The organism is Solibacillus faecavium (assembly GCF_014836905.1).
Lineage (GTDB): Bacteria > Bacillota > Bacilli > Bacillales_A > Planococcaceae > Solibacillus > Solibacillus faecavium.
This window is the reverse complement of record NZ_JACSPZ010000009.1, coordinates 57,672-115,342: the sequence shown is the minus strand read 5'-3', so window position 1 is coordinate 115,342 and position 57,671 is coordinate 57,672. Positions and strand designations below refer to the sequence as shown.

Here is a 57,671-nt window from a genome sequence, read left to right as displayed (position 1 = left end):
TGCAGTGCAGTAGGGAATGTATCATTTGAACTTTGTGATTTATTTACATCATCGTTCGGATGAACTTTTTCTTCAGAACCACTTGCAGCTAACTTTTCGTTTGCTAAGTAGGCGATTGTTTCGTTTACGTTCATGTTCGTCTGTGTACCGCTACCTGTCTGCCAAACAACAAGAGGGAAGTGGTCATCCCATTTACCTGTCAGAATTTCGTCTGCTGCTTCGACAATTGCTTTTGTTTTTACATCAGACAGCTTGCCTAATTTATTATTTGCGAGTGCTGCTGCCTTCTTTAAGATCGTCATCGCGCGGATAACTTCAATGGGCATTCTTTCTGTCCCAATTTGGAAATTTTCTTTACTGCGCTGTGTTTGTGCACCCCAAATTTTATCTGCCGGTACACGGATTTCACCTAAAGTGTCTTTTTCAATACGGAATTCCAATTAAATCATCTCCTTTAATATATGTATACCCAAATTTAGATAAAAAAATGGCAAATCGTGTGAGGGGATTTGCCATTCTTTCAGGAGAAAAGATAAAGATCTTTTCAAAATATGAGTAAAGTGATTAATGAGTTTCGAATCTGAACTGGGGGGAACAGTATCGAAAATATGCTACAACTAATTTGTCTGCCTTACAATGATAATGATAATCTTTATCAATTAGAAAGTCAATAGATTACCTAGTTAATTTTTAGAAAAATTATTTAATTTGAAGAAAATATGTAAAACAACGTCCAAAGCATTAATCTCATCGATGCTTTAGACGTCGCTATTTGTGTTATACACTTATAAGTCAGCCCCTTATAAATAGTTAAACAATTTTCACATAAAAATCCTGACCGTTCGTTAATTCTGGAATTTCCATATTTTTTTCGCGCTTATAATAGTCTGATATAGTACTTGCGAGACCCGCATAGCCGTTCAATAACGTCCCTTGCTTAATTTCTTTCGCAATATTATGGAATTCAAAATAGATGTGTGCATCATTATCCAATTCACTTAATATCTTTTCTATATCTGCAAGGGGAATATTAATACCTCTCGTATAGCGACATTCACGTTTATACGTATGGTGTGGGATATTTACGGGTGTGGTTTCGTTAATCATCGATAATTGATTCATAATGTTGCCTCCTTGTTATTCGATATATAAGTTCATTTAATATATTATACCGCAAAAAGGTGATTTATAATCTGAATATTTACTGAATTGGGAAAATTAAAGGAGTCTTTACCAATTATCTCCTTGCTGCATTTCCTCCGCCACCATCTGTAAATCGTAAGCATTAATCATGAACAATTCATATTCATCATGCTGTTCCTTATACTTTTCGATGAGTCGAAGCACATATTTAGGGGAGCCTTCGTTTTCCTCATCATAAACGAGCAATGTCGCATCCGTATTATCAATGATGAATTTATCTTTTTCAATAAACTGCCAAGGTGCTTCGTATGGACGCTTCGTCACACTTGTTACGAAGTCGGCATTATTTACTATATTCATATAGGCTGCTTGTTTATGCTCATTCCAGTTTTTCTCTTGTTCTAAGAAGGGCGTTATAATGGAGTATTTGAGTGTGGAATATTCATTTTTTAGCTCTAGTACAACTTCTGCCGCCCATGTTTCAACACCTGGCTGTCCACTAATCACAACCCACTCCAATCCATCCTCTATAAGGGTACGTAATTGGTTTTGCAGTGCTGATTTAATAATAGGGACACCTGGATGCTTATCGTTAAAAATACCAAGCTCATGTGGACGGTAGCCGGTAATATAAAGTGATTTCATCAAAAATCGCTCCTTAAGATAAAAAATGGAGCCTGGGACAAAACGAAAAATATCTATTTTTTCAAAGAAAAAATAGATATTTTTCTGCTTCTGCCAGAATTGATTTCCGTTACGGGGACGCTTTCCCGGGGGCACGGCCTGAGCCTGTAGTCTCAGGCGTCGTGCTGTTCCCCCAGGAGTCGCCCCTTCACTACAATCAATTCATATAATATTCATTTCTTAATAAGAGTATTTTCCTTATACAAAGAAATTTCTACTTATGTCCCAGCCTCTTAAAATTTATTTATTCACTAAAAACTGCTTTAATTTGCTCGATGGCCCAGTCTAAATCCTCTTTTGAAATGATTAAAGGTGGGGCAAAGCGGATCACTGTGTCATGTGTTTCTTTACATAATACTTTTCGTTCTGCAAGCTTTTCGCAATACGGACGAGCCGATTCATGAAGCTCCAAGCCAATGAAAAGACCGCGACCGCGCACTTCCTTTATCACAGCATTGTCGATCGTCTGTAGTTGCTCTTTAAAGTAATTGCCCAACTCAAGTGAACGCTCTGTCAATTTTTCATCCAACAGAACATCAATTGCAGCTATGGAAACTGCACATGCTAATGGATTTCCACCGAATGTCGAGCCGTGCGAGCCAGGGTTGAATACGCCAAGAATATCATCATTCGCAACGACTGCAGAGATCGGATAAACACCACCGCCTAGCGCTTTACCTAAAATACATACATCTGGAATAACGTCTTCCCATTCACAGGCAAAAAGTTTTCCCGTACGTGATAAGCCAGTTTGAATTTCATCTGCAATAAACAGAACATTATTTGCTTTACATAATTCATAGGCAGCTTTTAAAAAGCCTTCCGTTGGGATGATAATACCTGCTTCACCTTGTATCGGTTCTATAATAAATGCTACTGTATCGGGAGTAATTGCAGCTTCTAAAGCTTCAATATCACCGTATGGAACTAAAGTGAAACCTTCCAGCATAGGACCGAAGCCGCGTTTATATTCCGCTTCTGATGATAACGATACAGCACCCATCGTACGACCATGGAAATTGCCGTCACAACCAATAATTTTGGCTTGATTTACAGGGATCTCTTTTACTTCATAGCCCCAACGACGAGCCATTTTAATCGCTGTTTCAACCGCCTCAGCACCAGTGTTCATAGGGAGTACCATATTCTTCCCTGTGAGCTTGCACATCTTCTCGTACCATTCCCCTAATGTCGCATTATGGAAAGCACGGGAAGTTAGTGTTACCGCATCTGCCTGATCCTTTAATGCTTGAATAATTTTAGGGTGGCGATGTCCTTGGTTTAACGCTGAATACGCTGAAAGCATATCTAGGTAGCGATTGCCTTCAGGGTCTGTCACCCAAGCGCCTTCTGCTTTCTCGATAACGATTGGCAGGGGGTGATAATTGTGTGCTCCGAATTTTTCTGTAGTTGAAATAAGTTGTTCTGATTTTGTTGTCATGATGAAATCCTCCTTAAGCAAATTTACTTTTATAACAGAGAAATCAATTACATAAGACGAAAAATCTACATATACGATGCAGGTTTCTTCCAAATTAATGTTAACAGAATACCTAAGAAGATGACAACCGTTGCAAAGTAATATGGGTAGTTAACATCAATATCAAATAACATACCGCCTAAAATAGGGCCGAAAATATTAGCCAAACTCGTAAACATAGAGTTCATTCCACCAACGAAACCTTGCTCATTGCCAGCAATTTTTGATAAATAGCTTGTTACAGCAGGGCGGAATAAATCAAATCCGACAAATACGATACAAGTAACGAGTAAAATTGCAAAGTACGAGCTGACAACCGTCATTAAAAACACTAAAACGCCCGATAAAATTAAGCTATAGCGAATCAGTTTAATTTCGCCCCATTTTTGGGCTAAACGGTCAAACAAAGCTACTTGTGCCACCGCTCCAACAATTGCGCCACCTGTAATGATGATGGCGATATCTGTAGGGGTAAAGCCAAATTTGTGATCAACGAACAGGCTAAAGAACGATTCAAATGCCGCAAGTCCAAATGATGCGACAAAAATTAATATAAAGGCAATTAAGTACATCGGCTCCAAAACACGTTTAAATCCAGATGTTTGATTTGGCACATTTTCATTATTTTCTTCATTGCGCTCTGGTTCGCGCAGTAAAATAATCGACAGAATGGCCGCAGTTGTACCGAGCGCTCCCGCAAAATAGAAAGGCACACGTGTACCGAAATCCGCTAAAAATCCGCCAATACCAGGGCCGATAATAAATCCTGTACTAATCGCTGCACTCATATAGCCAAGTGCTTTCGGGCGAGTTTCCATCGTAGTAATATCTGCGATAAAAGCTGTAACAGCAGGCATAATAAATGCCGCACTAATCCCGCCTAATACACGGGATATAAATAATACTTCGATTGTTTTACCTAACCCGAATAAAAATTCCGAAATACCGAAAATAAATAGACCTAGGACGATCATTATTTTACGTCCGTATTTATCAACCGCTTTACCAGCGAGGGGTGAAACAATAAGTTGTGCAATAGCAAATGCTGCCGTTAAATATCCAACAACAGTTCCGCTTATTTGCAGTTCATTCATTAATGTTGGAAGTACTGGAATAACTAAACCGATTCCTAAAAAGGCGATGAATAAGTTTAATAACAGTAGCCCTAACGTTACTTTATATTCTCTCATATTTGTTGCTCCTTATTTAGTTGAAAATGACTGTAGAAATATAATCCGCACTTTCTAACATAAACCCTATAGTAGCTATAGAGTCAATAATTCAGATTTAAATTATTGTAAAAAACTATTCACTTCAGTTTTATTTTTAATTCAACAATAAATTCGTCTGCTTTATTAGGAGAGTAATTTATAGGCATAAAAATTTCATAAACGATGGGTACTACCTCTAGTCGGTTTTCTTCTATATATTGATATAACTTTTGGTAATGCGTTAAGTATGTGTCTGGTTCAAAAATAAATGCGATACATACATAACGACCTGCAGGAATTGTTTTAACTTCCATATCAGTTGTTAAGTGTGTAATATACCTGTCTGTAATAAGTGGGGTAAAGATATGACTATAATGCAGCTCATCCAAGCTATTATATGGCTGATAAGGATAAATGCATCCGTATCGATTACTCAACAGACTATTTTCAACTTCTAGCGTTTTGATTAGTGAGCTGTAGTATGTGTTCGGTATATAGTAAGGTGTTAGCTCATTTGTATGGATCGATAAAATTCGGTTTGTTTCCTCATTTTTAAAATAAACCGTATCAAGCATATCAATTGCGAGCTGTTCCTCCATCTGTTTTTTCGTTTTATATAAAGATTGCTTAATTTCATACATACGATTAATCTGTTTTTCAATTACATTTTCCTGCTGCTGTAAAAAGGATAGTAACTCTGCTGGGGTAAAGGCTTGTGCCGCTTTAATTTCTTCTAAAGAAACCCCGATATATTTCAGTGATTTAATAATGTCCAAATAGTATAGTTGTGCGTCTTTATAGTACCGGTAATTTGTTTTACGATCGACATGCGAAGGTTTGAATAAACCGATCTGATCATAGTAACGGAGTGTTTGTATTGATATATTTGCCAATTTCGATACTTCTCCAATTGAGTAAAGTTTTTCTTCCATAATAACCTCCGAAATACGTTATTAACGGTATCGTAGCATTAAAGTTGGGTTGGGTAAATTAGCAGGAAGGGGGGCATGGAGGTAAACGAAGCTGACAAATGGTCTCGAGAGTTTTGTCTTTTTATTATAAATTTAACTAGATGCTTAGCAGGAACAAATTGTTCATGTTCATTGAATTTGAATTGATTACTAGTCATCGTAGATATCGTATCTCACTTTATTTAAAGCGATGAATAAGTTGATTGGAGTGGAGGGACCGTGACTCCACCGGGAACCGCACGCGCGGAAGATCCACTAAATTGTGCCTGCCGTTGTAGGCACAATTTAGTTAGCTGGAGCCGTGCCCGGGGAAAGCATCGGTCCCGGAATGGAAATCAACGGTTTAATATTAATTTAATTTTTAATAAACACTTCTTAAGAGTTTCCTATTAAAAAAATCGATTACTTTCTAAAAAATTGATTTACAGAGTCCTCAGAATTTAAATGGTCTTTTATTAGTTTCTTTAAGTCCTCTTCATTTTCAAAGCCGTCTAGTTGATTATTGTACCAATGTTGAATTTCAGTTTTTGTTACAGCAAATTCATTAGCCGAAAATTTGAATGTAACCCAATCTACATTTTGGATTAAGGCAAAAAGATACGTGGCATTCTCTATAACAGTTTTCTTTATTTCTTTATCACTTTTTGCTGTTATATCGTTATATTCCAAAGTAATGCCATATGGTTGTTCTTTCGTATGAAGGGAAATTTGTTTTAGTTCATTGCTGTCATTTAATTGATTTACAATATTTCCAACCGCACTGTTGTCACCTATATAGGAATTTTTATATTGAAATATATCTGCCTTTGAGTCAGCATTTTGACTGCATCCGCTTAATACAATCAATACGAATAGCATCGAAATATAATATATGGAAATACGTTTCACTATTTCATCTCATTTCATTTCTTATAAAATTATGGTTGCATCATTTCATGGCCAACGTGAATAGGCTTTTTCCTACTATAAAAATACCCGACCAGTAATATGATAAGAGCTAATGTTACTGTTCCTCCCGCAAAAAGGAGGGGGGCTTTATATGTGAGGAAATAAGTTTCCAAACGACCCGCAATAACAGGACCGATTATTTGTCCAATAGCATAAAAGGTTGTCAGTATGGAAACAACGTAGGCACTTTGCTTTGGATATAACTGTCTTGCGTATGCTGTTGACATAGTAACGAGTCCAACAAATGTAAAACCAAAGGAAATGGCCGACAACAATACGCTCCACACGGATTGTGACAGCACAGGAAGCAGGATGCCGATTATTTGCATCGCATACGCTAAAGCCAGCATAGAAATCGTTGAATAACGGGACATCAATTTCATCCAAATCGGTGCTGATGGAATGGCGGCCAGTCCAGCCAATACCCAACTATAACCTGCATATGCGCTAAGTGCCTCGATATTATATATAATGTCCACAAGAAAAGTCCCTGTGATAATATAACCTAATCCTTCTAAGCCATATGCAATAATCAGCCATGGCATGAAACCGCGCCAAATATTGCTATCCTCGGATTTTGGTGCCTTTACATGATTAAGTACTTGTAAGTGACGCCATAAAAATAGTGTCGTCGCTAAAAATAATGCAGATAACAAACCGAGTCCAAGCCAAGAACCTTGCCAGCGGAAACTTGTTTCAAAGAATGGTACTAAAAGTCCTGATAATGCAATGCCAATGCCGATTCCACTAAATAAATAACCACTCCAGCGCGTTAGTAAATGCGCTGCCAAATAATCCATCACGATGCTTAATGTCAGAACAAAGATAAACCCACTCGTTAAGCCAGCAATAAAGCGTAACACGATCCAAATGAAGTATGAATCTACTAATCCCATTAAAAGAATCGAAGTGACATTCATGACAACATTTAATAATAGAAAGTTCTTTTTTGATTTATAAATAAATCCGGCCCACAATGCTCCAATAAAATAGCCAATATAGTTGCTTGAAGCGAGCCAGCCGCCTTGTGTAAAGGATAAATTTTCATCGACACGCATGAATGGTAAAATCGGCGTGAATGCAAAGCGGCTAATACCCATAGCAACAGCTAAAAATAGAATTCCCCCTAAAATTACACTTAAATGTTGACGATTTATGAAAATCCCTCCCTAAAAAGCATCTCTTATAGTGATTGTACCACTCTTATTTTCAAAATTAATAGAGGTAATACCCGTAGAAACGAGAAAAAACCCGACTATATCACCAAAAGTCAGGTTTTGCGATCATAAGCCAAAGAAAGAATCCCATTAAAAAGATATATTTCCAGGTAGCGCTTTTCATCATATGAATAAACTGTTCTTTTTCAAACTGTGCACTTTTAGCAAAATTCATGGCAGGCTTAAAAGCAAGGGCCATAAAATATAAAGAAAATCCCATAACGATATATGTCACAATAAGCCAGGGAGATGTCCAAGACCACCCACTAAAATAAATTAAAACGAAACCGGTAGGCACAATGAAATGGCCACCATTTGCCACAGCTCTCAGCAAACCTTGTAAAGCCGTTATATAGCTAGGGAAATCATGCGTTTGTGCCTTTTCCATTCGTTTTAGTATGGGGAAGATCGCGAAAAGCGGACCGGTAGCGACGATGACACTTAAAATATGTAAATAAAGCGTAATTGTAAAAAGCAATTTCATCCCTCGCTCGAGTTTTATTGAAATAATCATACCATGAAAAAAAGATGACTCGAAAGTTTGTGACTTCCGAATCATCTCTATTAAAACCCCTTATGAATGAGCGGCTGCTCCCTGTTTCCCTTTGTTTTTGCTTTTTTCCTCTTCTTTTACACGCTGTTTTTTCAGTTTGTTTAAATCTGAACGTAATAGTAAAGAAATACCTAATGAAATAGCGATTAAGAAGCTGAATAGATAAAATACTGGAATATAACTGTTTGTCGCTTCGTGAATTGTTGATACGATAATCGGACCAAAAATACCACCAAGTGACCATGTAGTTAATAAATAGCCATGAATAACCCCAAGTTGCTTCGTACCGAATAAATCACTCGCGAATGCCGGTAAGTTCGAGAAACCACCGCCATAACAACTAACTACTAAGAATATGAATAATTGTAATAGAATAGCGTTTGTCGTAAACGGTAATGTAATAAAGGCAATTAACTGAATCGTGAAGAAAATTACAAACACATTAGAGCGTCCGATATAATCTGATCCAGCCGCCCAAAGTAAACGACCACCACCATTAAATAGACCCATTAAACCAACCATAGTTGCAGCAGCTGCTACTGACAGTCCGGCAATTTCCTGTGCCATTGGAGAGGCTACTGAAATCATCATTAAACCAGAAGTTACGTTAATTAAGTGCATAGACCAAAGCATCCAGAATTGCTTTGTACGAACCGCTTCACGAGCAGACATTTGTGCAATTTCCTGTGATTTTGCTTTTCCTGTAGCAACCATGTCTTCTACATCACCTGGTTTAGGTGGCGCAATATAAAGCGCTCCAGCAATCATTAATAGAAAATAACTAATCCCTAAAATATAATACGTATTTGATATCCCTACAGCCTGCATTAAGTTTGCAGCAACTGGCGCGGTGATTAATGCACCAGATCCAAATCCTAATACAGCCATCCCTGTCGCTAAACCGCGACGATTAGGGAACCATTTAACAAGCGTCGATACCGGTGCAATATAACCAATCCCCATCCCGAGACCACTTAGTAACCCGTATGTTAGCCAATATAAAACAACAGAATCCATAGCGATCGCAATACCTGCGCCACCTTGTCCTAAACCGAATAGAACTGCAGCAACCATTGCTGCTTTTCTAGGTCCTAACTTTTCTACTGTACTACCAAATAATGCTGCAGCAAAACCAGCTAGTCCCATCATAATTGTAAAAGCAATAGTAATTTGTGATGCATCCCAACCAAGTTCTGTTGCGATTGGATTTTTATACACACTATATGCATACGCACCACCGATTGAAAGGTGAATAGCAATGGCAGATGCAGCAATTAACCAACGATTTTTTTTCATATAAATTCCCCCTCACACCTATTAAAATATCGATTTTACGATAATTTTCTACTTAAAGTAGATGTGTCAAATGTTTGAACGTTCATGTACATAAACTTAACATTAATTTATTATTTTGTGCAAGTGAAATATATAAAATAAAATTATCTTGAAAAAACATATATTTCTCTTTTCGGTAGCAAAATCGTACTTGATGCGATAATTTTTTACTGTGTAAAAACTCATTATAACCTTGATAAATCAAGGTTTGTTAGGTGTAGGATAGTGATGTTTACTAAAAGGTTTCGAAATAAGGATAATATTGTAATTTAATGAATCTTCTAATTTAACAACTAAATTAGCTAACTTATGCATCAAAATTCTACTATATGTTTTAAAAGTGGAAGGTTAAAATTTTTGGGGATTTATAATATAACAGTGACTAATACACAAAGAGGAAACACCCAATAGCTTTATGCATTGATAAATCAACGTTTTAGAGTAGTGATGTTAAAATAAATAGCTTTTTTTCTTGCAGTTATTATTAATTATGCAACTGTTTATAACAGTTTGAAAAAGATAAAATTCAGTACGTTTCGCTGCAGATTTTGGATTAAAAAAGAAATAAATTTCTAAAGGAAACGGTGCCTTTACCGATTTCACGGTGCTTTTTTACATTAATTTACTGAATAATGGAGCAGAATAATGCTGAAAATGAGTTTGTATAAAAATACTCATACTAATTTTGAATAGAAATAAAATTATTTGACGAGTCACGAACTGTTCCTCTAAAGTCAAATAGTGATAAGAAAAGAGGCGAAATTTTATGCGAAAAATAGATCCAAAACAATTATCAGAGCGGGAAAATTATAAGTTTTTGATTGGTTCCATAATTCCTAGGCCAATTGCCTTTGTAACATCGGTATCAGCAGAAGGTGTGGTAAATGCTGCACCGTTTAGCTTTTTTAATATTGTATCTTCAAATCCTCCGATGATTTCCGTAAGTGTTCAGCGCAAGCAAGGGGAAATGAAGGATACGGCAAGAAATATTCTTGCCAATCGTCAATTTGTTGTACATATAGTCGATACGGAAAATGTTGAAAAGGTAAATGAAACGGCAGCGAGCTTACCTCCAGAGGAAAGTGAAGTGGAAATGACTGGGCTGACATTGGTTGGAAGTACAAAAATCGGTGTTCCGGGAGTAAAAGAGGCCAAAGTACGTTTTGAATGCGAATTAGAAACCGCACTGGAGCTTGGTGGAGAAGAAAATAACCCAGGGTGTGACCTGATTATAGGTAAAGTTGTATATTATCATATAGAAGAAAGTATATATGAAGATGGTCGGATCGATTCACAAGAACTAGCTGCTATAAGTCGTTTAGCTGGAAATGATTATGCGAAAATTGGAGAGCAATTCACGATTAAGCGTCCCCTTTAATTTCATTCATTTCGAGCGTAGCTATATATAGGAGGAAAACAAATGTTAAAAATTAAAAACATTGAATTATTTAATATTGAATTACCATTAATTGAACCATTTATCGTAAGCTACGGTACATACCCAAATATGCCGTCAATCATTGTAAAGATGACAACAGATTGTGGATTAGTGGGCTGGGGAGAAGCCGTGCCGGATGAGCATGTTACGGGCGAAACACTGGAAGGCACGTTTGCTGTTTTAAAGCATACATTAGCTCCTGCAATGATCGGGGAAAACCCGATGAACTTTGAAAAGATTCATGCCAAAATGGATGCATTGATTTATAGTGCGCCAGCAGCTAAGGCAGCTATTGATATTGCTTGCTTTGATTTAGTTGGGAAGAAGCTTGGTGTGCCGGCTTATCAATTAACAGGCGGACGCTATTACGAGAAGTTTCCAATTACGCATGTATTAAGTATCGGTACACCTGAAAAAATGGCGAATGAAGCAGCCGAGCGTGTAGAAGAAGGATATAACTCATTCAAAATGAAAGTTGGCCGCGATGTCGCAAGTGATGTCGCACGTATTAAAGCAGTCCGTGAGAGAGTCGGTAATAATATTGCGATTCGCGTAGATGTCAACCAAGGCTGGGTAAATAGCTCAACAACGATGCAGGCAGTACGCGAACTTGAACATTTAAATATTGACTGGCTGGAGCAGCCGGTACGTGCCGATGATATTGATGGTATGGTTGAAATTAAATCAAAAACAGCCATTCCTGTCATGATAGATGAAGGTTTACGTGGTGTCCGTGAAATGCGGGAAATCATAGCAAAACGTGCTGCGGATAAAGTAAATATAAAATTAATGAAGTGTGGTGGGATGTATCCTGCAATGAAGCTTGCGCATATGGCGGAAATGGCGGGTATTGAATGCCAAATCGGTTCCATGGTCGAATCTTCTGTCGGATCAGCAGCGGGATTCCATGTAGCATTTTCAAATAAGGTGTTTACAAGTGTTGAGTTAACAGGACCATTAAAGTTTTCTAAAGATATCGGGAACCTTCAATATAATGTACCGTTCATTCAGTTAAACGAACGCTCGGGTTTAGGTGTTGATGTGGATGAAACAGTTTTGGCCGAACTAACACGTGAAAAATGTGTGGTGCAATAATGATTGCGACAGGATTTTTAGGGAATGATGAGTTCACCGTTAATTTACTGAATGAATCCCATATACCGCAGTTAATGAACCTGCAGCAGGAAGTCGTAGACGCATTGCCGGATAAAGCGATTTTACAGCCACTTGACGAAGGAGAATTGGGCTTTATATTAAAAGGAAATGGCCTAATGATTGGTGTTTTCGTTAAAGAGAAATTAATTGCATTTCGAGCTTTACTTGAACCGGTTATTGATGAGGAGCATTTAGGGTATGATATCGGTTTACAAACAGAAGATGAACTGAAAAAAGTGCTGTACCAAGAAATATCAAATGTACACCCGCAATATCGGGGCTATGGATTACAACGGACAATGGCAAACATTATTATGCAACAAGTAAATCTGGCAAAATATAATGTTGTCTGTGCAACGGTGATGCCGGGTAATATCGCGAGCATGAAAGACAAGTTCTCTCAAAATATGCATATAGCAGCATTAAAGCTGAAATACGGTGGAAAATTGCGCTATGTATTTATGAAGAAGCTGTCGGAAGTAGACCGTCAATGGGCTGAAGAACGTTATGTTTCAATGAATGAGACAAATGCTCAGCAACAGCTTATACAACAAGGCTTTATCGGCATTTCTATGAAAAAGCAGCAAGATGAATGGTTGATCCAATATGTAAAATGAAAAAGGATGTAGCGGGTAATTATTAATCCGCCACATCCTTTTTCGTTTTATTACAATCCAAGTCGTATGAATGTTCTTTAAATATCATTGTCATCAAAGCTGTCTAAATCGAAGAAATCACTGTTGTCTTCGAATAAGTAAGAAACGTCATTGTCATCTGTAGCTAAATAAGTGTAGTTAATCATATTATCAGCTCCTTTTTATAACTATACAATATTCAGAAAATTAAGTAAAGTGTAATTTACCTCTTTTTTATTGAATGAATGTTCATAAATCGTTGGTAATTATATATTTTTAGCGTTTGTTTCCGCTTTCATACCTTATAATAATATGTTTTATAAGATATTTTCATGCATATTTTCATACATTTAAAAACGCGTGTATTTTGAAACTTTCTCTTCCAGAAAAATGTATATATAGAAAAAGGAATGAAGTGAAGGAAATGGAGAAAAAACCATTCAACGATGTAGATGAGCATTATCAAAAACATATAGGTACACCGAGTTCCTATAATATGAAGCAAATGCCAAAACCAATTCGTATTATTGGTTATATTCTAATCAGCTTTATGACGGTTGCTGCATCTTTACTTATTATATTAATGATCTGGGATAAAATATTCTAGCTTAAACCGGGGAAACAGTCTTTTTCCTAAACATCTTTAATATTAAGCCCACTATAGTAATAAACTTATTAGTAGGGGTTAAGTATATGTAAAAAATCTGTATTTAACAGAATAATTATCTGCTTTGTGTTAATATATTTGTAATTAACTGTAAATGGGGTGGGAAGCATGGAGCAACATATTTTTGTCTCGAAACTTATACCTCCGACACCGGCGAATAACTATTTAAGAAGAGCAAAATTAATGAAGAAGCTTTCAGATTGGCCACATGCAAAATGTACCATTTTACATAGTAGCGCAGGGTATGGAAAAACATCGCTTATTAGTCAATTTATAAATGATCAAAAAACTAAATGCGCCTGGTATCAAATAACACCAGATGATGATTCGATATTTCCGTTTTTACGCCATTTTATTTTTAGTATCCAACAGCATTTCCCTTCATTTGGCGAAAAGCTAAAAGGGTGGGATGTAACAGTAAAGTTTCATAACATGGAAGAGTTATTGCAGCTTTCAAAGCAAATTGCCAATGAGCTGCACGATATTAAAGAACCATTTTTAATCGTGCTGGACGACTATCACCATGTATCGCATGTGTTTCAAATTAATTACGTCATGAATCAAATACTTCAATATTTACCTAGCAATCTCCATATTATAGTGGCGACGAGGAAAATGCCGGAGTGGAGCTGTTTGTTAACGCTTCGAATGAATAATCAGTTAATAGAATGTTTAGAGCAGGAGTTTATTTTTACTGAAGATGATGTCCAATATTTATTTGAAGCTTTCTTTGAGCGTCAATTAACCGATGAACAGTGTGAATTTATTATGCAAATGACAGAAGGCTGGGCAATGGCAATTATGCTGCTTGGCTATAAGGCTAAGTATAGTCAGGAAAAGCTTATTGATATTGCAGAAGGAACGGTCGGGAATTTTTTTGACTACCTATCTGCAGAAGTGTTCGACAAGTTAGACGAGCAACTTCAGCTTCAGCTTTTAAAGCTTGGTATTCATCAAGTTATATCGCTTGATGTCATTACGGAGCTATATGGGCTGGAATGGATTGAACAAGTTAAGCCGAAATTAGACGAGCTTGCGTTTATTACGCCGTTAGCAGGAGGAACAAAATACCGTTTTCATGCATTGTTCCAACAATTCCTGCAGCAACGGTTGAGTGAATACTACTCGGACCTATATGAGGAGTTTCATGAACAGGCTGCCGAGTATTATGCTCTCCAAAACTTAGGAGTACTCGCGGTCACACATGCTAAACAACTAAAAAATCAGCATTATTATATCCAATTATTACTGCATTTCGCTCCTCAATTTATTGAAGCCGGTCAATTCGAATTTCTATTGGAAAGGTTGAAAGACTTTTCACTCGATCAAAAGCCGTATCAGCTTCTCTATTATGAAGGGGAATGTCAGCGGTACCGTGCACAATATGAGAAGGCGAAAAATGCGTACAATGAATGTTTTATAAAAGCTCAATTGCAGCAAGATCAATTATTTTTAATGCGCTCACAATTTGGCCTTGCCAATATTTATTTGGACACCCTACAGCCAGTTTTTGCAGAACACCATTTGCAGCAAGCTATCGCATTATTAAATGAAGTAAAACTCAGTGATACAGAACGTCATCTTATTAATAGCCTTTATACTGAAAATCTCATTAATTTAGGGAAAGCAGGGGAGGCTCTTCGATGGAGTAATTCTCAAAATCTACAGTTAAGCATTAACAATATTGATGCGCGTCTTTATTTACGGCATGGTCAATTGGAAAAAGCAAAAGAGTTGTTAAATGCACGAATATCAAAACCCTTTCAATGGGAAGAAGCACATCGTACGACAGATTTACTCCTCGTTTTAATTGATATATTAATGGGTGAAAATATACAGGCCTATACACGTATTATTGAAGGTGGCAAAGAAGAGCTTGTTGATATGCCCTACACGCTTGCGCTTACAAAGCTACGTAAAGGACTTGCACTTTTAAATATGGAAATGAAAGATTTTGAGCGTGCAAAAGCATGCTTTGATGAGACACTGGAGCTATTAAATCAAATACATGTTAAGCGTATTACAGCCGAGTGCTATATGGGGCTCATTTTATATTATCGCAATAATGTTGTTGAGGCGAAGCGCCATGCCCAAATAGGATTAAGGGAAACAAACAAAGTACAGGATTTTTGGATGTCTGCATTTTTACTGACAGCATTAACGAAAGTGCTGGCGGAAAATAGCCATTATGAGGAAGCGATCGATACGGCCAAGCAAGCTTTATCTTACTATGAGCGTAGTGAAGATACGTATGGACAAATGGTTTGTTCTTTTTGGCTGGCGTATTGTTTTTTAAAAGTGGATGATAAATGGAAAGCATCCGAACACTATCAGTATTTTTGGGAACTATGTGTGAATGACTATCCATTTTTTATGGAAAAGAAAACCCTTTTCGGACCACAGCATTTAATCATATTTGTCCAGCTTGCTAAACAACTCCAACTTGAAATGCCTGTATTCGATCAATTGAAAATACAGGAAGCGCCGAGTACAGAACTAGCCCTGACGTTGTTTGGTCCTATTCAGATTCGTCGAGAATATCATGTCATACATGATAAAGAGTGGAAACGAATGAAAGCGAAAGAACTGTTTTTGTATTTATATATTCACCGTGAGCAATTCGTATCGCGCCAGCAAATCTGTGAAGCGATTTGGCAACAGGATGAAGAAGCGATGCAACGCGATTTTAAAGTTGTTTTTAATGCAATGTTAAAAACGTTAGAGCCCACACGTTCCGCACGTGAGGAAAGCAATTTTATCACTCGTCGCCAACATTTATATAAACTGGAAAGTCGTTGGATTCAAAGTGATGTAGCGCATTTTACGTATTATGCACAACGGGGAATGGAAGAAAAAACAGCCAAGCTTTCAAATGAATGGCTAAAGCTTGCAATGAGACTAGTGGACGGCCAATTTTGTTCCGATATTGAACGTGAGTGGATTGAATCGATTCAGGCGCATTATAATGAGCAAATACTTAAAATTCTGGAACGTGTCGCACAAAACTATGTACGGCTTCAAGAATTTGATAAAGTTATTCGTTGGGCAGAACGAATTATTGCACTTGATGAAGGACATGAAGAGGGGTATCGGTTGTTGATGCTTGCCCATTATTATTTAGGTAATCGCCGGGAAGCACTAAAACAATATGAGCGCTGCGTCAATGTCCTTGATGTGCAATATAAAATTACACCGATGGACCCGACCGAGCAATTGTATGAACTTGTATTAAAAATGTAAATAGATTGAGAGCTATGTTGAAAATATAATTTCGACATAGCTTTTTTAATTGGGAAGGCTAGAGCGTACGGGTTATTAAAGGGAGGAAACGTGAAGAGCGTTTTATTAGAACAGTCGAGCAGCTTATTAGAAAAAGGCAGAGCGGAATTAGAAGATTGAGAACCGATTTTAGAACAATGCGAAGCGATACTAGCACAACCAAACTATATATTAGAAAATCGAATTTATATTAGAACAAATTAATTTTTATTAGAAGATATCAACTTTTATTAGAACAAATTAATTTTCAGAAAAAAATTCGCTGTGTATTAGAAATCTCTTAGGTCGGGCAATGGCATAACGCCTCAAGTTCTCTCCAGAATTCCCCCTTTATTCCAAATTCCATTTATTGAATGTAACTCATTTGTAACTTGGCGATGTTACATTACGATTAAGCAGATAGCTATGCTGAAAATATTGCTGGGAGGGACATTGAATGAAAAAGCGTTTATGGTTAATTTTTGCGGTGTTATCGGTTTTCTTATTAGTTGCATGTAACAGTGATTCAGCAGACAGTGATGATTCATCAACTACATCTACTTCAGCTGAGCAAGGTGAAAGCGGTACAAAAGAAACAGCTGCTTCATCAGATCCGATTAAAGTTGGTGTACTTGCATCATTAACAGGAGCACTTGAATCGTACGGTAAACAAACGAGAAACGGCTTTGAACTAGGTCTTGAATATGCAACAGACGGCACGATGGAAGTGGAAGGACGTAAAATTGAAGTCGTTTGGGAAGATACAGAAACAAAACCGGAAGTAGCGGTGCAAAAGGCAACGAAGCTATTGGAAGATGACGCAGTTGATTTTTTAGTGGGCTCTTCAAGTTCAGGTGACACATTGGCAGTACTTCCACTAGCAGAAGAGTACGAAAAGATTATGATTGTTGAACCAGCAGTAGCAGATAGTATTACAGGTTCAGAGTTTAACCCTTACATTTTCAGAACAGCACGTAATTCATCACAGGATGCTTATGCAGCTGCAGCGGCAATTGCAGGAGAAGGTGTAAAAATCGCAACATTCGCACCTGACTATTCATTCGGTTGGGATGGGGTATCGGCATTTAAAGCGGCAGCTGAAAAGTTAGGAGCTGACATTGTATTGGAAGAATATGCAGATCCAGCAGCAACCGACTTTACATCCAACTTACAAAAAATTATTGAAGCAAAACCAGAGTTTTTATTCGTTGTATGGGCAGGGGCTAACTCTCCATGGAACCAGATTGCAGATCTAAAGCTACAGGAAAAAGGGATTAAAATTTCAACTGGAGCACCCGATATTATTGCGCTTCAATTTATGGAGCCTTTAGTAGGAATGGAAGGATTCTCGGTATATCACCATACATTACCAAACAATGAAGTAAATGATTGGTTAGTAGAAGAGCATAAAGCAAGATTCAACGGAGAGGTACCGGATTTGTTCACACCAGGCGGATTTACAGCGGCGGTTGCCATTGTAGAAGCATTGAAAAAATCAGGTGGTGATGCCGATGGAAATGCACTTATTCCATTAATGGAAGGTATGTCATTCGAGACACCAAAAGGAACGATGACATTCCGTAAAGAAGACCACCAGGCATTACAAACGATGTATGCCATCCGACTTGAAAAGGTAGCGGAATTTGATTATCCAGTACCGGTATTAATACGTGAACTACTACCAGAAGAAACGGAACCTCCTATTTTAAATTAGTAAATAAGTGAGGCTGTCTAAAAAGTGTTGAACTTTCAAGACAGCCTTTTGTTATAAAGGTTTCCATGGCGTTTATACGAAATGGAAAGGTTTATGAAAATGAGTTGATTGGAATGGAGGGGAGGCGACTCCTAGGGACCAACCCGAGCGAGAGACTACAGGCACGAGCCTGGCCCCTGGAAAGCGTCCGACCCGCAATGTAAATCAATATGAGAGGGTGAGATGATGGAACCGATTATAAAAACGAGCAATTTATCGATTAAGTTTGGTGAGCATAAAGCGGTAGATAATATTAACTTTGAAATGGCACCAAAGCATTTTAAATCCATTATTGGTCCGAATGGTGCAGGAAAAACAACTTTCTTTAATTTAATCAGTGGTGAACTGGAGCCAACTGAAGGCGATGTGTTTTTTAAAGGGTTATCACTTCATAAAAAGTCTTCTGTTGAACGAACTCGTTTAGGTATCGGGCGTTCATTTCAAATTACGAATGTGTTTCCGAATTTAACGGTACTGGAAAATGTACGCCTTGCCGTTCAGTCGAAGCGGAAAGTGCGCTTTCACATGCTCAACCACTTTCTGAAATATAAAGAGATTACGAATGAAGCGGTTGAGATTTTGGAACAAGTGCTATTAACCGACAAAATGCATCAAGTGGCGAATCAGCTTTCCCATGGTGAAAAAAGAAAACTGGAAATCGGAATGTTACTGGCACTTGATACTGAAATTTTACTATTGGATGAGCCGACAGCCGGCATGTCACTGGAGGAAGTACCTGCAATATTGGATGTAATTCGTTCCATTAAGGAGCGCGGTGATAAGACCATCTTATTAATTGAGCACAAAATGGATATGATTATCGATTTATCCGATTCAATTATGGTACTGTTCAACGGGGCGCTATTAGCTGATGGAACACCTGAAGAGATTATGAACAATGAAACGGTACAACAAGCGTATTTAGGAGGCCTTGCATATGAGTAATATTTTAACGTTAGAGCGTGTGGAAACGTTTATTTCACAATATCATATTTTGCAAGGCATCAATTTTGAAGCGAAAGCAGGAGAAGTTTCAGTTTTACTAGGGCGGAATGGCGCTGGGAAAACGACGACGCTTCGCACGATTATGGGCTTAACACCGGCGTCGAAAGGTACGATTCAGTTCGACGGGAAAGATATTACGAAAATGGCACCTTATGATATTGCCAACAGTGGAATTGGCTATGTGCCTGAGGATCAGGGAATTTTCGGGCAGCTGACAGTGGAGGAAAACATGAAAGTGGCGATTCGAAAAGAAACCGATGCGACAATGCAAAAGCAAGCGTACATTTTAGAGTTATTCCCGGATTTAAAAAAGTTTTGGAAAAAGCAAGGAGGCAACTTATCGGGTGGCCAAAAGCAAATGCTTGCGATGGCAAGGGCTTTTGTCAACGACAGCAAGCTGCTTCTAATCGATGAACCATCCAAAGGCCTTGCGCCAATTGTTATCGAGAAAGTAATGGAAGCTATTACTGAAATGAAAAAGCATACATCGATCGTACTTGTTGAACAGAACTTTATGATGGCGAGTAAAATCGGCGATACATTCACATTGATTGATGACGGGCGGACTGTGCAATCAGGGGAAATGCAAGGTTTAATCGAAGACGAACAGCTTAAGCGTAAATATTTAGGAATCGGATAAGGAGGGGAAGCGGATGGAACTAATAATTAGTTTAACGATAAATGGACTAGCGACAGGAATGCTTATTTTCTTACTGGCAGCCGGTTTAACACTAATATTCGGGTTAATGGATGTGCTGAACTTTGCACACGGCGGACTGTTTGTATGGGGTGCCTATACAGGGGTATTCACCTATTTATGGAGCAACAGTTTTATAGTCGGAATTGTTGTTGCGATTCTCACAGGTCTTGTTCTTGGATTTATTACAGAAAAACTTATTATTAAGCCAGTTTACGGAAATCACGTACAGCAAATTTTAATTACACTCGGATTTATGCTCGTGCTCCAGGAAATGATCAAAGTAGTTTTTGGTCCAAACGGTGTACCTGTTAAAGTTCCTTCTTACTTGGCAGGCAGCTGGCAAATTGGTGATTTAACGATTATTAAATACCGGATTTTCATTATCGTTGTTGGTTTTGCTTTATTTGGTGTTCTGTATTTCATTTTAAATCGAACGAAAATCGGATTGGTTGTTCGGGCTGGTGTTATGAATCGGGAAATGACACAGGCATTAGGTATTAACATTAAGCGCGTATTTTTACTTGTATTTATGTGCGGTGCGGCATTGGCGGCGTTGGGCGGAATGCTGATGGCTCCGTATTCAGGGGTTGTATATGCGGAAATGGGAATGGAATATGCGATTTTAGGATTTATCGTTGTAGTCATCGGCGGAATGGGAAGTTTCCAAGGTTCTTTGATGGCAGCAATTTTAGTAGGGCTTGCAGGAAGCTTTATGGCGTATTATGTGCCGTTTCTATCCGTTGCGGTCAATATGATTTTAATGGCAAGTGTACTAATTTTCCGTCCACAAGGCTTATTTACAGTTGCGAAGGGGTGATTCGATGATTAAACAGCCATTATTATTATCTAAAGTGAATATTGTGTACGCAATAGTTGTCGGGGTCATGGCCGTATTACCATTTGTATTGGATTCTCGTACAATGACAATTTTATTAACACAGTTTTGTATTTTTGCGATACTCGCAATGAGTTACGATATTTTACTAGGTTACACGGGTATCATTTCATTCGGTCATGCAATGTTTTTTGGAATTGGCGCCTATACGACGGCGATTATGCTGAGTGATTTCGGTCCATCAATCGGAATCTTTGCTGCTTCAATTGTAGTCGGAATCGTGTTATCCGCAATTATTAGTGTAATAAGCGGCGCATTGACGCTCCGTTTGAAAAGTCACTTTTATGCAATGTTTACACTAGCCATTTCGGGTTTGTTTTTAGTGTTAGCTGAAAAATGGCGCACGGTAACAAAAGGGAATGACGGATTTACATTCCGCGCCCCCGAATTGTTTCGCGAACGTATTTACTTTTACTTTCTTGTGCTTATTTGTTTAGTTGTAGTTTTCATTTTACTGAAACGTATTGTTGCATCTCCGTTCGGAAAAGTGCTTGTAGCGATTCGTGAAAATGAACCACGTACTCGTTCATTAGGCTATAAAACGCTAGGTTATAAAATTATTGCTTCAGTAATAGCGGGTGCAGTGGCAAGTTTAGCAGGGTCGCTTTACGCCATTTCATTACGGTTCGTAAATACGAGTGTTATGACGATGGATATTACGCTGGACGCCCTGATGATGACAATTATTGGCGGTGTTGGGACATTAATTGGACCGATTATTGGTGCAGGCGTCATTGAATTTGCCCAACATTACTTATCAGGTCTTGCAAGAGATTATCCAATTTTTGAACGATGGATTATTTTCTTCGGTATTTTATACATTTTAGCTGTGATATTCTTCCCTCGAGGCATCGTAGGTACAGTTTCAATGCGCTACTATGAATGGAAGCTGAAAAAAGGGCAAAAAACAAAGGCACCTGTAAAGCTTCGTGAAAAGGAGATACAGCGATGATCGGAATAACTGGATTAGGAATGTATTTACCTGAAGGAAGAATGACAGGTGCCAAAATTGCAGAAAAAGCAAATATTCCAGTAGCAATTGTTGAAACGAAGATGGGCATTATTGAAAAAGTCGTAGCCGGACCGAACGATCATCCAGTTGAAATGAGTGTGAAAGCAGCAAAGGAAGCAATCGCCGAAGCGCAAGTGGATGCTAAGGAGATTGATGTTGTGATCTATATTGGGGAAGAGCATAAAGAGTACCCTTTATGGACAGCTGCGATAAAAATTCAAGAAGAAATAGGCGCAGTAAATGCTTGGGCATTTGATGTCCAGCTTCGATGCGGTACGGCCATTATGGCGATGAAAGTAGCAAAAAGCTTAATGATAGCGGATGATTCCATCAAGACAGTGCTGTTGGCTGGGGGGTATCGTAACCACGATTTCATCGATTATGAAAATGAGCGGACCCGCTTTATGTTCAATTTGGGCTCAGGTGCAGGTGCAATGATTTTGCAAAAAAATGCGGGCGGTCATGAAGTATTTGAAGCAGCCCTTATTACAGATGGCTCCTTCTCAGAGGATGTTGTGGTCCCAGTAGGCGGTACAAAGGAGCCGTTAACAATTGAGCATATTCAAGCAGGACGTTATATATTGGATGTTCTTGATCCAGAAGGGATGAAGCTTCGATTGGAGCAAAAGTCCTTAAGTAATTTTTTAAAGGTAATTCGCCAATCATTGCAGAAAAGTGGATATAGTGAAGAAAATTTAGATTATGTTGCGATGCTTCATATGAAAAAGTCCGCACATGATTATGTACTAAACGAGCTTGGTCTTTCAGAGGGGAATTCAATCTATTTGTCACATTACGGTCATATCGGGCAAATCGATCAAATTTTATCACTGTATCTGGCTCGAAAAGAAGGAAAGCTTCAAGAGGGTCAAATTGTTTCATTAGTTAGTGCAGGTATAGGCTATGCATGGGGTGCTATTACAGTGAAGTGGGGTGCTTAATATGAATAAGCTGGACGTTTTAGCGAAAGTGGAATTATCAAATGGTGAAACATTGTCGTATCGTAAGCGTGAAGGTGGCGATGAACTTGTTTTATTAGTGCATGGCAATATGACGAGTTCAAAGCATTGGGATTTACTGATGGAATCAATGGATGAACGATTCACGATTTATGCGGTGGATATGCGCGGCTTTGGGGAATCAACCTACAATGAAAGAATTACGTCAATCAAAGATTTTAGCGATGATATCAAGCTTTTCGTTGATTCACTTAGGTTGAAGGACTTTACAATCATTGGCTGGTCAACAGGTGGCAATGTAGCCATGCAGTTTTGTGCAGATTACCCGGATTACAGTAAAAAGCTTGTGTTATTCGCTTCAGGATCTACACGTGGTTATCCGTTTTATGGCTCAAATAAGGATGGTACGCCTGATTTTTCAAATCGTTTAGCGACGATTGAACAAATTGAACAGGATCCTGTCAAAACAATACCGATGCAACAAATGTATGATACGAAAAATCGTGACGGTCTAAAGTTTATTTGGAACAGTGCGATTTATACACATAATCAACCGGATGAGGCACGCTATGAACAATATGTAGACGATATGCTGACACAGCGCAATTTGGCAGATGTGTACCATGCATTAAATACATTCAATATAAGTGCGGTCGATAACGAAGTGTCTAAAGGAAGGAATCGAGTAAAAGATATTCAAATTCCAATATTCATTTTATACGGTGATCGCGATTTTGTAGTAATTGAAGCAATGACAAATGAAATTATTGAAGATTTTGATGGCCGTGCTCAAATCATGAAACTTGCAAACTGCGGACATTCACCTTTAGTCGATAGTTTAGGTGAAACAAAAGATGCAATTGAAACATTTATTTTATCGTAAAAGGGGTCGTGGAAAATGCGTTTAGAAAATAAAGTAGCAATTATTACAGGCGGTGCAGGGGGAATTGGCTATGCAGCCGTAAAACGTTTTTTGGAAGAAGGAGCAAAAGTGGCTGTTGTTGATTACGACAAAGAACAGGGAGAAAAATTAGCAGCAGATTTAGGCGAGAACGTTGCCTTTTTTGCAGTGGATGTTTCCAAATTGGCTGAAGTAAAGCAAATGGTCGAACAAGTTGTTGCGCATTTTGGCACAATCGATATATTGGTGAATAATGCGGGGATTACGCGTGATGCAACCCTTGTAAAGATGAGTGAAGAGGACTTTGATAAAGTAATTCAAATTAACTTGAATGGCGTTTATTACTGCACACAGGCGGTAGCGCCGCATATGATTGCACAAGGGTCAGGCAAAATTATCAGTACTTCATCCGTAAGTGGCGTTTACGGTAATTTTGGTCAAACAAACTATGCTGCAACGAAAGCAGCAATTATCGGGATGACGAAAACATGGGCGAAGGAGCTTGGGCGTAAAGGAATCAATGTAAATGCTGTAGCTCCTGGATTTACAGCGACACCAATGGTAGAAAAAATGCCTGAAAAAGTGTTGCAGCAAATGGAGGGTATTACAAGCTTACAGCGTTTAGGAAAACCAGAGGATATCGCAAATGCATATTTATTTTTAGCTTCGGATGAGGCAAGTTATATTACAGGTCATGTTCTGCAAGTTGATGGGGGCATTATGATGTAGAAGGTGGGATGGCTTATGCAACAGCTAGACTTTTGGATTGCAAAACGAGCGTCTCAATCACCCGATAAAACAGCATTAATTCAAATTGAAACGGGAGAAGCGTGGACGTATAAAGAGCTGATGCAGCATGCAGGCTGGTGGAGTAATAAATTTTCCAAACAGCAGTTGCAGCAGGGGGATCGGGTTGCAATATTAATGGAAAATTCGATCGAAAGCTTTGCTATTTTAATTGCTTGCCGATTAAACGAATTAATCTATGTACCATTAAATACGAAGTTATCTATACCAGAATTACGAGCGGTTTTATCCGATTGCACGCCGGCTTTACTCATTACTGATGATGTGCATAGTGAACGGGCAGAACTTCTTTTGCCAGCAAAGCTTCTAACATGCGGCGGCTCGGAGTTAGTTGAGCCTTCTACATACAGCTGGCATGATGATCCGCAACTGCCGTGGATGATAATCTATACAGGAGGAACAACAGGAAAACCAAAAGGTGTTGTCCTCTCGTATGAAACGGTTACTGTGAATGCGATGAATACTGTCATTAGCTGGGGGTTAAATGACAAAGATTGTACGTTAAATTATATGCCTCTTTTCCATACTGGTGGTATTAATGCACTTGCATTACCGATTCTACTAGCCGGCGGAACGGTTATAATCGGTCAAAAATTTGATCCGGAAAAAGCGATTCGTGCGGTGGATGATTATAAAACAACTGTTTCGTTATTTGTGCCGACAATGTATCAGCTGATGATTGAAACAGCCTACTTTAAAGAATCCGACTTTCCTACGGTAAGAGTATTTTTATCGGGAGGGGCACCTTGTCCAACACCAATCTATGAAAGTTTTCAAAGGAAAGGGCTGTTATTTAAAGAGGGATATGGTTTAACGGAAGCGGGACCGAATAACTTTTTCATTGATGCAGAAGTTGCGATGAAGAAAAAGGGCGCCATCGGAAAAAGTATGCTTTTTAATGAAGTGAAAATTGTGGATAGGGCAGGAAAGTTATGTGCACAAGGTGAAGTAGGTGAACTATATTTAAAAGGCAGTCATGTTTTTAAACAGTATTGGAACAATAAAGAAGCAACGACTAATACTTTTGATGAAGGCTGGTTAAAAACAGGGGATTTGGCAAAAATGGATAAAGACGGCGATTATTATATTGTAGGTCGGAAAAAGGAAATGATTATATCAGGTGGGGAAAATGTGTACCCTCAGGAAGTTGAACAATGCCTGATTTCCCATGAAGCAGTGCAGGAAGTATCGGTAATTGGCATTCCGAATGAAAAATGGGGTGAATGTGTTGTGGCATTTATAATTGCAGAAAATCCCTCAGAAAATCTTCAGCATCAGCTTTTCCAGTATTGTAAAGAACAATTGGCCAATTATAAAGTCCCAAAGCAAATTCATTTTCTTCAGGAATTACCGAAAACAGCCGTTGGGAAAATCGACAAAAAGCAGCTAGTTAATTATATTTTTATAAAAGAACAAAATATTGTCTAAGCTAACTAAATACAATTATAAAGACCGGAATGCTGTTAATTCAACATTTCGGTCTTTTTAATACTTTCCGAACTAAGGATAAATTCAATTGAGTTTATATAGAGTTCATATAGTTACTTTACAATGCAGAAGTGTGAAAAAAGGAGGATTATAATGAACAAGCTATTAAATCCAATAACAGATTGGGTATCAACGAAACGCGGAGCTTGGATTACGCTTATTGTTTGGCTTGTGCTAATGATCGGTTTAAGTGCCGGTCCAATGCTAAGTGAATACAAAGTGTCAAACTTCCAGTCGCTTCCGGATGATGCGCAGTCAATTATCGCTGAAAATAAATTAAGCGAGTATTTCCCGAACGATGAAGGAACACCAGGTATACTAGTTTTCCATAATGAAGATGGAGAAATTAACGTAGACAGTGTGAAAGAAATCTTAAATGCAATGATTGCGGAAGATATTGAAGGTATCGATCAAATTATCGACATCTCGAATTTACCACCGCAAGCTTTAGCAGGCTTCACGTCGGAAGACAAAACGACTATGATCGTGCCGATGACGTTGGAAAAAGGTCTTGGAAATGCTGAGTATGCGGAAATTAACGATTTTGCATCTGAAATCGGAAATGAAGCAGCTGAAAAAACAGGAGATACACAGTTTTATATTACAGGTCCTGCGGGGATTGCCGGAGATACAGTAAAGCTATTTGAACAGGCAGACTTACAACTGTTATTTGCGACAATCGGTATTATTTTAGTTTTATTAATTATTATTTACCGTTCGCCACTATTAGCTATTATTCCATTACTTGCAACGGTAATTGTTTATCAAGTAGTAAATCAGTCGGTTGCTTTAATGGGCGCAGCTGGTTTAGAAATCAATAATTCTACAACTTCGATTATGAGTATTTTATTATTTGCCGCGGTAATCGATTATTCTTTATTCGTATTCTCACGTTACCGTGAAGAATTAAATCATTATGAAAATAAATATGAAGCGATGAAATACGCAATGCGTGCAACTGGTGAGCCAGTATTCTTTGCAGGTGGAACAGTGCTTGCAGCAATGCTTGTTTTATTCTTCGCGGACTTCCGTGATTATCAAAACTTCGCACCAATCTTTGGTACTGCGGTATTTGTAATCATGCTTGGATCGATTACATTAGTGCCAGCATTATTTGCCCTATTTGGACGTAAAGCATTCTGGCCGAAAGTTCCGAAATACGGTGAAGCAAAAGAAGTAAAACATGGTATTTGGGGACCGATTGCAAAGTTTGTTGTAAACAAACCTTACCTTTCAGGCGGATTAGTTTTAATTTTCATGTTAATTACTTCGTTTAACGTACTTAACTTGGAATACGAGTATGATACGGTTAAATCATTCCCAGAAGAATTGCCATCACGTGTCGGCTATGAAATAGTTGAATCACGGTTTGATAAAGGGGAACTTGCACCAACTTCACTGCTAGTTGAAAGTGAACAAGCATTAACAGAGGAGCAAAAGCAGGCATTAGCCGATACCTTAATGTCAGATGAAGCGATTGCGTCTGTACGCACATCTGCTGTATCAGAAGATGACACAAAATTAAAGTTATCAATGGCGTTTGATGTAAGCCCATATTCACCTGAAGCGATTGATAAGCTGGAAGAAATGCGTGAAAAAAGCGCAGATTATTTAGCTGAAGCAGGCATTGATGGAGAATTGTATTTTGCAGGTACGACAGCAAAATTAGTGGATGAACGCAATGTAAATAACAGTGATATCATTAAAATTGTAATTTTGGAAACAATATTAATATTAGTACTGCTATTTGTATTAACGAAATCTTGGAAAATGCCAATTTATATGATGGCAACAATTTTAGTGTCTTACTTATCTGCATTAGGATTAGGAATCTTCCTAGTGGATGTATTATTCGGCTATGACGCCATCAGTACACGTGTACCTATTTATGCATTCATATTCCTGGTTGCTTTAGGAATCGATTACAACATTATTTTAGTATCCCGATTCATTGAAGAGCGCAAGCGTATGAATGTGAAAGAGGCGCTTGAAATTGCGATTCGTAATACGGGTGGTGTAATTTCTTCAGCAGGTATTATTTTAGCAGCAACTTTTGCGGCGTTAATGACAATGCCGATTGCTGATTTGTTCGTCTTTGGCTTTATCGTATCTGTAGGGATTATTATTGATACGTTCCTAGTACGTGGTATGCTATTACCAATGCTGATCTTAACGTTCGAAAAAGACAAAAAGTAAGGCGTATTAGATAGAAGGGGGCATCGAGTAATTCGGTGTCTCTTTTTAGTATAAGAAGGCGGTGAACTTAATGCGGATTTTAGTTGTAGATGACGATGCATTTATACGAAAATTAATCGGTATTCATCTGAAAAAAGAAGGCTATGAAGCGTTGTTTGCAAGTAATGGATTGGAGGCAATGACTATTTTGCAGCAGGAATTAGTGGATTTGGCTATTGTAGATGTCATGATGCCGAAAATGGACGGTATTTCTTTGACGAAGCGCTTAACTGAAGTCGGTGTTCCGGTATTAATGTTAACCGCTAAAACTACACTGGAAGATAAGGAAAAAGGTTTTTTGGCTGGGGCGGATGATTATATGGTAAAGCCATTCGAACCTAAGGAACTTTTATTTAGAGTACGTGCAATTTTACGTCGTTTTCAAAAACTTGAACGCAGTCAAACAAAAATTTCCAATATGCTGATTGACCGACAGACATTTGAAGTTAAAGTAGGGGAGCAAGTATTATTATTACCTTTAAAGGAATTTGAACTGCTAAGCATTTTAACTACGAGGCCGGAAGTGGTGTTTACGCGCGACCAGCTGATGGAGCAAGTATGGGGCTATGATTATGATGGGGATGACTTCACGCTGACAACCCATATAAAACGTTTACGAAGTCGATTGGAAGAAGTGGATGCACGCGTAAAAATTCAAACAGTACGAGGTATTGGCTATAAAATAGAGGAATTAAAATGAAAACATTGTATAAGCAATATATTGTAGTGACATTGGCAGTTATCGTTGTAAGTATTACTATGTCTATGTTGTTGATTGGTCAAATTTATCAATCTCAAATTCGGCCGAATACGGATGCCAAAAATTATGAAGTAGCACAGGAAGTAAAAAATATTATAACGACAATGCCGAGAGACAGCTATGAAGCCTATTTTGAGTCGGTTGCCAAGCTTGGCTATCAAATTGCAGTAGTTAATCAATCAGGAAATGTGTCAATGTATGGCAATAATTTCAACAAGGTTGAGTTAAACGATGACATGCTGAATATTATTGGTTCCGATAATGATTATCACGGGATTCAGGAGTATCAAGGATCTTCTTTATTTATGGATCATTTTGCGAATGATATTCAAAATACAGTTGGGGTGGCCTTTAGCTTTAATAATGAAAATTATGCATTTTTCATTCGGCCAGCTAACGCAACGCTCTTTTCAGAAATGCATTTATTACTCGTTAGCTTTATTATTATTACGGCCGTTGTAATTCTTTTGACAATGATTTTGCTGGCACGTCAGCTCGTAAGGCCGTTAAAACAGCTGCAAGAGGCAACCGAGCAAATTGCACAGGAAGATTATGATATTTATTTGCAAATTGATCGGAACGATGAACTCGGTCAACTTGCAACACAGTTCCAAAAGATGGCCAATCGTTTAGCGGAAAACGATCAGATTAAAAAAGATTTTATAAATAATGTATCGCATGATTTTCAATCGCCGTTACTTAATATTCAAGGGTACGCAAATGTTTTGAAAGATGCGGAGAATACTGAAGAGGAACGCGTGCAGTATTTGGAAATCATTGAGCAGGAAACGAAGCGACTTTCAGCATTGACAAAGCAGTTGCTGCTATTGAGCTCATTGGACCAGAAAAACCTGCCGATTGAAAAAAAGCGCTATTCGTTGGATAAACAATTAAAGGAACGTCTGTTTTCAAAGCGCTGGAAGCTCGATGATAAGCAAATGGAGCTTGTATATGAGCTGGAACCAATTGAAGTATTTGCTGATGAGCAATTATTTGAGCAAGTATGGGATAACTTACTGTCAAATGCGATTCGATACAGTGAAGATAAGGGGAAAATTATTGTAACCTGCAGTAAAAAAGACGATGACATAATCGTTGTTATACAGGATTACGGGATTGGAATTCCTGAGGAAGCACTGGAAAAGGTAAAGGAACGTTTTTACCGAGTTGACCCATCACGTTCAAGCCAAAGCAGTGGTCTTGGGTTGGCGATTGTCACGGAAATTGTAAAACGGCATAAAGGGCAATTTAATATAAAGAGCGAGTTAGGTAAGGGGACAAAAGTAGAAATTATACTGCCTAATTAGCTGATAAATAGAAGGTATGCTAAAAATTTTTTCCTTAGCATACCTTCTTTTTCTTTATTGTTGTAAGTCTTCTAATGCTAAAAGCGCATCAATTGCACCGACTTTTTCACAAACTTTTGAAGCAACAAAGTTGGCAAATTCAATAATATTCACCCACTCATTAAAAAAAAGGTTCGTTTCATCACGTTTACTTAGCTCATATAAAACGGCACCAACAAAAGCATCACCAGCCCCTGTTGAATCGATACAATTTACCCTATTTGGTGGTACAGTTGTTATCTTTCCGTTTTGAACGAGTACTGTCCCGTCAGCTCCTTGTGTAATGGCAATTGTTTTGTCGCTAAACTGACTCAGCCATTCAATTGCTTGTTCAAAGCTCTCTGCCCGAGACAATAACATTAATTCTTCGTCACTCATTTTAATGAAGTGAGCTGCCTCGAGAAACGGTTCGCATTTTTGAATAAACTGTTCAGTATCGTGCTTCCACAAGTCAGCACGGTAATTTGGATCGAATGAAATAAAATGATTTTGTAATAATAAAGTTTGCATTAATTGTTCGTAAGTTCTGCTAAAAGGTTCACTTAAAAGAGCAGTTGCTGAACCGAAATGGATCATATTAATGGACATTAAATGTTGGAGATTGAGGTCTTCAATGCAAAGCAACTCATCGGCACCTCGATTAAAGATGAAATCCCGCTCACCACTGGCTTGTCTGGATACGAAAGCTAAAGTAGTAGGTGCAGTTGAATCAAAAATAAGCTGGTCTGTATGAACACCTGCATGCTCCAATGTTTGTTTCAGAAAGTGACCAAATGCATCGTCACCCACTTTTCCGCAAAAATACGCTTGACCACCGAGTTTTGCGATAGCAGCTGCAACATTGGCAGGAGCTCCACCTGCTTGTTTTTCAAAGGTAGTTGCTTCTATTATTGATTGCTCGGTTTGAGTTGTAAAAAAATCGATTAATAATTCACCAATACATAAAATTTGCTTCATATCGATTCCTCCAAAATGGTGTGATTTCATAAATTTTGTCATAGACGAACATCAATTGTAAATATTTACCCTATTTCATGTTAAGAAAACAAAAAAGCATATTTACAATTAATGCGAATATGCTTGAAGTGAATTATTTGATAACGGCTTTTTATTATTCAAGATATAGTAGTGACAATAATTTCCATTTGAATTATGATTAGTATGAATGGAGGTATAGTTATGAGTTTAATTTTACGTTTAAGTAACGGAGAAAAGATAGAGATGAAAGCCAGTCTTGAGGAATTTGAAGAAATGTATTTAAAGGATGACGGTCACTTTCATTCTGGTTATATAAGATTCGTGTTAAATGATGGAAAAGAAGAACAATCAGAACTAATATTTACAAACCACATTGTTTCTATAGAAGAAGTAAAGTAATATTCGAAGTCACATCCAATCGGGTGTGGCTTTTTATTCTGAACACATGGATTTTTACAATTTAATCGAGGATGATACGCTAGATAAATAAAAATGAAAAAAGCACCTCAACCAATTTGGTTAAGATGCTGTATAAACCTTGATATGACGCTACTTATGTAAGCAGCCACATTGCCGTAGTTATTATAGAAAGTTTTAAACCACCACTCCTCAAAGTGGGTGTTCGCAAATGCTATCCTGTCTATCCTGAAGTCAAAAGAGTCCAGGCACGCCATTCCAACATCGATGTAAAACTCCCTGTATAAGTATAAAGGTTAAAACTTAATATTCGTACGTACAACGTAGCCTAATTCATATAATATAACAACTTTCTGCTATGTGCAAGAAAGTACGTTCGACAAAAAAAGTCAAATGTTTTGAACCGTTTTAATGAATATCATCTATTGTAACTGGCACATTCGCCTGAAACTCTATATTGTACTTTCTTTCATAGTAAAGGGATGCATAGCCCTCTTTTTTGCCGTCACGGTTATCAATTTGTTCATCCATATAAATAAAAACAGTATCATACTTAATATCATCTGCGTCCAACACAGATTGAATTTCTTGAACAATTTTTATAAATTCTTCTTTTGTTTCACCTTTATATAAAGGAAACTCCATTGTAATCGAAGGTGGAACGATAACATTTACAGTTGGAGTCCACTTCGTTTGCGAAAATTGATTCGGTACATCGATAGAGTAAAATATGTTACCAATCGGAAATGTTTCTAATAAGTTTTTTATATATTGTGAACCTTGATCGCTCCAGTCATTCGATTTTGTTTCATCCCTTGAATCATAATGCATCATCTTAGCCTCAATCGTATTTGGTACATATTTAGGCCCTACTTCAAATGTATAGTTCCAATAATTAGGTTCTTCATTGAAAGTTACATCAAAATCATAGGTATTAAATTTAAAATTATAGGAGCCTTTTTCTACACGAAAACTGGTATTTGGATAATATTCGGTTAAGTATGCCTTTATCGTAGATTTAGCAATTTGTTTTGAAATGAAATTGCCGTTAAATTCGTTATAACCGAACAGTACGGAACCTGTAATAACGAGGGCCAATAGAATTGAAAGCCACTTTTTCATATCGAATCCTCCTTGTTAAAAGCTTGAATAAGTAGTTTGACAACGATAATTCCCAGAACAGTAAAGATCGTGTGAATAAAAGCGGTAAATAGACCACCCAAAGTAATTTCCCATAAAAGTGAAAGGGTAGAGGCGTGGTAAATGATTTGGTCAGCATACCAATTCGAATAGGAGCCGAAAGAATCAATTGTTGTATAAATTGACCAAATAAATACAGGTACGAATGCCAACAATAGCGTGAGAATTGTATGACGATAAAAGTAAAATGTTACAATCCCTAAAATAAAATAAGACAAAATAAATGTGAAGCTTTCATTTAACAATGAAGTGTTTATAGCAAAGACAAAAGAAAGAATAACGAACAATAACTGATAAATCGTAAGTTTTAAATGTGCGTGCTTAATCATTTTTGAAGCAGCCTTTTTAGGTGAAGGTAGAGCCGGTAATTCTTCCATTGTGGCGGAAGTTAGCTTTTGGCAATTTGGGCAACTGGCTAAATGTTGCTCAATCCATTGTTTTGTTTCAGGCTGGACAAGATTTTCTTCATATAAAGGCAACAAATCCTCAGTAATTTTACATGAATTCATAACAATTCCTCCTCTCGTTGTAGCTTAATTTTTTGCCGATGAAAGTTAACACGTACATAGTTTTCGCTTAGCTCCAGCAGTTCACCAATTTCTTTAAAACTTAGTTCACCAATAATTCGAAGCAATACAATATCCTTAAATGGAGGACCGAGCTGTTCAATCTTTGACAGGAGCCGTTTTGATTCATCTTTTAATTCGATGAGTTGCTCGGTAGTAAATAATGTAATCGACGGTTGTGCCTCCATTTTGGATGCTAAGCTCTTTTCATAACTTTTTTTGCGGTAATGCTTTTTCAACAAATTATTTGCAATATGAAAAAGCCATGTCGATAGTGCCGCTTCACCGCGATATGTATGGATCGATTTTGCTGCTTCGTAAAAAACATCCTGTGTAAGATCTTCAGCGATGGCTGAATTGGATGTTTTAATATAAAAATAAGCGTATATTTTCGGTTGCAGCTCCCGATATATCTGTTCTAGCGCATCCACTCAGTTCACCTCACAAAATGATGTTTATTATTATAGTACCTTCATAATAGAATTCGTTACAAAAAAGGAAAAAAAAAGCTCATCGCCATAACATGGGGTTGCTTTTCTAATAAGATTTCACTTTGATTGGTGGGCTGCGGCAAGACAGCGCTAAAGCCACGTGATACGTGTCTTAATCACGGCCTTTATTGCCGTTTGCGAGGCCCACCAATCCCAAAATTTTTCCCTCGTTATAAAGTGAAGTAAAAAACACCTCATCAAGCCGCTTGCGCTATCGCGAGGCGGCAACTTTGTCATCCTTAACTTACGGTGATGAACGAATAAAATTCATAAATTTAATGTTTTTTAGGTCAATAACGGAAATTCCTTCCTTTATTTTTACTATTTTTTATTTTATTTTTGAAATAAGGGAAATCCGTTCCTCTATTTATCCTCGTTACGCAATTCGCGTGATGAGTCCAAAAAAAAAGCCTTCCTTATATTTCGGAAGCCTTCTGTCGTTAGTCGTTATGTTGCTGTAGAATATTTTCTGTTAATAAAGCAATATCAATCACCGTTTTTTCCGTCACAACATCTGATAAAATTTCATTGCGGAAGTATGCAACAGATACCGGTAAATTAATTAATAGGAGCTTACTTAATGCACTTTCATACATATAGACAAATTCCTTATCGGTGTTTCCACGCTTAAGCTCTGAAAATGACTCATAAAACTGATCAAGCTTATCAGAGAATTCAAGTAAACGACCTTCAATCGTCTGATCTTTACCCTCTTTCATTCGATCAAAAAATACATCCTGCAAATCAGGTGGTATTTCTTCTAGAATAAACTTTTCCATCATTTTCTCTTCGACATGGGCAAGCATTTGTTTTAACTCGACGCTCGCATGTTTGACCGGTGTCTTTATATCTCCAATAAATACTTCAGCGAAATCATGATTGATTGTTTTTTCGTATAAAGATTTCCAATCAATTTTACTCCCTGCGCGTTCCTCTAAAGTTGCAAAAAACATCGCATATTGAGATACCTTCCATGAATGTGCCGCCACGTTATGCTCTTCAAATTTAAAACGTCCGGGACAACGAATGATGCGTTCTAAATCATTTAAACTTGTAAAAAATGTATGGATACCTATAAGAATCACTCCTTTTAGTTGATACCTTTACTGTACTATTAGTTATACCCGAAAAGTAAATTTATAAAAGTAATTAATGAAACTTTAACATGACGTTTACAGAGTAAAGCTGAGAAAAGATTTGTAAAAATATATTAATATGACAAGGAAATAGAAAAAGCGCTCATTGAAAAAGTTCAAGAGCGTTTTTCTTTTTAGCCTAAACTTGGACGTCAATCGATTGTCCTTTATAAGGATGGGCTGCTGGAACTGCCTGAGATTGGGGTAGTGTTTCCATCATTTGAACAGCAGTGGCTGTCCCCATATTCATTGCTTTGTCAAGAATGCTTAATTGCACTGTTTGCTGTAAAGATGCAACTTGAGCTGCCATCATAGAGCTAATTTCCAAAGTAATCCCTCCTTTTCTTTATTATCGACGAAATTGGAAAATGTTGAGTTGAATGTAGTATTTGTAACATGCCTGCAAACAAAATGGCAACTTCTATATCTAACTTTGTTGTTACTCCGCAAAAAAATGATAACTCTATGTATAATTCCCTTCAATATTAGTAATAATTATCCAAAAGCTCTGAAATATGCTTGTAATGGAGGGTTCATGGAAGCGACATAAAATTGCAATGTATTTGCGGTAAATTTGGAGCAGGGTGAAAATGAGTAAATTTAGTTGCTAAGAATTTGGAGGGAAAGAAGATTTGAGACATAAAAAACTATTAGTATTTTTATTGGCTGGAGTAATTGCTTCAAGTGGAGTTTTTACAAATGAAGCAGCTGCCTACACAATTGAATCGGATGATACGCTTTATAGTATTAGTCAACAATTCGAGACGTCCGTCGCAGCTTTAAAAGAAATTAATAATTACCCGAATGATGTAATATATGTTGGTCATACAATGGATGTTACAATAGAAGATCCCCTATATACAATTGAACAAGGGGATACATTATATAGAATTGCATTAGAACATGATGTTACGGTGGACCAATTACAGGAATGGAATGGTCTCAATTCAAATATGATTTATGCGGGTGATACACTCGCTGTTTCCGGACCTTTGGAAGAGGAAGTGGCGGCTAGTGAAGTTAAAAGTGCATCAGGAGAATCCAGTTGGACACCGCCAGAAATAGAGACGCCGACATATTCAGGTGAAGCACCTAGTGAAGGAAAAACAATGACTGTTGAAGCAACAGCATATACTGCATATTGTGAGGGCTGTTCCGGCACAACCGCAAATGGTACAAACTTACGTGCCAATCCTCATTTAAAAGTAATTGCGGTGGACCCCCGCATTATTCCATTAGGTACAAAAGTTTGGGTGGAAGGTTATGGTGAAGCCATTGCTGCTGATACAGGTGGCGCAATTAAAGGCAATAAAATCGATGTATTCATCCCAAATCTAAACAGTGCCTATGAATGGGGACGTCGTACAGTAACGATAAAAGTTTTAGATTAATACTAAATGAGCCACTCACTTTTGGGTGGCTTTTTGTATATTTGCCCTCCTTAATTGAAATACTAGCTTCAAGGAGGAGATATTGTGCGAATTATAATCTTATTTTTAAGTGTATTCATGTTAGGAGGATGTAACTTCTTTCAAAAAGAAAAGATTCCTGTAAGTGCACCTGAAGCATTGTCGGCAAAGGCAATTATGTATGATACGAATGAAAAGCTGGTTGGTGAAATTGTTTTTACGGAGACAACTAAAGGAGTGGAACTAACAGCTATTTTAAATAGTTTACCTCCAGGTGACCACGGAATCCATTTACATGAGTTTGGTAAATGTGAACCTCCTAAATTTGAATCAGCGGGAGCACACTTTAATCCAACCGATAAAAAGCATGGGGTGGAGAATCCTTCAGGGCCACATGTTGGTGACTTACCGAATATAACTGCGGATGAATCTGGTGAAGTACATTTAAACTTTATAACGGCTGATTTCACACTAAAAAAAGGCGAGAAAAATTCTTTATTTGATGAAGATGGCACGTCTGTCGTTATTCATGAAAAAGCAGATGACTATAAAACAGATCCATCCGGTAATTCGGGAGCACGTATAGTTTGTGGTGTAGTTGAATAAAAAACTAAAATTCTATATAAAGAAATATCATGTGCATTCCGTACATGATATTTTTTTATGGAATAAAATTTATCAAATATAAATATCAAATAACTTATTCATAAATATCTCTTTAGTGAAAAACTACATTTCACAGCATTTTGACGGTTTTATTAGAATAATATAATTATTTGAAAAATGAGACTTTTGAAATATTAATTGACTTTTGAATATTATTCTATGTAAAATGTATCCATATTAGGTGTAAAGGGGGAAATTTTATGTTCAAATCTAAAAATATGCTATTCGTATTAGTACTAAGTGTATTTATGTTAGTGCTAGCTGCTTGTGGCAGTGATGATGAAGACACATCTACAACTGATACTGGGTCTAACTCAGGTGATACAGCAACGGAAGCGGATTATGGTGATGTTAAATTTTTAAGTATTTTAACAGGTGGTACGCAAGGGACTTACTATCCATTAGGTGGTACGTTTGCGGACTTAATCACAACTGATACTGGGGTAAAAACAACTGCGGAAGTATCACAGGCTTCTGCTGCAAATATGACGGCGTTAGCTGATGGCAAGGGAGAAATTGCCTTCGTTCAGACAGATATCGCATACTATGCAACACAAGGTACTTTAATGTTTGAAGGGCAAAAAATTGACTCTGTAGTAGCATTAGGTGCTTTATATCCAGAGACAGTTCAATTAGTAACATTAGCTGATTCAGGTATTAAAACGTTTGCAGACTTAAAAGGTAAAAAAGTTTCTGTAGGTGCACCAGGTTCAGGTACTTATGCAAACGCTGAGCAATTATTAGAAATCCACGGTTTATCAATTAAAGACGATATTCAAGCGCAAAATTTAGACTTCGGTGAATCAACTGATGGTATTCAATCAGGTCAAATTGATGCAGCATTCATTACAGCTGGTTACCCAACTGGTGCTGTAGAAGCGTTAAATGCAACAAATGGTGTAACTATTATACCGGTTGAAGCAGATAAAGCAGAAGAATTAATCGCGAAATACCCATACTACGCAGTGGATAAGATCCCTTCAGGCACATATGGTTTGGAATCTGATGTCCCAGCTGTATCAGTAGGTGCGATGTTAGCGGTTCAAAAAGACCTGCCAGAAGATTTAGTATATGCCATGACGAAAGCTATTTATGACAACACGGATAAAATTGGTCATGCTAAAGGCGAATTCATTAAAGCTGAAACAGGCTTAGACGGAATCGGTATTGAAGTTCACCCAGGTGCACAACGATACTTTGATGAAGTTAAGTAGTAACAAGAAACAAGGGCCTCTGTTGCAAAAAAATGCTTCAGAGGTCTTTTATATCTATACCTTATTAGTGCAAGGGTGTCTTTTTAAGCGGGGGATCTAGATGAAAAAGTGGTTATTAATAATCCTTGCTTTATCCGTTAGTGCGCTTTTTTTTATTCCTTTTGAGCGCAGTATCACTTTTACGGAGACTAAAACTGAACAACCGGAGCAGTTTTTTTTGCCGTTAAAAAACGAAGATACATTTCAACTCGTCTTTACGCATTCCATTCATTTAACTGATGTGATAGAAAGTTATGAAGTGCTTCCTACCAACAATCTTCAATTACTCTCAATGGAATATTCGGATGTGGCTATCGGTATGCCAAGTTATGCGGAGGAAGGGCAAACGCTTCACTATGAAAATGGCGTCTATACCCTTAAATATATGGACGCAAAATTAAAAGAATTTACGCTACATATTGGGGATGTCGACTATAAATTGGATCTCCAGCATAAAGGTAGAATTATACCTTTAAAGGAGCAATTAGTACGTGGGAAATCCTATTTGATAAAAGTGAAAAACTTGTCTTTATATGACAAAATGAAAGGAGTCGAATTAAATGACTGATAAAAAAATGGCAGGAACTTCAGAGGAATTAAACGAAGCGCTTACGCTAAAACAGCAGCAGGAGTTACTGGAGAAATACGATATAGAATCGAATCAGCGTAACCCGCAAAATATTATGAAGCATTTCATCTATTTTGGTTTACTGGCATTTACACTGTTCCAATTGTACACAGCCATATTCGGACAGTTTCCAGCTCAAATTCAGCGTACAGTGCACATAGGATTTGCTTTAACTTTTGTATTTTTACTATTCCCGGCAAGTCGTAAGCTATCAAAACGCTCCATTCCATTTTATGATTATATTTTAGCAGCTATAGCTATTTTTGTTGGAAGTTACTGGGTGTTGAATTATGACCGACTTGTTCAAAGTTTAGGGAAGTTGGAAACATTAGATTTCGTTGTGGGGCTTTTAGCAATTATTATTGTGTTGGAAGGGGCACGTCGAGCGGTAGGATTACCAATCGCCATTATCGCCGGGCTGTTTTTACTTTATGCATTTTATGGTCAGTACATGCCGGACTTTATGGCACATCGCGGACAAAGCTTAGATAGCATTGTTAACTTAATGTACTTCTCGACAGATGGTATTTTAGGTACACCGCTAGCAGTATCTTCTACATTCATTTTTGCTTTCCTGTTATTCGGTGCATTTCTTGTTAAAACAGGTGTAGGGGAATATTTTAATGATTTAGCTATTTCACTCGCAGGTAAATTAGTAGGTGGTCCAGCTAAAGTAGCGATTTTTTCATCTGCATTACAAGGAACAATTTCAGGGAGCTCTGTAGCCAACGTAGTAACTTCAGGTTCTTATACAATCCCTATGATGAAACGTCTTGGTTATAATAAAAACTTCGCAGGTGCTGTAGAGGCTTCAGCATCCACTGGTGGTCAATTGATGCCTCCGATTATGGGAGCAGCCGCGTTCTTAATGGTTGAGTTTATTGGACGTGGAATAACGTATTGGGATATCGCCAAAGCAGCTGCAATTCCGGCATTACTATATTTTGCAGGGATCTGGATTATGACGCACTTTGAAGCGAAGCGATTAGGTTTACGTGGTCTGACGGATGATGAAATGCCGGACCGCTCGCATGTATTAAAGAAAATTTATTTATTAGTTCCAATCGTGTTAATTATTGTACTGATGATGTCAGGCATACCGGTAATTCACGCTGCCCTTTATGGGATCTTAGCATGTATCATTGTAGGTTTTATTAATCCTGATGTGAAGTTCGGCTTTAAGGAAATCATTGACGGGCTGGTTGATGGTGCACGTTCAGCATTAGCAGTAGCAGCAGCAACGGCATGTGCCGGAATTATTGTAGGGGTTGTTGTAAAAACTGGTTTAGGACTATCTCTTGCAAACAGTTTAGTTAAACTGGCAGGTGGTAGTATTATTATTACATTGTTCTTCGTAATGATTGCATCATTAATTTTAGGTATGGGTGCACCTACGACAGCAAACTATGTAATTACATCAACAATCGCTGCTCCGGCAATTATTGCGTTATTGGCGCCAGATGTACCAGCAAGTGCAGCACCAATTATTGTTGTATTATCAGCACACTTCTTTGTATTTTATTTCGGTATTATTGCAGATATAACACCACCAGTCGCGCTCGCCGCCTTTGCAGCATCGGGTATATCAGGTGGAGATCCGATTCGTACAGGTGTAAACTCGGCTAAACTGGCAATTGCTGCCTTCATTATTCCATATATGATCATCTTCTCACCGGCATTGCTAATGATTGATGTAACAATCTGGCAAATTGGTTGGGTAGTATTTACGGCATTAATGGGTATGATCGCAATAGGTGTTGGGGTTATCGGTTATTGGTATCGTTCGGTAAATTGGATTGAACGTATTGTTTTATTAGCTGCGGGTCTAGCAATGATTTACCCAGAGTCAATGACAGATACATTAGGTTTAGCTGTCTTTGTAATTATGTTTATTATTCAATGGATGACAAGGAATAAAAAAACAACATCAAAAATAGCGGTTTCTTAAAATACGGAAGAGCGTTTGAATATTAAATTCAGGCGCTCTTTTAATTTATCTCAAAATAAGATGGATTTAATACTATTTATGCATATACAGCTAATAATAGTTGATTTTATAAAAAATCCATTATATTATTTAAATTAACTAAAAATTCTAATAATTAAAAAGAGGTGGATGTGGATGACAACAATTTTAAAATCAATGCTTGAGACATACTTGTTCGATGAAGAGATGGACTTCGAATCAACGGAGCAGCAAGAGGTGTTGGAAAATGAAGAGCGTACTCAATACCCAAATGGATTTTTCTCAAGCCTATAATATAATTTTTGATATGCATAATTTTTTCAGAACTTACCGGTGTCTATCCAATTAAGCAATTAGGATAGATACCTTTTTAATTTTACGCGAGCATTGAGACTTTGGCAGTTGAAGTTTCATTTTATTGGGCAGTAATAATGTAGATTATAAATATTGTACTGTATAATAGGGATACTAAATAATATTCGAGGTGCGTTTCATGTTAGCAGTAGATTCAACGGAGCAAATGATTTTTGATTGGTTTCAGTATTTCCATGCAAATCCTGAAATAAGCTGGAAGGAAGTTAATACGACAGCTAAAATAGCTGAAATATTAGATGAGATGGGCGTAAACTATAAAAGGTTTGACGATGTGACAGGGCTTGTCGCAGAAATTGGGCAAGGTGACGAGACAGTCGCGGTTCGTGCAGATATTGATGCACTTTGGCAAGAAGTAGACGGCGTGATGCAGGCGAACCATTCTTGTGGACATGATGCAAATATCTCAATCGTTTTGGGGGCGCTCTATGCATTAAAAAATGAATCGTTAAAGAAGAAAATACGATTTATTTTTCAACCGGCTGAAGAAACAGGTGGTGGAGCGTTAGCAATGATTGAACGCGGTGTTATAGAAGATGTAACACATTTATTTGGCGTGCATTTACGTCCAATGGAAGAGCTCCCTTTAGGGAAAGTTGCTCCGGCCATTTATCATGGGGCTGCTGCATTTTTATCAGGAACAATTACTGGAATTGATGCACATGGTGCTCGTCCACATCAAGGGAAAAATGCGATAGATGTAATTGTAGCGATTCAGCACATGTTGAAAAATATTCATATTGACCCATTTGAAGTGTATTCCGCTAAGTTAACGAAGATTGTAGCGGATGGCGGAAGTGTGAATATTATTCCGGGCAATGCAAGCTTTTCGATTGATGTACGTGCTCAAAAGAATGAAGTCCTGACAAAAGTGCAAAACTACGTGGAAAAAGGTTTAAAGCAAATAGCAGAGATGTTCGATATTGATGTTGCTTCTGACTGGTTAGATGTCACACCGGGTGCAGAAGTATCTAAAGAAGCGGCTGCTTTAGCGGAGCGCTCAATTATTGAAGCATTGGGACAACAAAGTTTAGCAGAAGCAGTCGTAACACCGGGCAGCGATGATTTCCATTTTTATACGATAAAAAATCCCCAATTGAAGGCAACGATGATAGGGGTCGGTGCAAATCTAGGACCGGGTCTTCATCACCCGAAAATGTCGTTTGATGAAAAGGCATTAATTGATGGAGTGAAAGTAATAGCCACGACATTAAAAAATTGCGCAAATGAATAATGAGTTGAAGCGATGCTATGAAATGTAGCATCGTTTTTTGTTTGGAAGAAGCGGGGGGTAGTGGATATTAGAAAAGTTGAAGCGGATATTAGATAACTTGGAATGTTTATTAGAAAGTACTTTGTATTTATTTGAACTTTTGACCACTTTATTAGCGCATAGGCAAAGTTTATTAGCAACTCAAAAATTTATTAGAACTTTTCAGATTTTATTAGAAAAAGCAATTCACTTATTAGAAAACATCTACGCTCCGACACCCTTAAATTAAAAAAGTGCCGTTATTGAACGACACTTAAATTATCTATTATTTTATCGGACAGAATCCACAAGCCATTAAGCCTGGAATATCCTTCGAGAAGCAACAGCTTTTTCTAACTGGCTGATTAATTAGTGCAGATGGACTTTTTCCGCCTGTGTAATTTAAAAACAATGATTTATCTGAGAAGTAGCGCCAAACCTCTTTTCCTTCTAGCAATTCCAAATCCTCAAAGGCGCGGTCTGCCAGTGCCGGGTTTTCGAGCAATGTATGGTAATGCCAAAGCATATAGCCGAAAATATTCTCCCATAAAATTAGTGGCGAAATTGTCGTCGTTTTACGTAACTGACCAATAATGACCGATGCTTTATATAAAATATCGGTAACCACACGCTCACGTTCATCATCTTCCACATAGCGGAAATCGTTCGGATTGATATACATACCAAGTGTATGAATCCCATACTCCTGAACAATCGCAAATCTTAAATTTTCAGGCTTGCCATCCCAGACTTCATCATAAGTTGTCAGCATATAAAACTGCATTGCCACAAACATGCCGTAGCGACGACCGAAGTGGGAAATTGCTGCAGTTTCGGTTGCGGCATTTGTTATACCCATCATTAAATTACGAAAGTCAGTTAAATAAAAGTCTTTATGTAAATTGGCTAATGTAAATAATGGACGGTCTGGTTCCTCTGTAAAAATACTGTATGAATTTAATTGTCGAACTTGATCGTATGAAAGTGCAGGCATTCCAATCACCTTTTCTTAAAAATTGTTTACTTTTACTATAACATTTCTCTTCACAAACGAGTGCAAAAACGCTACTATAAACTAAACATATAAGAAAGGTTGGTTTTAAAATGAAACCTATTTCTATTCCAAGACCGTTAGTTCGAGTAAATCAATGGACTATTTTTCTTTCTGTCATATTAACATGGGTGACGGGACAATACTGGCTTTTAGCAATTCCTTTAATAGCGAATTTACTTGGTATCTTTACTGGATTTAATCCGATTATGCGAATAGCCAGGTTATTTTTAACGAAAGATTTAAAATCCTATATTCCTGAAGATGTTGCTCAGCAAAAGTTTAATTCGACGATTGCTAGTATTTGTTTAGCAGGGGGATTACTAGGATTTGTATTCCAACTTCCAATCGTTGCCTATAGTTTTACAATAATGGTGGCAGTAGCATCATTTGTTGCGATTTTAGGGTTTTGTGTAGGTTGCTTTATTCATTTTCAATGGAAACAGTTCCAATACCGTCGTTCTATTAGAAATACTTAAAAAGTTTTTGAATTATATTGACAATGATAGTGATAATCATTATCATTATAAATGTAGCAAGAGCTTATTTGTAATACAGTACAAATAAGTCTGAGCTAACCGCTTTCTCCAGGAGCTAGTTAGCTCAGAAAATATTATTCTAAACCCCCTCATTTAGAATGTAAGTTTGACAGTGTGTCAGACTCTGAGTTTTTCACCCTTTATTTTTCATCTAGTTTACTTCCTTTTTGGAAGACCCGTTACCCGTATCAGCAAATTGATACGGGTATTTTTGTTGCAAAAAAAAAATAAAAACTTTTGAAACTAATTTTGAATTTTTCCGTCTGTACGTTGCTTTAAAAGAAAAGCTAACGGAGGAAATTATGAAAAAGGTTATTACTGTAGGGGTATTTGCTGCTTGTGTATTATTGATAGCAATTCAATATAAAAGTTTTGGTCAAAATATCGAAAGGGCTGTCGCTAATGAAAACGACGTTGTTCAAGTGGGTAATGAATTTCAAATTGAACAAGCGACACATCTGTTTGAAAAAGTTCTTCTTATAGAAGAAGCACAGCCAATTTATATAAAAGAGAAGGCACTTGTTGAAATTGGAACTGTGCAGCCAGGTGCATCTTTTGCCATTGCAAGTGAAGATGAGCTTTTTTATGAATTGCGGTTCGGTAAAATAACGACATTTATAAAAAAGGGAAGTGCAACCGTTGAAAAACGGGAAATTCAAGCATTACTTAATAAAGAGGTGACAGGTTCAGTCAAGGCAGACGAAAGAGTGGCTGTTTATGAAGAAACAAGCTTTGATAGCGCGGTTATGCTTCAGCTTGAACAAGGATTTCGCTTTCCGATAGTGGGAGAAATAGGGGATTGGTTTATTGTGAAAATTGGCGAGCGTGCGGGTTATATACATAGTCAATCAGTTGAAATAGATGAAGGTATTCCGGTTTTAGTGTATCATCATATTTTACCGAAAGAAGAGATGGTGACAGAGGCGAGTACTGTTTCGGTTGAATCATTTGAGCAGCAAATGGTCTTTTTGGCCGAGGAGCAATTTGAAACAATTACAACAGCACAGCTTTACGATTATTTGGAAGGTCGCCAAATTCTTTCAACCAATTCGGTACTTATTACTTTTGATGATGGTCTTCTATCGACGAAGGAGTATGCCTACCCAATTTTAAAGAAACATGGGTTTACAGCAGTACAGCATATTATCTCCTCTCGAACGAATCGTTATGAAGGCGAGCAGGTTTTTAATAGTGAAGGACCACTTCAGTTTTTTACGGAATATGAGATGGAACAATTAGCAGATGTATTTTATTATGAGGCTCATACAGATGGTTTGCATCGCCTCAATAGTGAAACAGGGCTTGGTGTAGCACTTGAACTGTCGGCTTCTGAAATTGCAGCGGACTTAAAGCGAAATGTTGCGACGCTTAAAAATGCGACATCGTTAGCGTATCCTTTCGGTCATTATAATGAAGAGATGGCTAAAGCGATGAAGGAAGTCGGGCTATTAATCGGCTTTACGACAAATGAAGGCTATGCAAATATTGAGCAATCAAATTATGAAGTAAATCGTTTTGGGGTAACAGAAAAGAAAACATATGAACAGTTCACTTCCTATGTAAAGGGGGTGTTCTGAAAATAGATAGATAGAAGGTGTTAATAGCTAATATGAAAGATTTTGATGCCATATTAGATGAGCATACGCGTTATTTAGTGCGCATCGCGTATTTGTACGTGAAAAATTGGGCTACCGCCGAGGATATCGTACAGGAAGTATTTGTGACATACTATCAAAAGAGTGATCAATTTCGCAACGAATCATCATTGAAAACGTATTTAACTAAAATGACTGCCAACCGGGCAAAAGACTATTTACGCTCGTGGAAACATAAAAAGGATGTTTTCTTCGATACGGTTTTTGCACAGACAAAGGGTGCGGATGAAGAAATCATACAAAAACAGCAGCTCGCTTCTCTCGAACAAAAGTTATTCCAGCTACCACTGAAATACCGTGAGCCACTCATTTTATATTATTATAACGAGCAGTCGATTGCGGAAATTGCATTATTTTTAGAGCTTAATGAAAATACGGTGAAAACGCGTCTGCGCCGAGCAAAGCAACAATTAAAAGAGTTTTTTAACGAAGAGGAGATGGAGGGATGATGCATGGATCCATTTAAAAAGCAGCTGGAAGACATGATGGGTGATACAAACTTGCAGGAAAGCCGAATAAAACAGCGTGTAAAAAATGATTTAACGACACCAAAAACAAAGCGTTCATGGCATGTGCAAGTAGTGACAGCAGCGGTTGCAGCGGTTGCGGTATTCCTATTTATGACAGCAGCTCCTTTTACCCAAAATTCAGCAAATGAAGGGCGGGGTGTCCCTTATGATCCGCTTGATGATTTGGCGCAAATCGCTACCCTTCAAAAATCAAAGCAACTTTCTACAATTAATTATGATGCTTTTGCACAGCTACCAGTGCTTGAAGAATTAACAGATTTACAATATATCGATAAAGATTCCTTTTCAATTGCAGGGAAAGAGGAACTTTATCATACGGTTATTGAACGACAATCTAATTTATTTGATGAAGTCGTATATAAAGCAGGCGATATTGTTCGAACGATGACAAATACGAGCAGTCATTTGCCTATTTATGAAAATGCCTACTATGAAGTGATCGCTGTGCCGGGAGACCGGGTCGTTTTGCAGAACGGCAAGCTAACAGTGAATGGTAAGCCTGTCCAATCGGAACTAATGGCATTGTATGAGGAAAACGGCAATACGATTGCAGGCGGCTATGACCAATTATTAAATGCACGAGAATATTTTTTAGTAAATCATTTCCCAGCTGAAAATACTTTGCAGGCAGGAACGATTACCGCTGTGCATAAAATTTATGGGGAAGTAGTAGGGTTGGCTCAGCAAAATAAGACGGATTCCATTTATTTTGAGTTATCAAATGACTATACACCGGACCAATATTTCGATTTATATTTATATGACCAGATTTTTGGAGAAGGAACAATGAGTGAAAGATTGTCCGCCCAAGATAGTGCATTTCCGCATGCCAATCGCTTAGGGGAGCTGTTTTTAGAGGCGTCTTACCGCAGTGTTACGTATCTATCCGACACAGAAGTAGAAATTCGCTACCAATATGGTCGTGAAGGGGTAGGGGAATATGTATTTAAAATGTATAAAGATCAGACAGGCGTATGGCAATGGGGATTATAAAAAATGGGTAGTGACAAAAACTGTCGCTACCCATTTTCGTTTTTCAGCTGTAATCTTTTTCTATTTACTAGTACTGTATGATAACTATGAATGAGCAATCCAATGATGATGACAGCTAAACCTGCTAAAGCGAGAGGCTTTGGTAACGGGGCATTAAGTAACATCATTTCACCCATTACCACAAAAAGAACTTGGATGGATTGGGTTGCTTCTACAGCGGCAAGTTTCCCTTGGTCATGTCGTACGCGGTCAGTAGCGATAAAAAATAATACAGTAGCAATTACACCGGATGATACCGCCACAAGAAGTGATTGGTACAGTTGACTGGCAGATGGTAAACCAACTGTAAAGAAAGCATAAACTGCGAGTAGTACCCAAATTGGTAAAGAAGCAATTGTCATACCGAGCACACGTTGGAATGGATCAACTCTTCCGCCGCAAAGTGCCATCATTTTTCGATTGCCGAGTGGATAAGCAAAGGCAGCTATAATGACAGGAATTGTTCCAAGAAGTAGGCTTTGCGTTGAAACAGTTTGTGCTTGTGGGATTTGTATCATAAAAATACCGATCAAAATAATACCCGAAATACTTAACGATATCAGTGGTATCTTTGCCCGAACTTTCTTTCCGTCAATGGTGGAAAGGAAAAGTGGTGCAAGAAGTAGACCAGCTACAATGGTAAATTGCCATGTACCCGATACGAGCCACCCGGGTCCATACGCAGCAGCAAATGTAAGAGGGGCATAAAATAGTACAAAGCCTATAAAACTCCATCCAACCCATGCAACGGGGCTTTCCTTCATTTCATTTGATAAAATCCGAAATCCATTTTTCCCTCGAATAGCCACGATTGCTATTAAAAAGGGGACCATAAAGAAGTAACGAAGGGAAGAACTCCAAAGCCAGCTGCCTCCCTCCAGTTCCATGGAACGGTTTAAAATAAACGTAACAGCAAAAAATAATGAAGCTAAAATGCCAATGAATATCTCCTTCATTTCACACCACCTGAATAGTTATAATTTTCCGTCTATTAAGTATATAAAAAAATGGAGCGAGTTCAATCGCTCCATTAATTTTAGTTGCGTTGTTCAAACAGCTGAACGATTTCAATAATGACTTCTGTAGCCTTTTCCATCGTTTCCGCTGATACGAATTCATATTTTCCGTGCATATTTTCTCCGCCTGCAAAAATGTTTGGCGTTGGCAAGCCCATGTATGATAGCTGAGAACCGTCTGTACCACCACGAATTGGTTCTACAATTGGAGTAATATCAAATTTAGAAAAGGCATCTTTTACGATATCGACAATTTCCATAACAGGCTCAATTTTTTCACCCATATTGTAATATTGGTCTTCAATTGCTACAGTGATTGCCTCTTTACCATACTTTGCTTGCATTTCTTGCCCTATCTTTGCCATATACGCTTTTTTCTCTTCGAATTTTGCGCGGTCATGGTCACGGATAATATATGACATCGATGATTCTTCAATGCCACCATTAAAGTGCATTAAATGAATAAAGCCTTCGTAGCCGTCTGTTTTTTCAGGAACAGCATCTTTAGGCATTTCGTTTTGGAACTCAATGGCCATTGTAATCGAGTTGACCATTTTATTTTTTGCTGATCCTGGGTGGATATTCGTACCGCGCGTCGTTACTTTTACACCAGCAGCATTAAAGCTTTCATATTGTAATTCCCCTAATGGTCCGCCGTCCATTGTATAGGCATAATCAGCGCCGAATTTTTCCACATCGAACTTATGTGGTCCACGCCCGATTTCTTCGTCAGGTGTAAAGGCAACACGAATTTTACCGTGCTTAATTTCTGGGTTTTTAACTAAGTATTCCATCGCCGTCATAATTTCCGCGATGCCGGCTTTATCATCTGCACCTAGTAATGTATTTCCATCTGTCGTAATTAATGTTTGACCTACATAGTTTTTTAAATTCGGGAAGTAGTCTGGTGCCATCACCAAGCCATTTTTCAATGTAATTGCTTCACCGTCATAGTTGTCGATACGCTGTGGCTGTACATTTGTCCCTGTATAGTCAGATGTTGTATCAACATGTGCTAAAAAGCCAAGTGTCGGAACTTCTTTATCTGTGTTTGATTCCAATGTTGCGAAAAGGTAGCCGTTTTCATCTAATGTAATCTCTGTTAAGCCAATCTCCGCTAATTCGTCCTTTAATACATTTAATAAATCAAACTGCTTCATTGTAGAAGGTGTTGTGTCTGAGTTGAAATCTGATTGTGTATCGATTTTTACATAGCGTACTAAACGTTCAATTACTTTTTCTTTCATATGAAAAAGACCCCCTATATACATATTGCTTTTATTGTACACTCTTTATTTCGGTTTTTGAACTAATTTTGAAGTATTGAGCAATGCTGAGCATTAAGAAAAACTGTGCAGCATAATAAGTGAACATGATAAGCTCATGTGCATAGGTAACTTCAAACATAAAACGGTTGATTGCTAAAATGGAATCGGACGCAATAAATAAAACTGCCCCGATAATTGCAAAGATACTCCCCGTACGAAAAGAAGTCCACCCCATTGTCAAAATGACTAAAATATATGCCGTTACCGCAATTGCCAAAACCGTGTCAACTTTTTGGAAAAGACTCCCTGCAATCCAAACCATCATGGCAGCTCCATATAAACCTAAAACAATCTTTACATAAAGCGGTGTTGTTGCCTTATTCGTAGAACGGAAGGCAAAAATATAAAAAATATGCCCCGTTAGGAAAAAGCTCAGCCCGATGATGAACCATTGCAATGTATAATCACCAATCGCGCAGAAGATTAAACCAATTAGTATAAGCCAATAATAACGTGATTTAACAGGAACTTTTGTTAAATAGGCGAGCGCAATTAATAAAATCATTGGCAACAATTTAAATACCATCTTCAACGAACTATCAATCGTCTGAAAAAGAAAAACATAATATAGACCAAGACCAAAGAACAAAATAATTAGTATTTTACGTGCCATCCATTTACCTCCTGAAATAATATTAAAAAGGGCAGAACAAGTAGAAATATCTGTAATGATCATAATTAAGCACTACACTCGTATTATAGTATATAAATCTATTTATTGAATAATTTACCAAAATAAAACATAATATTTAGCTTTTTTTAATGCTGCAACTGATTTTCCCTAATGTTTATGAATCTTTTTTTTAGCTTATTCGTAAAGAGTACAGAGAGAGGTGAGTAATATGGGACAGTTATTGCTAATAACGGCAATTGGTTCACTTTTAATAACATTACTTTTAGTACCGCTAACAAAAAAAGTTAAGAATGATGAACTATCAACAAAAACATTTTCCATACTAGCAATCACAACATTTGTTTTAAGTTTTATTTCAGTGTTTTTAACGGTTTATATATCTAAAATTGATCTGAGCTGGACAATATTTTTATATGTATTACCCGTAGTGGCGATTGCAGGCGCAATAATTGCAGTCGGTGTTGAACAAAAAATAAAATCAGCCATCGTGCTCGTTGGAATAATCGGAATAGGTTATTTAGTAAGTGCGCCGTTTTTTAACGCTGATGAGAAATTTGAATCGGCTCAAATGAAAGAGCAAACCGAAATTTCGCCGTTCGATGAGACGAAAACACCGGCAAGTGTACCACCGCAATTCGTTAGAAACAAAATGAAAAAAGCATTTGGTCAAGTACCAAACACAAGCTATTATGAATTAGGAAGCTTACAAATTCAAAAAGTAAATGATAAATATGTGTATATCGCACCTGTAGAATTTTCCGGTGTATTTAAATGGTTCAATGGAAAAACGACACCAGGTTATTTCACAATGAGTGCGACAGATTCTAGTGATAATCCGAAATTTATTAAATCGGAAATGAGCTATGTTCCATCGGCATACTTCAATAAAAATCTGGAACGCCACATTCGATTAAATTATCCAACGTTGATTTTTTACGGTGATCCACAATTGGAAATCGACGAAGATGGTCATCCTTATTACATTCGATCATTCGGGGAATTTATTTCTGCGCGTAACGGCTTTGATGTAAAAGGTATTGTACTTGTCGATGCAAAAACAGGTCAATCTGAAAGGATTGCAACAGCAGACGTTCCGGAATTCATTGATGGGGCAGTATCTCCAGAGACAGTAAGCTTGCAGAACAGTTACTACGGAAACTATGTGCACGGTTTTTGGAATAGTCTCGTCGGTAAAAAGGATGTAAAATTACCGAGTGATGAAGGTACTGAAGCAAATGTAAGCCCAATCTTTATGGAAGATGGAGAAATGTATTATTTTACTGATTTCACTAGCCCTAAAGAGGGTGTTGATTCAATGCTTGGCTATGCATTGACGCATGCAAGTACAGGTGAAGCAACTTATTATACAGGGAATTTGGAAGAGTCCTACATGGATTCGCGAGGGGCTCTTGATATAATTGAGAAAAAATTCATCGAAAAAGAATGGAACGGTGAAATGCCGATTCTTTATAACTTTTACGGGGAAGCAAGCTGGCTATCGGCTGTTTTAGATGCAAATGGCTTTTTACAGAACTATTTCATCGTTTCCGCGGCTAATCCGGAAATTTCAGCTTTCGGTACGACACCTAATGAAGCGCTAAGACTATATAAAACAGCACTCAGCAGGGGTGGAAGTACGGTGGATGGCTCTTCGAATGCCGAGGAAGCACAGTTGGCATCAGAAGTTGTCCGTGTTTATAAAGAACGTGTAGGGGATTTCACTATTGTGACGTTCTTAACGACAACTGGGGAAAACTTCATTGTAAGTTCAGAAACAGCACCTTTTGCAATCTACTTGCAGGAAGGCGATAAAGTAGTGCTGACATATGCAAAAACAGGGGAAGATTTCCAATCTGTAAAAGCACTGCAGATTGTAGGATTATAATAAAAATAAAGGAGCATACCGTAATTTCGGCATCGCTCCTTTATTTTTTAGTGGAATTTGTTTTTTGAAAACCTACTGTTTCTAATACTCCTGAATAAACTGCACTATTTTTTTATAACGTTCTTCAATATGACTATCTGAATAAAGTGTAATTGAAAGGAATTTATCGTGTTGTTCTTTTAAAATTTCACGCTCTTTTGCAAATTTCTCTGCTTGTTCGCGTTCGAGAATGTAATTTAAGTGGAAAATTTGCAATAGCGCCACTTCTGGATCTTCCAAATTGCAAACAAACTTAATCTGCCAAATATGTGTATAGGAAATATATTGATTGACATAAGCTGTGATTGCTTCATATTTTTCTTTATTAATATGTGATGCAATATGATTGTGGACATCTCTTAGTGCAGTGTTAATATCGATTATTTGCAACAAATGTTTGCGCACTGTTTTTAAATGTTGACGTTCCAAGGATTTTGCTACAAAACTAGGGGTCATTTTAATTCCTCCCTTTTACTACTGCTGTAACAATATTTTAACAAAACATAATAAAAAAATCTTAGGTATTAAAGATCGAATTAACTACAGCAATAAAATTAATTACCATTATTCTTATATAGAAAGAACTAACATCAAAAATTCCTCTAGTATAATAGGATCCAGTGATAACGTTGGAGAAAAATAAAAAGGGGCTGGGACAAAAGTAGAAATTTCTTTGTATAAGGGAAATATTCTTATTAAGGAATTGATATTATATGAATTGATTGGAGTGAAGGGGCGACTCCTGGGGGAACAGCAAAATTTATTTTGCGACGAGTAACCGCAGGAGCACCGACGCCTGAGACGATCGTGTAAGGCCGTGCCCCCTGAAAGCGTCCCCGTAACGGAAATCAATTCTGGCAGAAGCAGAAAAACATCTATTTTTTCTTTGGAAAAATAGATGTTTTTCATTTTATCCCAGCCTCTTTAGATATTCCTTTATTTCCAGTTAAATCCTTTAGAAGCTAGGAAATCTTTCATATGAGGCCGCTTTTGTTCGATTAAAAAGTCTGCCATTTGCTTTGTCCATGTAGCCATTTTTTGATTAGAAGAACGGCTTGCATAGTAGCTTTCCATCGTTGCATCGTATTCATCTAGAAGAGCGTCATACTTTTCAACGTTGTAGCTGTTTTCATGCAACACGGCATCTACTGGTAAACGCGGTTTTGTTTCGTTTCGTTTTGTAGGTGTCCCGATTGTCATAGCGAATAGCGGAAATACATTTTCCGGCAAGTTGAACAGATCGCTGATTTCCTTTGGATTTGTACGTGCACCGCCAATATAGCAAATACCATAGCCCATTGCTTCTGCTGCCACAACGAAGTTTTGAGCAAATAGTGAAACGTCTGCAACACCTACAAGCACGTTTTCTGCTGAGTCTGTGACAATGTTAACATCATGCTTTTGGCCAGCCGCTTGTAATCGCTTGAAGTCTACGCAAAATAAAAATGAGGCACCAGCTGTTTGGAATTGGAATTCGTTTTTGGATAGCTCACCTAGTTTTGCTTTCTTTTCATCATCCGTTACCCATATAACACTATATGCTTGGACAAAGTGCGAGCTTGCTGCCATTTGAGCAGTCTCAATTAAATCAATGACTGTATCTTTTGAAATTACTTCACCTGTATATTTACGAACAGATGAGTGACTACGTAACAATTCTCTCGTTTCCACATGAACATCTCCCTTTGTATGTAATAGAAAAAGCTTAAAGGAATGATCCTTTAAGCTTATTCTAGTCAATTTTTTACTTGAAGTCGATTATAATAGTCCAATCCATTTCCAGTACGTTGCACTTAGAAGAAGTATTAAAATATAACCAACGATTGTTAGCGGAATACCTGACTTCAAAAAATCCTTTGTTGTAAATGCGCCTGTACCGTAAGCAAGCATGTTTTGCGGTGCGCTTACTGGTAATAGGAATCCGAAGCAAATAACAAATTGCTGGATTAGTACAAAACCAATTTGATTTTCTAAAGGCATCGGTAAACTAATGGCCAATGCGATAAATACGGGAATCAAGGCAGAAGCCAAGCTTGTCGCAGATGCAAAACCTAAATGAATGACAATATTGAAAACAGTAACTAATGCTATGGTAGCTATAATAGGCATCGTCTCTAAGCCAAGTGAGCCGAAAATCGTATTAGACAGCCAGGCTGCACCTTTTGTACCCAAAAGAGTCGTTCCAAGTGAAATACCGACTGCAAAAACAATCAATGTACCCCAGTCAATACGGCTAGAAGCTTCTTTCCAATTAAATACTCCAAGTTTAGGTGTCAATAAAAAGGCAATAGCTAAAATGGTAATCGTTGTCGTATCAAATGGATGCAATTTTCCTTCTGTTGACCAGAAGAATAATAGTAAAACAGAAGTGATGATTAAAGTAATTTCTTTGTGTTTTAAAGGACCAAGATCTTGCAATTGCTTACGGATAATTTCTTTTCCGCCAGCTATATTATCCGTTTCGGGTTTGATTAATTTAATCATAACAAAGAATAATACGAAGGACATGATGACTGAAAACGGCGCGGCATACATAAACCACTTGCCCCAAGAAATATCGACTCCAAATTCAGAGTTAATAAAACCAAGTGCTACTAAGTTTTGCGCTGCAGCAGTTTTAATCCCCACATTCCAAATTGAAACAGCTTGGGTAGCGGTAATAACTAACAACGCTGCAAGTCTACTTTCTTTAGATAATCCAAAAGCCGCAACAACCCCTAATAGAATAGGGACAACTGCACCAGCACGAGCAGTCGCGCTTGGTACAACAAAAGCTAATACAATTGCTACTAAAATAGCCCCTACTACTAATGCTTTCGTTTTTGTTCCAACTAATGATAAAACCCACAGTGCAATACGCTTATGAAGGTTCGTTATTTGCATGGCAGCTGCTAAAAATAATGCAGCCCCGACTAACGCAACCGAGGAACTACTAAATCCACCTAACGCTAATTTTAACGCTTCTTTAGTGCCCATTTGTACGGAAGGATCTTCCATACTCGGAGCCAAACCTAATAAAACAGCGATGGCAGCTAATATCATTGCAGAACTAACCGGATAGGCTACCGCTTCGGTTACCCATAATATAACGGCAAATGCTAAAATAGCTAATGCTCGTTGTCCAACAACGGGAAGATCTCCACCACTATTTGGAAGTAAAACAATGGTAATGAGTGCTGCAAACGCTAAAACTATCCATAATGGTTTTAAATTTCGTTTACTTGTCGCTTCTGTTGCCATACTTAACGCCTCACTTCGTTTAAAGTTTTAGTTAAATAATAAATTAATAAGACAAAATATACCCATTCTTCTAAAAGTAAAATATATTCTTTATTTCCAATTGCAAGGGAAATCCCTTAACAATTATGATTATAGCACTTCCAAAAAATGATACATGTTAATATTTGGTGAATAAATATATTGAGAAAAATTTTGTTTTAAGCAGAAATTGTATAGAATAGTATAATAATTTTAGTGTGGGAAGATAAAATATTTTTATGAATTAATTTAAAATCAGAAAATTTTAATTTTTCGGTTGACTTATAGAATTACTCTGCTTTATACTGAGAATCAACGATGGAACATAAATCACATATCTCTTATCAAGAGCGGCGGAGGGAATAGGCCCTGAGATGCCCGGCAACCAGTAAGTGATGAACTGACTAAGGTGCTAAATCCTACAAAATGGACAATCATTTTGAAAGATAAGAGGAGGCAAACTTGCTCATGCGCAACCCTCTTCTTAACTGAAGAGGGTTTTTTTCATTTAAAAAATCCTCCTCAAAAACACCGATTTCACCATCGAATAATTTTAGGAGGTTATTAGAGTGACGAATTTAAGACCAGAAACTTTATTATTGCACGGGGGGCAAAAGCCAGATCCTGTAACGGGGGCGATTGCAGTTCCTGTATATCGTACAACTGCCTATGCATTCAATGACACTGCTCATGCGCAACGTCTATTTGCATTACAGGAAACTGGCAATATTTATTCTCGTATTATGAATCCTACAGTGGGGGCATTTGAAGAACGGGTTGCTTTACTTGAGGGGGGCACAGCTGCAGTAGGGCTTTCATCTGGCGCAGCAGCAGTGGCATTCTCCATTTTAAATGTAGCCGGTGCAGGAGATGAAATTGTTGCTGCTGGTTCTCTGTACGGAGGAACATACAATTTATTCGCAACTACATTGCCTCGCTACGGCATTACAGTAAAATTTGTGGATGAATCAGATCCTGCAAACTTCCAAGCGGCGATTACTGATAAAACGAAGGCGATCTTCGCTGAAATAATCGGAAATCCAAGCTTGAAAGTACTCGATATTGAAGCAGTAGCAAACATCGCTCATGACAATGGTCTTCCGTTATTAATAGACAGCACATTTGCTTCCCCATATGGAAGTAATCCGATTGAATTCGGCGCGGATGTTGTCATTCATTCTGCAACAAAATGGATTGGCGGTCATGGAACGACGATCGGTGGGATTGTCGTTGATGCTGGAAAGTTTGACTGGACACAAGGAAGACATCCAGGATTTACAGAACCGGATACTTCTTACCATGGTCTACGCTACGGAATTGACACAGCAGGCGCTGCATTTGCGACAAAGCTTCGTGTTCAACTATTGCGTGATTTTGGTCCAACATTATCTGCTGACGCGGCATTTAATTTCCTACAAGGACTAGAAACGCTTCATTTGCGTATTGTCCGTCACAATGAAAACACACAAAAAGTTGCCGAGTATTTAAGAAACCACCCATTTGTGGAATACGTAAATTACAACGGTTTTGAAGATTTTGAGACACATGATTTGGCGAAAAAATATTTGAAAAACGGCTTCGGATCAATCATTACGTTCGGCATTAAAGGTGGACGTGAAGCAGGGCGCCAAGTAATTGATAACGTGGAATTATTCTCGCATGTAGCAAACGTTGGGGATGCTCGTTCATTAATTATCCATCCTGCGAGCACAACGCACCAACAGTTATCTGCTGAAGAATTAAAAACTGCCGGCGTATCGGAAGAGCTCATTCGCTTATCGATCGGGTTAGAAGCAGCAGAAGATATTATCGCG

Annotated in this window: 54 protein-coding genes, 1 other RNA gene and 1 riboswitch (2 of these 56 cut by a window edge); of the genes, 31 read left to right on the top strand and 24 right to left on the bottom strand. The window is 37.7% G+C overall.

Annotated features, from left to right (window positions below; translation table 11 throughout):
* The 10 genes from fumC to H9635_RS15885 form a co-directional block, all read right to left on the bottom strand.
* Positions 1-440, bottom strand: partial view of a class II fumarate hydratase gene (gene fumC / locus H9635_RS15930; RefSeq protein ID WP_191701299.1) — the 5' portion only. Its footprint begins 952 nt before the window's first position; the window shows 440 of its 1,392 coding nt (coding positions 1-440); it begins with the start codon at positions 438-440; its stop codon lies off the left edge, out of view.
* A gap of 370 nt (positions 441-810) precedes the next feature.
* A complete protein-coding gene (locus H9635_RS15925) occupies positions 811-1,122 on the bottom strand; it encodes a hypothetical protein (RefSeq protein WP_191701298.1) in 312 nt (103 codons plus the stop codon).
* A 108-nt stretch (positions 1,123-1,230) separates the two neighbouring features.
* Positions 1,231-1,788: a DUF1273 domain-containing protein gene (locus tag H9635_RS15920; RefSeq protein ID WP_191701297.1), complete on the bottom strand. Its 558-nt coding sequence runs from the start codon at positions 1,786-1,788 to the stop codon at positions 1,231-1,233.
* 283 nt (positions 1,789-2,071) lie between these two features.
* On the bottom strand, positions 2,072-3,268 hold the full coding sequence (locus H9635_RS15915; RefSeq protein WP_191701296.1) for an ornithine--oxo-acid transaminase: 1,197 nt from the start codon (positions 3,266-3,268) through the stop codon (positions 2,072-2,074).
* Between the two features lie 65 nt (positions 3,269-3,333).
* A complete protein-coding gene (locus tag H9635_RS15910; protein WP_191701295.1) occupies positions 3,334-4,497 on the bottom strand; it encodes an MFS transporter in 1,164 nt (387 codons plus the stop codon).
* A 119-nt stretch (positions 4,498-4,616) separates the two neighbouring features.
* Complete coding sequence (locus H9635_RS15905) at positions 4,617-5,450, bottom strand: MerR family transcriptional regulator (protein WP_191701294.1); 834 nt, start codon at positions 5,448-5,450, stop codon at positions 4,617-4,619.
* Positions 5,451-5,891: 441 nt separating this feature from the next.
* The gene (locus H9635_RS15900) at positions 5,892-6,347 is read right to left on the bottom strand and encodes a DUF4825 domain-containing protein (protein ID WP_225231343.1); all 456 of its coding nucleotides are present in this window, start codon (positions 6,345-6,347) and stop codon (positions 5,892-5,894) included.
* Between the two features lie 59 nt (positions 6,348-6,406).
* Positions 6,407-7,558: a YbfB/YjiJ family MFS transporter gene (locus H9635_RS15895; protein WP_404828885.1), complete on the bottom strand. Its 1,152-nt coding sequence runs from the start codon at positions 7,556-7,558 to the stop codon at positions 6,407-6,409.
* A 139-nt stretch (positions 7,559-7,697) separates the two neighbouring features.
* On the bottom strand, positions 7,698-8,168 hold the full coding sequence (locus H9635_RS15890; RefSeq protein WP_191701292.1) for a DUF2269 family protein: 471 nt from the start codon (positions 8,166-8,168) through the stop codon (positions 7,698-7,700).
* A gap of 60 nt (positions 8,169-8,228) precedes the next feature.
* Complete coding sequence (locus H9635_RS15885) at positions 8,229-9,503, bottom strand: L-lactate MFS transporter (RefSeq protein WP_191701291.1); 1,275 nt, start codon at positions 9,501-9,503, stop codon at positions 8,229-8,231.
* An 805-nt stretch (positions 9,504-10,308) separates the two neighbouring features.
* Here H9635_RS15885 and H9635_RS15880 point away from each other — a divergent pair.
* The 17 genes from H9635_RS15880 to H9635_RS15800 all read left to right on the top strand — a co-directional run bounded on the left by H9635_RS15880 (position 10,309) and on the right by H9635_RS15800 (position 30,517).
* Positions 10,309-10,920, top strand: a complete 612-nt coding sequence (locus H9635_RS15880; protein WP_191701290.1) for a flavin reductase family protein — start codon at positions 10,309-10,311, stop codon at positions 10,918-10,920.
* Between the two features lie 42 nt (positions 10,921-10,962).
* Complete coding sequence (locus H9635_RS15875) at positions 10,963-12,075, top strand: mandelate racemase/muconate lactonizing enzyme family protein (protein ID WP_191701289.1); 1,113 nt, start codon at positions 10,963-10,965, stop codon at positions 12,073-12,075.
* Positions 12,075-12,752 (top strand): GNAT family N-acetyltransferase, encoded by a 678-nt coding sequence (locus H9635_RS15870; protein WP_191701288.1) that lies wholly within the window; start codon positions 12,075-12,077, stop codon positions 12,750-12,752. The genes H9635_RS15875 and H9635_RS15870 overlap by 1 nt, the downstream gene beginning before the upstream one ends.
* A gap of 442 nt (positions 12,753-13,194) precedes the next feature.
* Positions 13,195-13,377: an amino acid transporter gene (locus tag H9635_RS15865; protein ID WP_191701287.1), complete on the top strand. Its 183-nt coding sequence runs from the start codon at positions 13,195-13,197 to the stop codon at positions 13,375-13,377.
* A 168-nt stretch (positions 13,378-13,545) separates the two neighbouring features.
* Positions 13,546-16,677 carry a BTAD domain-containing putative transcriptional regulator gene (locus tag H9635_RS15860; RefSeq protein WP_191701286.1) on the top strand — a complete coding sequence of 1,044 codons (3,132 nt, stop codon included), beginning with the start codon at positions 13,546-13,548 and terminating at the stop codon, positions 16,675-16,677.
* A gap of 475 nt (positions 16,678-17,152) precedes the next feature.
* Entirely contained in the window at positions 17,153-18,409 is a 1,257-nt protein-coding gene (locus tag H9635_RS15855; protein WP_191701285.1) for a substrate-binding domain-containing protein, read from the top strand.
* A gap of 225 nt (positions 18,410-18,634) precedes the next feature.
* Complete coding sequence (locus tag H9635_RS15850; protein ID WP_191701284.1) at positions 18,635-19,393, top strand: ABC transporter ATP-binding protein; 759 nt, start codon at positions 18,635-18,637, stop codon at positions 19,391-19,393.
* On the top strand, positions 19,386-20,093 hold the full coding sequence (locus H9635_RS15845) for an ABC transporter ATP-binding protein (RefSeq protein WP_191701283.1): 708 nt from the start codon (positions 19,386-19,388) through the stop codon (positions 20,091-20,093). The genes H9635_RS15850 and H9635_RS15845 overlap by 8 nt, the downstream gene beginning before the upstream one ends.
* Before the next feature lie 13 nt (positions 20,094-20,106).
* A complete protein-coding gene (locus tag H9635_RS15840) occupies positions 20,107-20,970 on the top strand; it encodes a branched-chain amino acid ABC transporter permease (RefSeq protein ID WP_191701282.1) in 864 nt (287 codons plus the stop codon).
* Positions 20,971-20,974: 4 nt separating this feature from the next.
* Positions 20,975-22,000 (top strand): branched-chain amino acid ABC transporter permease, encoded by a 1,026-nt coding sequence (locus H9635_RS15835; protein WP_191701281.1) that lies wholly within the window; start codon positions 20,975-20,977, stop codon positions 21,998-22,000.
* A complete protein-coding gene (locus H9635_RS15830; RefSeq protein WP_191701280.1) occupies positions 21,997-23,001 on the top strand; it encodes a 3-oxoacyl-ACP synthase in 1,005 nt (334 codons plus the stop codon). Before H9635_RS15835 ends, H9635_RS15830 begins: the two co-directional genes overlap by 4 nt.
* A gap of 1 nt (position 23,002) precedes the next feature.
* Entirely contained in the window at positions 23,003-23,902 is a 900-nt protein-coding gene (gene phaZ, locus H9635_RS15825) for an intracellular short-chain-length polyhydroxyalkanoate depolymerase (protein ID WP_191701279.1), read from the top strand.
* Between the two features lie 15 nt (positions 23,903-23,917).
* Positions 23,918-24,649: a 3-oxoacyl-ACP reductase FabG gene (gene fabG, locus H9635_RS15820; RefSeq protein ID WP_191701278.1), complete on the top strand. Its 732-nt coding sequence runs from the start codon at positions 23,918-23,920 to the stop codon at positions 24,647-24,649.
* Between the two features lie 15 nt (positions 24,650-24,664).
* Positions 24,665-26,155, top strand: a complete 1,491-nt coding sequence (locus H9635_RS15815; protein WP_191701277.1) for a class I adenylate-forming enzyme family protein — start codon at positions 24,665-24,667, stop codon at positions 26,153-26,155.
* Between the two features lie 153 nt (positions 26,156-26,308).
* The gene (locus H9635_RS15810) at positions 26,309-28,411 is read left to right on the top strand and encodes an MMPL family transporter (RefSeq protein WP_191701276.1); all 2,103 of its coding nucleotides are present in this window, start codon (positions 26,309-26,311) and stop codon (positions 28,409-28,411) included.
* 70 nt (positions 28,412-28,481) lie between these two features.
* Positions 28,482-29,150, top strand: a complete 669-nt coding sequence (locus H9635_RS15805; RefSeq protein WP_191701275.1) for a response regulator transcription factor — start codon at positions 28,482-28,484, stop codon at positions 29,148-29,150.
* A complete protein-coding gene (locus H9635_RS15800; RefSeq protein WP_191701274.1) occupies positions 29,147-30,517 on the top strand; it encodes a sensor histidine kinase in 1,371 nt (456 codons plus the stop codon). The genes H9635_RS15805 and H9635_RS15800 overlap by 4 nt, the downstream gene beginning before the upstream one ends.
* 54 nt (positions 30,518-30,571) lie before the next feature.
* On the opposite strand, the gene H9635_RS15795 is transcribed toward H9635_RS15800, so the two are convergent.
* Positions 30,572-31,513: a carbohydrate kinase family protein gene (locus H9635_RS15795; protein WP_191701273.1), complete on the bottom strand. Its 942-nt coding sequence runs from the start codon at positions 31,511-31,513 to the stop codon at positions 30,572-30,574.
* Positions 31,514-31,735: 222 nt separating this feature from the next.
* Between H9635_RS15795 and H9635_RS15790 the strand changes: the two genes are divergently transcribed.
* Positions 31,736-31,933 (top strand): hypothetical protein, encoded by a 198-nt coding sequence (locus H9635_RS15790; RefSeq protein WP_191701272.1) that lies wholly within the window; start codon positions 31,736-31,738, stop codon positions 31,931-31,933.
* 159 nt (positions 31,934-32,092) lie between these two features.
* Here the strand turns inward: H9635_RS15790 and ssrS are convergent.
* The 6 genes from ssrS to H9635_RS15760 form a co-directional block, all read right to left on the bottom strand.
* Positions 32,093-32,284, bottom strand: a non-coding RNA gene (gene ssrS, locus H9635_RS15785) — 6S RNA.
* A 75-nt stretch (positions 32,285-32,359) separates the two neighbouring features.
* Positions 32,360-33,073, bottom strand: coding sequence for a YfjL-like protein (locus H9635_RS15780; protein ID WP_191701271.1), 714 nt, complete (start codon positions 33,071-33,073; stop codon positions 32,360-32,362).
* Positions 33,070-33,660 carry a zf-HC2 domain-containing protein gene (locus H9635_RS15775; RefSeq protein WP_191701270.1) on the bottom strand — a complete coding sequence of 197 codons (591 nt, stop codon included), beginning with the start codon at positions 33,658-33,660 and terminating at the stop codon, positions 33,070-33,072. The genes H9635_RS15780 and H9635_RS15775 overlap by 4 nt, the downstream gene beginning before the upstream one ends.
* Complete coding sequence (locus H9635_RS15770; RefSeq protein WP_191701269.1) at positions 33,657-34,148, bottom strand: RNA polymerase sigma factor; 492 nt, start codon at positions 34,146-34,148, stop codon at positions 33,657-33,659. Before H9635_RS15770 ends, H9635_RS15775 begins: the two co-directional genes overlap by 4 nt.
* Before the next feature lie 500 nt (positions 34,149-34,648).
* Complete coding sequence (locus H9635_RS15765; protein ID WP_191701268.1) at positions 34,649-35,293, bottom strand: YfbR-like 5'-deoxynucleotidase; 645 nt, start codon at positions 35,291-35,293, stop codon at positions 34,649-34,651.
* Between the two features lie 190 nt (positions 35,294-35,483).
* Positions 35,484-35,672, bottom strand: a complete 189-nt coding sequence (locus tag H9635_RS15760) for a putative motility protein (protein ID WP_191701267.1) — start codon at positions 35,670-35,672, stop codon at positions 35,484-35,486.
* Positions 35,673-35,976: 304 nt separating this feature from the next.
* Here H9635_RS15760 and H9635_RS19505 point away from each other — a divergent pair, with 304 nt between their 5' ends.
* The 7 genes from H9635_RS19505 (at position 35,977) to H9635_RS15725 (ending at position 42,872) form a co-directional block, all read left to right on the top strand.
* Complete coding sequence (locus H9635_RS19505) at positions 35,977-36,735, top strand: LysM peptidoglycan-binding domain-containing protein (RefSeq protein WP_191701266.1); 759 nt, start codon at positions 35,977-35,979, stop codon at positions 36,733-36,735.
* 84 nt (positions 36,736-36,819) lie between these two features.
* Entirely contained in the window at positions 36,820-37,359 is a 540-nt protein-coding gene (locus H9635_RS15750; RefSeq protein ID WP_404828880.1) for a superoxide dismutase family protein, read from the top strand.
* A gap of 260 nt (positions 37,360-37,619) precedes the next feature.
* The gene (locus H9635_RS15745; RefSeq protein ID WP_191701265.1) at positions 37,620-38,633 is read left to right on the top strand and encodes a TAXI family TRAP transporter solute-binding subunit; all 1,014 of its coding nucleotides are present in this window, start codon (positions 37,620-37,622) and stop codon (positions 38,631-38,633) included.
* A 100-nt stretch (positions 38,634-38,733) separates the two neighbouring features.
* Positions 38,734-39,240: a DUF1850 domain-containing protein gene (locus H9635_RS15740; protein WP_191701264.1), complete on the top strand. Its 507-nt coding sequence runs from the start codon at positions 38,734-38,736 to the stop codon at positions 39,238-39,240.
* On the top strand, positions 39,233-41,248 hold the full coding sequence (locus H9635_RS15735) for a TRAP transporter permease (RefSeq protein ID WP_191701263.1): 2,016 nt from the start codon (positions 39,233-39,235) through the stop codon (positions 41,246-41,248). Before H9635_RS15740 ends, H9635_RS15735 begins: the two co-directional genes overlap by 8 nt.
* Positions 41,249-41,422: 174 nt before the next feature.
* Complete coding sequence (locus tag H9635_RS15730) at positions 41,423-41,560, top strand: hypothetical protein (RefSeq protein ID WP_191701262.1); 138 nt, start codon at positions 41,423-41,425, stop codon at positions 41,558-41,560.
* Between the two features lie 199 nt (positions 41,561-41,759).
* Positions 41,760-42,872, top strand: coding sequence for an amidohydrolase (locus H9635_RS15725; protein ID WP_191701261.1), 1,113 nt, complete (start codon positions 41,760-41,762; stop codon positions 42,870-42,872).
* Between the two features lie 304 nt (positions 42,873-43,176).
* On the opposite strand, the gene H9635_RS15720 is transcribed toward H9635_RS15725, so the two are convergent.
* Complete coding sequence (locus H9635_RS15720; RefSeq protein WP_191701260.1) at positions 43,177-43,884, bottom strand: Fe-S oxidoreductase; 708 nt, start codon at positions 43,882-43,884, stop codon at positions 43,177-43,179.
* A gap of 110 nt (positions 43,885-43,994) precedes the next feature.
* Between H9635_RS15720 and H9635_RS15715 the strand changes: the two genes are divergently transcribed.
* The 4 genes from H9635_RS15715 (at position 43,995) to H9635_RS15700 (ending at position 47,658) form a co-directional block, all read left to right on the top strand.
* On the top strand, positions 43,995-44,420 hold the full coding sequence (locus tag H9635_RS15715; RefSeq protein WP_191701259.1) for a DUF4395 domain-containing protein: 426 nt from the start codon (positions 43,995-43,997) through the stop codon (positions 44,418-44,420).
* Positions 44,421-44,782: 362 nt separating this feature from the next.
* Positions 44,783-46,057, top strand: coding sequence for a polysaccharide deacetylase family protein (locus H9635_RS15710; RefSeq protein WP_191701258.1), 1,275 nt, complete (start codon positions 44,783-44,785; stop codon positions 46,055-46,057).
* Positions 46,058-46,074: 17 nt separating this feature from the next.
* A complete protein-coding gene (locus H9635_RS15705) occupies positions 46,075-46,584 on the top strand; it encodes a sigma-70 family RNA polymerase sigma factor (protein ID WP_318245222.1) in 510 nt (169 codons plus the stop codon).
* A gap of 3 nt (positions 46,585-46,587) precedes the next feature.
* Positions 46,588-47,658 (top strand): S26 family signal peptidase, encoded by a 1,071-nt coding sequence (locus tag H9635_RS15700; RefSeq protein WP_191701257.1) that lies wholly within the window; start codon positions 46,588-46,590, stop codon positions 47,656-47,658.
* Positions 47,659-47,684: 26 nt separating this feature from the next.
* Here H9635_RS15700 and H9635_RS15695 read toward each other — a convergent pair whose 3' ends face one another.
* The 3 genes from H9635_RS15695 to H9635_RS15685 all read right to left on the bottom strand — a co-directional run bounded on the left by H9635_RS15695 (position 47,685) and on the right by H9635_RS15685 (position 50,654).
* Positions 47,685-48,653: a DMT family transporter gene (locus H9635_RS15695; RefSeq protein ID WP_191701256.1), complete on the bottom strand. Its 969-nt coding sequence runs from the start codon at positions 48,651-48,653 to the stop codon at positions 47,685-47,687.
* Positions 48,654-48,733: 80 nt separating this feature from the next.
* On the bottom strand, positions 48,734-49,960 hold the full coding sequence (gene pepT / locus H9635_RS15690; protein WP_191701255.1) for a peptidase T: 1,227 nt from the start codon (positions 49,958-49,960) through the stop codon (positions 48,734-48,736).
* A gap of 31 nt (positions 49,961-49,991) precedes the next feature.
* On the bottom strand, positions 49,992-50,654 hold the full coding sequence (locus H9635_RS15685; protein ID WP_191701254.1) for a lysoplasmalogenase: 663 nt from the start codon (positions 50,652-50,654) through the stop codon (positions 49,992-49,994).
* Positions 50,655-50,883: 229 nt separating this feature from the next.
* Here H9635_RS15685 and H9635_RS15680 point away from each other — a divergent pair, with 229 nt between their 5' ends.
* Positions 50,884-52,560, top strand: a complete 1,677-nt coding sequence (locus H9635_RS15680) for a hypothetical protein (RefSeq protein WP_191701253.1) — start codon at positions 50,884-50,886, stop codon at positions 52,558-52,560.
* Positions 52,561-52,641: 81 nt separating this feature from the next.
* Here the strand turns inward: H9635_RS15680 and H9635_RS15675 are convergent, their stop codons facing one another.
* From H9635_RS15675 to H9635_RS15665, 3 genes are all read right to left on the bottom strand, one after another.
* Positions 52,642-53,055: a hypothetical protein gene (locus H9635_RS15675; RefSeq protein ID WP_191701252.1), complete on the bottom strand. Its 414-nt coding sequence runs from the start codon at positions 53,053-53,055 to the stop codon at positions 52,642-52,644.
* 480 nt (positions 53,056-53,535) lie between these two features.
* Positions 53,536-54,270 (bottom strand): oxygen-insensitive NADPH nitroreductase, encoded by a 735-nt coding sequence (gene nfsA, locus H9635_RS15670; RefSeq protein ID WP_191701251.1) that lies wholly within the window; start codon positions 54,268-54,270, stop codon positions 53,536-53,538.
* 87 nt (positions 54,271-54,357) lie between these two features.
* Positions 54,358-55,839, bottom strand: a complete 1,482-nt coding sequence (locus tag H9635_RS15665) for a DASS family sodium-coupled anion symporter (protein ID WP_191701250.1) — start codon at positions 55,837-55,839, stop codon at positions 54,358-54,360.
* 356 nt (positions 55,840-56,195) lie between these two features.
* A riboswitch (SAM riboswitch) is annotated at positions 56,196-56,310 on the top strand.
* Positions 56,311-56,426: 116 nt separating this feature from the next.
* Here H9635_RS15665 and H9635_RS15660 point away from each other — a divergent pair.
* Positions 56,427-57,671 carry the 5' portion of an O-acetylhomoserine aminocarboxypropyltransferase/cysteine synthase family protein gene (locus tag H9635_RS15660; RefSeq protein WP_191701249.1) on the top strand. Its footprint extends 60 nt past the window's final position, so only the first 1,245 of its 1,305 coding nucleotides appear in the window; its start codon is at positions 56,427-56,429; its stop codon lies beyond the right edge, outside the window.

Coding starts and splice junctions, on each gene's coding strand:
- H9635_RS15925 (WP_191701298.1), bottom strand. CDS start 1,122: ATGAATCAATTATCGATGATTAACGAAACCACACCCGTAAATATCCCA.
- H9635_RS15920 (WP_191701297.1), bottom strand. CDS start 1,788: ATGAAATCACTTTATATTACCGGCTACCGTCCACATGAGCTTGGTATT.
- H9635_RS15915 (WP_191701296.1), bottom strand. CDS start 3,268: ATGACAACAAAATCAGAACAACTTATTTCAACTACAGAAAAATTCGGA.
- H9635_RS15910 (WP_191701295.1), bottom strand. CDS start 4,497: ATGAGAGAATATAAAGTAACGTTAGGGCTACTGTTATTAAACTTATTC.
- H9635_RS15905 (WP_191701294.1), bottom strand. CDS start 5,450: ATGGAAGAAAAACTTTACTCAATTGGAGAAGTATCGAAATTGGCAAAT.
- H9635_RS15900 (WP_225231343.1), bottom strand. CDS start 6,347: ATGCTATTCGTATTGATTGTATTAAGCGGATGCAGTCAAAATGCTGAC.
- H9635_RS15890 (WP_191701292.1), bottom strand. CDS start 8,168: ATGATTATTTCAATAAAACTCGAGCGAGGGATGAAATTGCTTTTTACA.
- H9635_RS15885 (WP_191701291.1), bottom strand. CDS start 9,503: ATGAAAAAAAATCGTTGGTTAATTGCTGCATCTGCCATTGCTATTCAC.
- H9635_RS15880 (WP_191701290.1), top strand. CDS start 10,309: ATGCGAAAAATAGATCCAAAACAATTATCAGAGCGGGAAAATTATAAG.
- H9635_RS15875 (WP_191701289.1), top strand. CDS start 10,963: ATGTTAAAAATTAAAAACATTGAATTATTTAATATTGAATTACCATTA.
- H9635_RS15870 (WP_191701288.1), top strand. CDS start 12,075: ATGATTGCGACAGGATTTTTAGGGAATGATGAGTTCACCGTTAATTTA.
- H9635_RS15865 (WP_191701287.1), top strand. CDS start 13,195: ATGGAGAAAAAACCATTCAACGATGTAGATGAGCATTATCAAAAACAT.
- H9635_RS15860 (WP_191701286.1), top strand. CDS start 13,546: ATGGAGCAACATATTTTTGTCTCGAAACTTATACCTCCGACACCGGCG.
- H9635_RS15855 (WP_191701285.1), top strand. CDS start 17,153: ATGAAAAAGCGTTTATGGTTAATTTTTGCGGTGTTATCGGTTTTCTTA.
- H9635_RS15850 (WP_191701284.1), top strand. CDS start 18,635: ATGGAACCGATTATAAAAACGAGCAATTTATCGATTAAGTTTGGTGAG.
- H9635_RS15845 (WP_191701283.1), top strand. CDS start 19,386: ATGAGTAATATTTTAACGTTAGAGCGTGTGGAAACGTTTATTTCACAA.
- H9635_RS15840 (WP_191701282.1), top strand. CDS start 20,107: ATGGAACTAATAATTAGTTTAACGATAAATGGACTAGCGACAGGAATG.
- H9635_RS15835 (WP_191701281.1), top strand. CDS start 20,975: ATGATTAAACAGCCATTATTATTATCTAAAGTGAATATTGTGTACGCA.
- H9635_RS15830 (WP_191701280.1), top strand. CDS start 21,997: ATGATCGGAATAACTGGATTAGGAATGTATTTACCTGAAGGAAGAATG.
- phaZ (WP_191701279.1), top strand. CDS start 23,003: ATGAATAAGCTGGACGTTTTAGCGAAAGTGGAATTATCAAATGGTGAA.
- fabG (WP_191701278.1), top strand. CDS start 23,918: ATGCGTTTAGAAAATAAAGTAGCAATTATTACAGGCGGTGCAGGGGGA.
- H9635_RS15815 (WP_191701277.1), top strand. CDS start 24,665: ATGCAACAGCTAGACTTTTGGATTGCAAAACGAGCGTCTCAATCACCC.
- H9635_RS15810 (WP_191701276.1), top strand. CDS start 26,309: ATGAACAAGCTATTAAATCCAATAACAGATTGGGTATCAACGAAACGC.
- H9635_RS15805 (WP_191701275.1), top strand. CDS start 28,482: ATGCGGATTTTAGTTGTAGATGACGATGCATTTATACGAAAATTAATC.
- H9635_RS15800 (WP_191701274.1), top strand. CDS start 29,147: ATGAAAACATTGTATAAGCAATATATTGTAGTGACATTGGCAGTTATC.
- H9635_RS15795 (WP_191701273.1), bottom strand. CDS start 31,513: ATGAAGCAAATTTTATGTATTGGTGAATTATTAATCGATTTTTTTACA.
- H9635_RS15790 (WP_191701272.1), top strand. CDS start 31,736: ATGAGTTTAATTTTACGTTTAAGTAACGGAGAAAAGATAGAGATGAAA.
- H9635_RS15780 (WP_191701271.1), bottom strand. CDS start 33,073: ATGAAAAAGTGGCTTTCAATTCTATTGGCCCTCGTTATTACAGGTTCC.
- H9635_RS15775 (WP_191701270.1), bottom strand. CDS start 33,660: ATGAATTCATGTAAAATTACTGAGGATTTGTTGCCTTTATATGAAGAA.
- H9635_RS15745 (WP_191701265.1), top strand. CDS start 37,620: ATGTTCAAATCTAAAAATATGCTATTCGTATTAGTACTAAGTGTATTT.
- H9635_RS15740 (WP_191701264.1), top strand. CDS start 38,734: ATGAAAAAGTGGTTATTAATAATCCTTGCTTTATCCGTTAGTGCGCTT.
- H9635_RS15735 (WP_191701263.1), top strand. CDS start 39,233: ATGACTGATAAAAAAATGGCAGGAACTTCAGAGGAATTAAACGAAGCG.
- H9635_RS15730 (WP_191701262.1), top strand. CDS start 41,423: ATGACAACAATTTTAAAATCAATGCTTGAGACATACTTGTTCGATGAA.
- H9635_RS15725 (WP_191701261.1), top strand. CDS start 41,760: ATGTTAGCAGTAGATTCAACGGAGCAAATGATTTTTGATTGGTTTCAG.
- H9635_RS15720 (WP_191701260.1), bottom strand. CDS start 43,884: ATGCCTGCACTTTCATACGATCAAGTTCGACAATTAAATTCATACAGT.
- H9635_RS15715 (WP_191701259.1), top strand. CDS start 43,995: ATGAAACCTATTTCTATTCCAAGACCGTTAGTTCGAGTAAATCAATGG.
- H9635_RS15710 (WP_191701258.1), top strand. CDS start 44,783: ATGAAAAAGGTTATTACTGTAGGGGTATTTGCTGCTTGTGTATTATTG.
- H9635_RS15700 (WP_191701257.1), top strand. CDS start 46,588: ATGGATCCATTTAAAAAGCAGCTGGAAGACATGATGGGTGATACAAAC.
- H9635_RS15695 (WP_191701256.1), bottom strand. CDS start 48,653: ATGAAGGAGATATTCATTGGCATTTTAGCTTCATTATTTTTTGCTGTT.
- pepT (WP_191701255.1), bottom strand. CDS start 49,960: ATGAAAGAAAAAGTAATTGAACGTTTAGTACGCTATGTAAAAATCGAT.
- H9635_RS15685 (WP_191701254.1), bottom strand. CDS start 50,654: ATGGCACGTAAAATACTAATTATTTTGTTCTTTGGTCTTGGTCTATAT.
- H9635_RS15680 (WP_191701253.1), top strand. CDS start 50,884: ATGGGACAGTTATTGCTAATAACGGCAATTGGTTCACTTTTAATAACA.
- H9635_RS15675 (WP_191701252.1), bottom strand. CDS start 53,055: ATGACCCCTAGTTTTGTAGCAAAATCCTTGGAACGTCAACATTTAAAA.
- H9635_RS15665 (WP_191701250.1), bottom strand. CDS start 55,839: ATGGCAACAGAAGCGACAAGTAAACGAAATTTAAAACCATTATGGATA.